Origin of the sequence: Campylobacter concisus (genome assembly GCF_902460535.1) — a bacterium.
GTDB lineage: Bacteria > Campylobacterota > Campylobacteria > Campylobacterales > Campylobacteraceae > Campylobacter_A > Campylobacter_A concisus_AS.
Genome location: NZ_CABPTV010000008.1, coordinates 1 through 52,526, shown reverse-complemented (window position 1 = coordinate 52,526; position 52,526 = coordinate 1). Strand labels below are relative to the sequence as shown.

58 protein-coding genes and 1 pseudogene are annotated in these 52,526 nt (G+C 37.9%); 27 read left to right on the top strand and 32 right to left on the bottom strand.

Translation table 11 applies throughout. From position 1 onward, the window contains the following. The 10 genes and pseudogenes from FZ945_RS07500 to FZ945_RS07455 all read right to left on the bottom strand — a co-directional run. Positions 1-261: pseudogene (locus tag FZ945_RS07500) on the bottom strand (NAD(P)/FAD-dependent oxidoreductase); the annotation flags it as partial. A 90-nt stretch (positions 262-351) separates the two neighbouring features. Then, a complete protein-coding gene (locus FZ945_RS07495) occupies positions 352-915 on the bottom strand; it encodes a MotE family protein (RefSeq protein WP_148803637.1) in 564 nt (187 codons plus the stop codon). Then, positions 915-1,337, bottom strand: coding sequence for a flagellar export protein FliJ (locus FZ945_RS07490; protein ID WP_148803635.1), 423 nt, complete (start codon positions 1,335-1,337; stop codon positions 915-917). The genes FZ945_RS07495 and FZ945_RS07490 overlap by 1 nt, the downstream gene beginning before the upstream one ends. Next, positions 1,334-2,584 (bottom strand): adenylosuccinate synthase, encoded by a 1,251-nt coding sequence (locus tag FZ945_RS07485; protein ID WP_021086041.1) that lies wholly within the window; start codon positions 2,582-2,584, stop codon positions 1,334-1,336. The genes FZ945_RS07490 and FZ945_RS07485 overlap by 4 nt, the downstream gene beginning before the upstream one ends. Before the next feature lie 2 nt (positions 2,585-2,586). Next, positions 2,587-3,447: an ATP phosphoribosyltransferase regulatory subunit gene (locus tag FZ945_RS07480; protein WP_148803633.1), complete on the bottom strand. Its 861-nt coding sequence runs from the start codon at positions 3,445-3,447 to the stop codon at positions 2,587-2,589. After that, positions 3,440-7,492: a diguanylate cyclase domain-containing protein gene (locus FZ945_RS07475; RefSeq protein ID WP_262367195.1), complete on the bottom strand. Its 4,053-nt coding sequence runs from the start codon at positions 7,490-7,492 to the stop codon at positions 3,440-3,442. Before FZ945_RS07475 ends, FZ945_RS07480 begins: the two co-directional genes overlap by 8 nt. A gap of 120 nt (positions 7,493-7,612) precedes the next feature. Further along, positions 7,613-8,242, bottom strand: a complete 630-nt coding sequence (locus FZ945_RS07470) for an NAD(P)H-dependent oxidoreductase (protein ID WP_103575819.1) — start codon at positions 8,240-8,242, stop codon at positions 7,613-7,615. A 107-nt stretch (positions 8,243-8,349) separates the two neighbouring features. Further along, a complete protein-coding gene (selD, locus tag FZ945_RS07465) occupies positions 8,350-9,372 on the bottom strand; it encodes a selenide, water dikinase SelD (RefSeq protein WP_148803629.1) in 1,023 nt (340 codons plus the stop codon). Then, entirely contained in the window at positions 9,369-9,971 is a 603-nt protein-coding gene (gene yedF / locus FZ945_RS07460) for a sulfurtransferase-like selenium metabolism protein YedF (RefSeq protein ID WP_012140414.1), read from the bottom strand. Before yedF ends, selD begins: the two co-directional genes overlap by 4 nt. A gap of 146 nt (positions 9,972-10,117) precedes the next feature. Further along, positions 10,118-11,065 (bottom strand): formate dehydrogenase subunit gamma, encoded by a 948-nt coding sequence (locus FZ945_RS07455; RefSeq protein WP_103614820.1) that lies wholly within the window; start codon positions 11,063-11,065, stop codon positions 10,118-10,120. A 397-nt stretch (positions 11,066-11,462) separates the two neighbouring features. Between FZ945_RS07455 and FZ945_RS07450 the strand changes: the two genes are divergently transcribed. Next, entirely contained in the window at positions 11,463-12,059 is a 597-nt protein-coding gene (locus FZ945_RS07450) for a DJ-1/PfpI family protein (protein WP_148803628.1), read from the top strand. Positions 12,060-12,396: 337 nt separating this feature from the next. Here the strand turns inward: FZ945_RS07450 and nspC are convergent, their stop codons facing one another. After that, on the bottom strand, positions 12,397-13,536 hold the full coding sequence (gene nspC, locus FZ945_RS07445) for a carboxynorspermidine decarboxylase (RefSeq protein ID WP_148803626.1): 1,140 nt from the start codon (positions 13,534-13,536) through the stop codon (positions 12,397-12,399). Between the two features lie 84 nt (positions 13,537-13,620). Between nspC and FZ945_RS07440 the strand changes: the two genes are divergently transcribed. From FZ945_RS07440 to FZ945_RS07405, 8 genes are all read left to right on the top strand, one after another. Beyond that, the gene (locus FZ945_RS07440; protein WP_002941462.1) at positions 13,621-13,842 is read left to right on the top strand and encodes a MoaD/ThiS family protein; all 222 of its coding nucleotides are present in this window, start codon (positions 13,621-13,623) and stop codon (positions 13,840-13,842) included. Position 13,843: 1 nt separating this feature from the next. Next, positions 13,844-14,278 carry a molybdopterin synthase catalytic subunit gene (locus FZ945_RS07435; protein ID WP_103599562.1) on the top strand — a complete coding sequence of 145 codons (435 nt, stop codon included), beginning with the start codon at positions 13,844-13,846 and terminating at the stop codon, positions 14,276-14,278. A 10-nt stretch (positions 14,279-14,288) separates the two neighbouring features. Continuing rightward, on the top strand, positions 14,289-14,756 hold the full coding sequence (locus FZ945_RS07430; RefSeq protein ID WP_148803624.1) for a molybdate transport repressor: 468 nt from the start codon (positions 14,289-14,291) through the stop codon (positions 14,754-14,756). Between the two features lie 252 nt (positions 14,757-15,008). Then, positions 15,009-16,859: a TonB-dependent receptor domain-containing protein gene (locus tag FZ945_RS07425; protein WP_148803622.1), complete on the top strand. Its 1,851-nt coding sequence runs from the start codon at positions 15,009-15,011 to the stop codon at positions 16,857-16,859. Positions 16,860-16,870: 11 nt separating this feature from the next. Beyond that, the gene (locus tag FZ945_RS07420; protein ID WP_148803620.1) at positions 16,871-17,836 is read left to right on the top strand and encodes an ABC transporter substrate-binding protein; all 966 of its coding nucleotides are present in this window, start codon (positions 16,871-16,873) and stop codon (positions 17,834-17,836) included. After that, positions 17,833-18,630 carry an ABC transporter permease gene (locus FZ945_RS07415; RefSeq protein WP_148803618.1) on the top strand — a complete coding sequence of 266 codons (798 nt, stop codon included), beginning with the start codon at positions 17,833-17,835 and terminating at the stop codon, positions 18,628-18,630. Before FZ945_RS07420 ends, FZ945_RS07415 begins: the two co-directional genes overlap by 4 nt. Beyond that, the gene (locus FZ945_RS07410) at positions 18,630-19,319 is read left to right on the top strand and encodes an ABC transporter ATP-binding protein (RefSeq protein WP_148803616.1); all 690 of its coding nucleotides are present in this window, start codon (positions 18,630-18,632) and stop codon (positions 19,317-19,319) included. The genes FZ945_RS07415 and FZ945_RS07410 overlap by 1 nt, the downstream gene beginning before the upstream one ends. Further along, positions 19,312-20,418, top strand: a complete 1,107-nt coding sequence (locus FZ945_RS07405) for an NnrS family protein (protein WP_148803614.1) — start codon at positions 19,312-19,314, stop codon at positions 20,416-20,418. Before FZ945_RS07410 ends, FZ945_RS07405 begins: the two co-directional genes overlap by 8 nt. Before the next feature lie 2 nt (positions 20,419-20,420). Here the strand turns inward: FZ945_RS07405 and FZ945_RS07400 are convergent, their stop codons facing one another. Both FZ945_RS07400 and FZ945_RS07395 read right to left on the bottom strand, forming a co-directional pair. Further along, entirely contained in the window at positions 20,421-21,059 is a 639-nt protein-coding gene (locus FZ945_RS07400; RefSeq protein WP_148803612.1) for a Crp/Fnr family transcriptional regulator, read from the bottom strand. 150 nt (positions 21,060-21,209) lie between these two features. Further along, positions 21,210-21,623, bottom strand: a complete 414-nt coding sequence (locus FZ945_RS07395; protein ID WP_009295346.1) for an acyl-CoA thioesterase — start codon at positions 21,621-21,623, stop codon at positions 21,210-21,212. A gap of 90 nt (positions 21,624-21,713) precedes the next feature. Between FZ945_RS07395 and ciaB the strand changes: the two genes are divergently transcribed. Then, on the top strand, positions 21,714-23,558 hold the full coding sequence (gene ciaB / locus FZ945_RS07390; RefSeq protein ID WP_148803610.1) for an invasion protein CiaB: 1,845 nt from the start codon (positions 21,714-21,716) through the stop codon (positions 23,556-23,558). 886 nt (positions 23,559-24,444) lie between these two features. Further along, positions 24,445-25,884: a putative bifunctional diguanylate cyclase/phosphodiesterase gene (locus tag FZ945_RS10335; protein ID WP_262367194.1), complete on the top strand. Its 1,440-nt coding sequence runs from the start codon at positions 24,445-24,447 to the stop codon at positions 25,882-25,884. Positions 25,885-26,023: 139 nt separating this feature from the next. Here FZ945_RS10335 and FZ945_RS07380 read toward each other — a convergent pair whose 3' ends face one another. Then, a complete protein-coding gene (locus tag FZ945_RS07380) occupies positions 26,024-26,563 on the bottom strand; it encodes a hypothetical protein (protein WP_148803606.1) in 540 nt (179 codons plus the stop codon). 64 nt (positions 26,564-26,627) lie between these two features. Here FZ945_RS07380 and FZ945_RS07375 point away from each other — a divergent pair, with 64 nt between their 5' ends. Then, on the top strand, positions 26,628-29,003 hold the full coding sequence (locus FZ945_RS07375; protein ID WP_148803604.1) for an EAL domain-containing protein: 2,376 nt from the start codon (positions 26,628-26,630) through the stop codon (positions 29,001-29,003). Here the strand turns inward: FZ945_RS07375 and FZ945_RS07370 are convergent. Beyond that, positions 29,000-29,188, bottom strand: coding sequence for a hypothetical protein (locus FZ945_RS07370; RefSeq protein WP_002940779.1), 189 nt, complete (start codon positions 29,186-29,188; stop codon positions 29,000-29,002). The genes FZ945_RS07375 and FZ945_RS07370 overlap by 4 nt on opposite strands. Positions 29,189-29,317: 129 nt before the next feature. Between FZ945_RS07370 and dut the strand changes: the two genes are divergently transcribed. Both dut and FZ945_RS07360 read left to right on the top strand, forming a co-directional pair. After that, entirely contained in the window at positions 29,318-30,013 is a 696-nt protein-coding gene (dut, locus tag FZ945_RS07365; RefSeq protein ID WP_009294967.1) for a dUTPase, read from the top strand. Continuing rightward, a complete protein-coding gene (locus tag FZ945_RS07360; protein WP_148803602.1) occupies positions 30,010-30,750 on the top strand; it encodes an EI24 domain-containing protein in 741 nt (246 codons plus the stop codon). Before dut ends, FZ945_RS07360 begins: the two co-directional genes overlap by 4 nt. Positions 30,751-30,768: 18 nt before the next feature. Here FZ945_RS07360 and FZ945_RS07355 read toward each other — a convergent pair whose 3' ends face one another. After that, entirely contained in the window at positions 30,769-31,290 is a 522-nt protein-coding gene (locus FZ945_RS07355) for a hypothetical protein (RefSeq protein ID WP_021092115.1), read from the bottom strand. 84 nt (positions 31,291-31,374) lie between these two features. On the opposite strand from FZ945_RS07355, the gene FZ945_RS07350 reads away from it, so the two are divergent. The 5 genes from FZ945_RS07350 to FZ945_RS07330 all read left to right on the top strand — a co-directional run bounded on the left by FZ945_RS07350 (position 31,375) and on the right by FZ945_RS07330 (position 34,668). Then, the gene (locus FZ945_RS07350) at positions 31,375-31,743 is read left to right on the top strand and encodes an L-arabinose ABC transporter (RefSeq protein WP_262367193.1); all 369 of its coding nucleotides are present in this window, start codon (positions 31,375-31,377) and stop codon (positions 31,741-31,743) included. Further along, the gene (locus FZ945_RS07345; RefSeq protein WP_148803601.1) at positions 31,744-32,172 is read left to right on the top strand and encodes a hypothetical protein; all 429 of its coding nucleotides are present in this window, start codon (positions 31,744-31,746) and stop codon (positions 32,170-32,172) included. A gap of 109 nt (positions 32,173-32,281) precedes the next feature. Then, entirely contained in the window at positions 32,282-32,875 is a 594-nt protein-coding gene (locus FZ945_RS07340; protein WP_148803598.1) for a LemA family protein, read from the top strand. After that, on the top strand, positions 32,875-33,729 hold the full coding sequence (locus FZ945_RS07335) for a TPM domain-containing protein (protein ID WP_148803596.1): 855 nt from the start codon (positions 32,875-32,877) through the stop codon (positions 33,727-33,729). Before FZ945_RS07340 ends, FZ945_RS07335 begins: the two co-directional genes overlap by 1 nt. 255 nt (positions 33,730-33,984) lie before the next feature. Next, on the top strand, positions 33,985-34,668 hold the full coding sequence (locus FZ945_RS07330) for an ABC transporter substrate-binding protein (protein WP_148803594.1): 684 nt from the start codon (positions 33,985-33,987) through the stop codon (positions 34,666-34,668). A gap of 306 nt (positions 34,669-34,974) precedes the next feature. Here FZ945_RS07330 and FZ945_RS10330 read toward each other — a convergent pair whose 3' ends face one another. The 3 genes from FZ945_RS10330 to FZ945_RS07320 form a co-directional block, all read right to left on the bottom strand. Continuing rightward, positions 34,975-35,232, bottom strand: coding sequence for a pectate lyase family protein (locus FZ945_RS10330; RefSeq protein WP_262367192.1), 258 nt, complete (start codon positions 35,230-35,232; stop codon positions 34,975-34,977). Next, positions 35,229-35,708 carry a pectate lyase family protein gene (locus tag FZ945_RS10325; protein WP_262367191.1) on the bottom strand — a complete coding sequence of 160 codons (480 nt, stop codon included), beginning with the start codon at positions 35,706-35,708 and terminating at the stop codon, positions 35,229-35,231. Before FZ945_RS10325 ends, FZ945_RS10330 begins: the two co-directional genes overlap by 4 nt. Before the next feature lie 349 nt (positions 35,709-36,057). Beyond that, positions 36,058-37,155 carry a CinA family protein gene (locus FZ945_RS07320; protein ID WP_148803592.1) on the bottom strand — a complete coding sequence of 366 codons (1,098 nt, stop codon included), beginning with the start codon at positions 37,153-37,155 and terminating at the stop codon, positions 36,058-36,060. Between the two features lie 95 nt (positions 37,156-37,250). Here FZ945_RS07320 and ileS point away from each other — a divergent pair, with 95 nt between their 5' ends. The 8 genes from ileS to FZ945_RS07280 all read left to right on the top strand — a co-directional run bounded on the left by ileS (position 37,251) and on the right by FZ945_RS07280 (position 45,912). Continuing rightward, positions 37,251-40,007: an isoleucine--tRNA ligase gene (gene ileS / locus FZ945_RS07315; protein WP_148803590.1), complete on the top strand. Its 2,757-nt coding sequence runs from the start codon at positions 37,251-37,253 to the stop codon at positions 40,005-40,007. Positions 40,008-40,106: 99 nt separating this feature from the next. Continuing rightward, positions 40,107-41,465: an Asp-tRNA(Asn)/Glu-tRNA(Gln) amidotransferase subunit GatA gene (gatA, locus tag FZ945_RS07310; RefSeq protein ID WP_103643899.1), complete on the top strand. Its 1,359-nt coding sequence runs from the start codon at positions 40,107-40,109 to the stop codon at positions 41,463-41,465. 3 nt (positions 41,466-41,468) lie between these two features. Next, positions 41,469-42,917: an IMP dehydrogenase gene (gene guaB / locus FZ945_RS07305; protein ID WP_103571696.1), complete on the top strand. Its 1,449-nt coding sequence runs from the start codon at positions 41,469-41,471 to the stop codon at positions 42,915-42,917. Further along, the gene (metX, locus tag FZ945_RS07300) at positions 42,917-44,023 is read left to right on the top strand and encodes a homoserine O-acetyltransferase MetX (protein WP_148803588.1); all 1,107 of its coding nucleotides are present in this window, start codon (positions 42,917-42,919) and stop codon (positions 44,021-44,023) included. The genes guaB and metX overlap by 1 nt, the downstream gene beginning before the upstream one ends. A gap of 3 nt (positions 44,024-44,026) precedes the next feature. Further along, positions 44,027-44,218, top strand: a complete 192-nt coding sequence (gene xseB, locus FZ945_RS07295; RefSeq protein WP_103589975.1) for an exodeoxyribonuclease VII small subunit — start codon at positions 44,027-44,029, stop codon at positions 44,216-44,218. Next, positions 44,211-45,005, top strand: a complete 795-nt coding sequence (locus FZ945_RS07290) for a carbon-nitrogen hydrolase family protein (protein ID WP_148803586.1) — start codon at positions 44,211-44,213, stop codon at positions 45,003-45,005. Before xseB ends, FZ945_RS07290 begins: the two co-directional genes overlap by 8 nt. After that, positions 45,002-45,559, top strand: a complete 558-nt coding sequence (locus FZ945_RS07285) for a DNA-3-methyladenine glycosylase I (protein WP_148803585.1) — start codon at positions 45,002-45,004, stop codon at positions 45,557-45,559. The genes FZ945_RS07290 and FZ945_RS07285 overlap by 4 nt, the downstream gene beginning before the upstream one ends. Beyond that, on the top strand, positions 45,559-45,912 hold the full coding sequence (locus FZ945_RS07280) for an MmcQ/YjbR family DNA-binding protein (protein WP_148803583.1): 354 nt from the start codon (positions 45,559-45,561) through the stop codon (positions 45,910-45,912). The genes FZ945_RS07285 and FZ945_RS07280 overlap by 1 nt, the downstream gene beginning before the upstream one ends. Before the next feature lie 45 nt (positions 45,913-45,957). On the opposite strand, the gene FZ945_RS07275 is transcribed toward FZ945_RS07280, so the two are convergent. From FZ945_RS07275 to FZ945_RS09895, 13 genes are all read right to left on the bottom strand, one after another. Beyond that, positions 45,958-46,296 (bottom strand): M15 family metallopeptidase, encoded by a 339-nt coding sequence (locus FZ945_RS07275; protein WP_148803580.1) that lies wholly within the window; start codon positions 46,294-46,296, stop codon positions 45,958-45,960. A 4-nt stretch (positions 46,297-46,300) separates the two neighbouring features. After that, on the bottom strand, positions 46,301-46,600 hold the full coding sequence (locus tag FZ945_RS07270) for a hypothetical protein (RefSeq protein ID WP_148803578.1): 300 nt from the start codon (positions 46,598-46,600) through the stop codon (positions 46,301-46,303). Continuing rightward, entirely contained in the window at positions 46,593-46,781 is a 189-nt protein-coding gene (locus FZ945_RS10045) for a hypothetical protein (protein ID WP_262367190.1), read from the bottom strand. Before FZ945_RS10045 ends, FZ945_RS07270 begins: the two co-directional genes overlap by 8 nt. 31 nt (positions 46,782-46,812) lie before the next feature. Then, complete coding sequence (locus tag FZ945_RS07260; protein WP_148803576.1) at positions 46,813-47,199, bottom strand: hypothetical protein; 387 nt, start codon at positions 47,197-47,199, stop codon at positions 46,813-46,815. Further along, positions 47,199-47,537: a hypothetical protein gene (locus tag FZ945_RS07255; protein ID WP_148803574.1), complete on the bottom strand. Its 339-nt coding sequence runs from the start codon at positions 47,535-47,537 to the stop codon at positions 47,199-47,201. The genes FZ945_RS07260 and FZ945_RS07255 overlap by 1 nt, the downstream gene beginning before the upstream one ends. An 11-nt stretch (positions 47,538-47,548) precedes the next feature. Continuing rightward, a complete protein-coding gene (locus FZ945_RS07250; RefSeq protein WP_148803572.1) occupies positions 47,549-47,896 on the bottom strand; it encodes a hypothetical protein in 348 nt (115 codons plus the stop codon). Positions 47,897-48,298: 402 nt separating this feature from the next. Continuing rightward, a complete protein-coding gene (locus tag FZ945_RS07245; protein WP_148803570.1) occupies positions 48,299-48,700 on the bottom strand; it encodes a hypothetical protein in 402 nt (133 codons plus the stop codon). A gap of 62 nt (positions 48,701-48,762) precedes the next feature. Beyond that, entirely contained in the window at positions 48,763-49,122 is a 360-nt protein-coding gene (locus tag FZ945_RS07240) for a hypothetical protein (RefSeq protein ID WP_048809877.1), read from the bottom strand. Continuing rightward, positions 49,109-49,807 carry a hypothetical protein gene (locus FZ945_RS07235; protein WP_148803568.1) on the bottom strand — a complete coding sequence of 233 codons (699 nt, stop codon included), beginning with the start codon at positions 49,805-49,807 and terminating at the stop codon, positions 49,109-49,111. The genes FZ945_RS07240 and FZ945_RS07235 overlap by 14 nt, the downstream gene beginning before the upstream one ends. Beyond that, positions 49,807-50,004, bottom strand: coding sequence for a hypothetical protein (locus FZ945_RS07230; RefSeq protein ID WP_107790737.1), 198 nt, complete (start codon positions 50,002-50,004; stop codon positions 49,807-49,809). The genes FZ945_RS07235 and FZ945_RS07230 overlap by 1 nt, the downstream gene beginning before the upstream one ends. Next, entirely contained in the window at positions 49,994-50,758 is a 765-nt protein-coding gene (locus FZ945_RS07225) for a hypothetical protein (RefSeq protein ID WP_148803566.1), read from the bottom strand. Before FZ945_RS07225 ends, FZ945_RS07230 begins: the two co-directional genes overlap by 11 nt. Continuing rightward, positions 50,758-52,002: a hypothetical protein gene (locus tag FZ945_RS07220; RefSeq protein ID WP_148803565.1), complete on the bottom strand. Its 1,245-nt coding sequence runs from the start codon at positions 52,000-52,002 to the stop codon at positions 50,758-50,760. Before FZ945_RS07220 ends, FZ945_RS07225 begins: the two co-directional genes overlap by 1 nt. Positions 52,003-52,023: 21 nt before the next feature. Beyond that, positions 52,024-52,526 (bottom strand): hypothetical protein (locus tag FZ945_RS09895; RefSeq protein ID WP_187424182.1); only part of this gene is annotated, 503 nt, incomplete at its 5' end.

The window sequence follows — 52,526 nt, the reverse complement described above, 5'->3', positions numbered from 1 at the left end:
GATACTTTTTTCATAATCACTAAATTCATAATAAGCCCTATCTTTTAAGCCAAAATTTCTTAAAAACTCCAGTACAAATCTCTTTGGCAAAGGCAAAACCGAGCTAAGCTGCTTTTTGCCATTTACTAAATTTTTCTCACTAAATTTAGGCAAAAAATTTATGCAAATTCGCCCCTTTTGCCAAAAGAGTGAGGCATTTAGTATCGCTGGACCGCTTATGCCTCTGTGCGTAAAAAGCAGGTCGCCGCTAAATTTATACAACAAGAGCAGGAGTAAAATATGGGAGATGTGTGAACGAGTAGTTAAATTTGTCAGTTAAATTTAGTTTTTTAGGCTAGCGTTAAATCAAATTTACTGCATATTTATGCTTCCAGCTGGAGCGGGCATATCGCCCTTTTCATCTACAAATGGAGGCCCTTTTTGAAGTAGCGCAGTCACTTCAGAGGCAACCTTTGGATCCATTTTTGCCATTATAGTTGAGATCTTTTTGGCATCAAGGGCATAAAGTATGGTGGCTGCGTTTGATCTTGGCATTTGTGAGAGCACTTCGGCTGCTGCGCCATCTTTCATTTTGGCGTAGGATTCATTGACTTTATCGGTAGTCATCGTGCGAAGCTCTTTTAAAATTTTCTCATTTTTAGCGACTACTTCGTCGATCTCTTTGCGTTTTTGCTCGATCACTTTCATCGTCGCATTTAGATCAGCCTCTTTTTTGGCGAGCTTTTTATTATTTTCTTCATAAGCTGCAGCCGAGCTTGCTCGAAAGACCTCTAGAGCTTGGCGCTGCTCGTCGATGACCTCAAGCTCCTTTGAAATTTCCTCTTTTCTAGCTTCAAAGATCTGAGTGCAATCAACCGGCACTTCAAAGCAAAATGCAAAATTTATAACCATAAAAAAGAATAAAACAGCTCTCATCACGCCTCGCTTTTGGCTGCAAATTTCATAACCGCAAACTCATCAAGAGCCAGCGCTTCAGCCTTTTGTATGCGTTTTATCTCTTTTTTAAATTCTTCTTTTTCTAGATATTTCATCTTTTCATACTCTAAATTTGCATTTTTATATTTGTGCTCGTAGTGCAAGACCTCTTTTTTTGCCATCTCTAAGCTCTCTTTACACGCGTTTAGCTCGGCTCTTGCTATATTTATAAGCTCTAAATTTTCTCTTAGCTCACCTATGTTGCCACTTTTTGGTAGGATAAACTCGTTGAGCTTGGCTCTTAAGAGTGCTATTTTTTCTTCGGCACTTCTTACGTTTAGCCTAGCAACGACGAGCTTAGCCTCTACCTTATCCATCTCCTGCTTTTTGACGCGGACGACGGAGGTAAATTTACTTTTCATCTAATGATCGTATCGCTTCTTTCAGGGCTTGTTGAGATATAGCCAACCTTCACGCCAGTTAGCTCCTCGATACGCTCGATATATGCTCTTGCGTTTGCTGGCAGGTCTTCATATCGGCTGATGCCTTTTACGCTGTCCCAGCCCGCAAGCTCCTCGTAAATAGGCGTTGCATTTTCAAGATCTGTTGGCACATAGTCGATAGTTTCGCCGTTATATTGATATGCTTTGCAAATTTTTACAACCTCAAAGCCATCAAGCACGTCAAGCTTCATAAGCGCATAAGTATCGACGCCATCAAGCCTTGAAGCGTATTTTACGCTTACTGCGTCAAACCAACCACAACGTCTGCGGCGACCTGTTGTTGTACCAAATTCTTTACCTATCTCGCACATCTTATCGCCATTTGTGCCTTTGTCTTCAGTTGGGAAAGGTCCGTGGCCTACGCGAGTTGTATATGCTTTGATGACGCCTATGACCTTGCCTATCTCTTTTGGATTTAGTCCAAGGCCTGTGCAAGCACCAGCACTTATGGTATTTGAGCTAGTTACATAAGGATATGTGCCGTGATCGATGTCTAAAAGTGTGCCCTGAGCGCCTTCAAGTAGGACTTTTTTATCTTCATCAAGCGCTTTCCAAACTAAATTTGTAGTGTTTGCGATAAATGGAGCAAGCACCTCTTTATATCTTTTTAGCTCTTCAAGTAGCTCATTTTCTTCAGGTATCTTTACGCCAAGAGCGTCAAATACGCATTTATTTGTTTCAAAGTCATGCATCAAAGCATCGCATAAGCGCTCTGGCTCAAGTAGCTCGCCAACTCTGTGGCCGCTTCTACTTATCTTGTCTGCATATGTTGGTCCAATGCCTTTGCCAGTCGTTCCGATCGCTTTTTCGCCTTTTAAGCGCTCTTTTGCTTGATCGACTTGGCTGTGGTAGCTTAAATTTAAGTGCGCTTTGTCACTTATATAAAGTCTGCCCTCTAAGTTGTCAAATTGCGCCATCTCAGTGATGAGCACCTCTGGAGAGACAACGACGCCGTTGCCGATGATATTTATGATATTTTTGTGCAAAATTCCGCTTGGGACAAGGTGGAGCGCGTATCTTACGCCATCGACCCAGATCGTATGACCAGCGTTGTGGCCACCTTGAGAGCGACAAATCATGTCATAGTTTAGTCCTAGCATATCAACTATCTTGCCTTTGCCCTCATCACCCCATTGAACACCAACTACTAAATCAGCCTTTCTCATTCTTACTTCCTTAAATTAATTTTTTCTTCTATTAATGCATCTGTATATACAGCGAACCCGCTGCTTGAAATCCCGTCTATTTCATAGTTTCCGCCACTTGCTAAGATGGCGTTGTCTTTTAAAAATCTAAAAAATAAACTATCATAATATCTCATTTTTGAGTAATATAGCGGAACTATTCTTAAATTTTTATATTCTAGTGATTTGGCTACACTTTGTAAATTTCTTAGCGCCTCTTTTAGCTTATCAGGGACTAAACTTACTATCTCATCAAGCTCTCTAGCATCCTTTAAAAGGGCTAGTTTGCTAAGCCACGGCACGTTTTGGGCTAAGATCTTTTCTAGCCATGAATTTTCAAAAATTTCTATCTCTAAGTTTAAAATTTCGCAAATTATCTTTGGGATTTGCATATTGCTAAGCTGCAAACAAGCGCCGATCTCAAGCTCGCTAAAGAGCTTTGCTACGATATTTATACTTTTTAAAATGTCGTTTTCGACGATAAGCTCAGCGCCTATTTGATAAATTTCTTGGCTTGGGTAGCGAAAGACTGGCTGGATGTAAAACCATCTCCTTGGCTCATTTGCTTTAAGCTTTCTAAGCACGATCCTAACGGTATCAACCGTGCTATCAGCCCTTAAGCTTATCTCGTGGTTTAGACTGTCGCTAAAGCGAAGAAGGTTTGTCGCATCCACGCTTAGATGTTGATGATACGAAAAAAACGGCGTTACGATCTCGCTAAAACCTTCATCTTCTAAAATTTCACTCGCTTTTTGCTCGATTTTTCTCTTTAGTTTTGCACTTTTTGCAAAGTAAAGTTTGCTTCCGTTTGGGATCTCGTGTTCATAAACATTTACATCACTCAACTCTTATCTCCTTACTAAAACCTAAATTTATATCGCACTCTTTGATGATGGACATGGCTAGATTATAGAGTTCGCCGCTGTCACTACTGCTTGCTAGTTTGCTTAAATTTATGGAAATTTCTTGATTAAATTTACCTATATTTTTTATCTCATCTTCTATTTTTTGCTTTAGGCTTTGTGCTAGTTTGTCATCTTGATTTAAATTTGCTATCACTTCATTTGAAAGCTCTTTTAGCACGACTAAGCCTTTAAAAAGCTCGAAATTTTCGCTATTTTTATAGTCTTTTATGTGTAGATATGGCCTTTCAAATTTAAACAAAGCAGCATCTTTTGCCAAAAGCGCTAATGAGAAAATGTTGCCTTGAAATTTATCAAAACCAAGACCAAGTAAAAACTCAAGCGTTCTTTTGTCATCGATATTTTTTATAGTCGCATTTAGTCCAAATTTATCAGCCACAAACCTTATCATATTTATGCTCTCAAGCGCCTCTTTTGAGCTAAAGATATGCTTGCAAAATTTATTATCTATGTTAAAGCGGTTTGTCTTTAGCATACCAAGAGCTTCGATCGAGCTTGAGTATGAGGCAAAATCATCAAGCGAGAAGTGTATGCCAAGCTCTTTATATTTTCTCACATAAATTTCTAAAACTTCTAAATTTGTAGCTGTTGCAGCGTCGATAACATCGATGATAAGCCCAGTTGGATCAAGGCTTTTATCCTCGTCAAATATCGCTTTAAATTTATGCCAAAACTCCTGCGTAAAGAGCTTTTTAACGCTTAAATTTACGCGAACCTTTGCGCTTATGCCATTTTCTAGCCACATTTTTCTAGCTAAAAGCGCCTCTTTTATCGTAAATAAAGCGATATTGCTAGATGCACTACTTGTCCTTATAAGTGGTAAAAAGTCGCTTGGATAGATGATCTCGCCATCTTTTCTCCATCTAATAAGCGCTTCAAAACTTAAAGTCTCGCCCGTGCTAAAGCTGATCTCTGGTTGAAATTCTAAAAACATCTCTCCAGCGTCAAGCGCTTTTAAAATTTTTGAGCCATCTTCGTATTGGCTCTTAAAATAGACATCTTTTTTCGCATCAAATGTATAGCTTCTGTTTTTGCCACTTATCTTGGCTTGATACATCGCCCAGTCGGCTCTTTGTAGCACATCATCAGCCCCAAGCTCACTATCAGCCAAGGCTATGCCTATGCTAGCGCTTGCTTTTAGTTTTAGCTCGTCTATCTTTACTTCATCCGAAGCTAGCCTTAGCATATTTTGCGCTATCTCATAGACTTCGCCTAAATTTTCGTAGTTTATGACGCCTACAAACTCATCTCCGCCTATCCTTGCAAAGATATTTTTGCCATTAAACATAGCGCCTATCTTTTCAGAGATAGCTACTAAAAATTTATCGCCTATTTGGTGACCGAAGTTGTCGTTTATGCCCTTAAAATCATCAATATCAAGGTAGATGACGGCTATTTTTTGTTCATTTTTTTGTATGAGAGAATTTAGCTTGTTGTAGAGTAAAAATCTATTTGGTAGCTTTGTGAGCGGATCGTGATATGCGATAAATTCTAGATATTTTTCATTTTGAGCTTCGTTATTTGCAAGCATTGCGAGCATGATGTAGCCAGTTCTTTTCTCGCTCGCATCGATAAGTGGTAAAATTTCTATGACTTCAAGCTTGCTCTTATTTTTATTATTTTCACTCCAAACCTTGCCACTCCATGAGCCACCTTGGTTTATAGTCTCTATGATCTGGTATTTTATATCGCTTAAGCCTTGCTTTATAAAGGTGATATCTTTTAGATATACGCTATCTTTTGAGCCCGCACTTTCAAAAAATGCGTCATTTGCGTCAATAACCCTCATCTCTTCATCAAGCAAGATGACCTCTTCTTTGCTAAATGAGAAAATTTTTGCAAGCAGGTCTTGGCAGACAAAGAAGCTATCTTCTAGGCTAAGGTCTCTTAACGTGCCTTTTATCAAGCTTACTTCGCCAAATTCGTCGTATTCAAGCGCTTTTGCCCTTAGTCTAAAGTGTAAAATTTCTTTATCTATGCTGTAAAGCTTGATATCTTTGATGTATGTTTGAGCATCTCTTAAGCTCTCAAAAAAGCTATAAAAACTATCAAACTCATCGACAAAGACCGACTTTGCTTGCTCGAAATTTAGAGTGCTTTGCGTGCCAAGAATTTTACTCAGCTCGTCTGAGATGTTAAGCATATCGCTTCTTTTATCCCAAGTAAAGACATTTGCCTCACTCGCCCAAAGCAGTGCCTTGCTCTCTTTGCTTTGCTTTTCAAATCTCTCTTGAAGCTTTAGCATATCGCTAAGATCGGTAAATGAGTAGATGACCTTTTGCCCTTCTGCATCGATAAATTTAGCCTTTATCTTAAATGGAATTTTCTTGCCGTAAGCGTTTGTCATATTTGCTATGAAATTTAGCTCTTCATTTTTAAAGCTTGCTTGTAAAAAGGCCTTTTTACTTGCTAGCACGGCAGCTTTAAAGCTATCAAAGTCCTCGCTTGCGATGATATCTTCTAAATTTATGAGACCTTGGCTTTGGACGTTAAAAATTTTCTCGACATTGTTTGTGCTTTGGATGATCAAAAATGGCTCTTGTGCCGAAGCGATGGCGATGACATTTGGTGATAAAAAGACGTAGCTTTTGATGATATCATCATTTCTTTGCGTCATCTTTTCTTGAGTGATATCTTTTATGAGTATGAAATTTAGCCTTGTGTTTTCTAGTTCAAAGCTACTTTGGGTTGCTAAAACGTCGATTATCTCGCCATTTTTACGCCTTAGCTTAGCTTCATAAGATAGATTATTATTGATAGCGTTTTCTCTATCTTCTGCTAAATTTTTAGACTCATCTTCAAGTAGCTCTTTGATATTTAGATCTGCTACGTCATCTTTTTTGTAGCCTAGATTTTCTAAAAGAGCGTTGCTAATGTCCGTGATGACGCCAGTATAAGCGTCATAGACCACGATCTTTAAAAAGCTCTTTTCAAAGACATAGCCAAATCTACTCTCGTAGCTTTGTGCCGTCTCGTAAGCTTTATCTCTATCTTCGTAGAGTTTTTTGATGCTGTTATTTAGTGAGATAAATTCTTTTATGTCAAATTCTTCATCAGCCAGCCTACTTTTATCTGCCGCAAAAAGAGCGATCCTAGTAAATGGAGAGAGAATTTTATCTTTTATATATGAGTTATCACGTAGCCAAAGTATGCTAAATGTGACAAAACACAAGAACGAAAGCACGACTAGAACTAGCTGGATAAAGATCTGTGCTTGTCTGCTAGAGCCTGTTATGACAAATAGCTTTTGCTCTTCTAGGTAGCTGATCTTGTAAAAATTCATATCTTTTAGTATAAAAATGATCTTGTCAGCTTTAAACTCGCCACCTTGCGAGATGTATTTGTTAAAGTCCTCTTTTATAAATTTCCTATAAAACTCATCTCTTGAGAGATTGCCATCTTTATCGACCAAAAAGACGTATGCGGCAAGGTTTTTATTGTAGCCTGTATCGACCCTATTTTTTAAAAGGTTTGGATTTAGCTGAACGAGAATTTTATTGCCATTTTTTAGCCCGTAAGCTATGTAGATATCTTTAAAGCGTCTATTTTTATAAAATCTATCAGAGAGCCTAAACTCGCCTGCTTTGATATCTGAAAACCACGAGATATCGTAGTTGTGTAGCTCAAAAGCACCCTCAAATTTACGCTCATAAAGCAAGGAGTTATCTTTTGCTATCACGTAAAAAGCGGTGTAGAATTTACTTACAACAGTATCTTCATAAAATGGCTCTACGCCGTTTGCTATGAGTCTTGCCTTTGTGGTGATATTGTCTTTTACCTCTACAAATGTACTCACGATATTGTTTCTAGTGATTAAATTTAGCGTTGAAATTTCATATTTTATATCGTTTATGCCATCAAATATGACAAAAAGTGCAAGAAAGATGAAGGCAAAAAGAAGTAGTGCTATCTTTACATAGAACCTCTTAAAAATCTGCAAAACTGGTTTAGCGCTATTTTTTTGCATTAAATTTAAGCCTCGCTTTTTAAAACTAGCCATGATTTTAACGCAAATTTACTTTTTTTAGCTTATAAAATGCCTTTTTGTTTAAATTTAAAGAGATCACAGGGCGTTTTGCCCCGTGACTTAGTAGATCCAAGTAACTACTTCAGCTCTTTGTCTGCGTAGTTTTTCAGGTTGTGGATTTAGGCGGTAGCCAAATGGCACTACGATAGCCACTCTTTTTTCGCTCTCATCAAGCCCTAAAATTTCATTTAAAGCGTGTCTGTCAAAGCCTTCTATCGGGCAGCTATCTATGCCAAGACTAGCGGCTGCGTTCATCATATTTGTTGCAGCTATCATGCACTGCTCGTGCGACCACTGAAATGTTAGCTCGTCGTCATTTTTGAAATTTGATAGCAAAAAGTCGTGATAAAATTTCTGCCTCGCAGCGATAGCTTCAGGGTCTTTATCAGCCCTTCTAGCGATCATTTTATCAACGTAGTTGCTGCCAAATTTTATCTCTTTGATCTTAGCTAAGATGACAACCAAATGCGAGCAAGAGGTGATTTGCACTTGGTTCCACGAAACAGCTTTTATCTTCTCTCTAAGCTCTTTGTTTTGCACGACCAAAAAGTCCCACTGCTCAAGCCCAGTTGAGCTTGGGCTTAGCCTGCCAGCCTCCAAGATAAAGTCAAATTCGCCAGCGCCTATCTTTTTGCTCTCATCAAAAATTTTGCAAGCGTGACGAAATTTTAAAATTTCAAGATAGTTCATCATATCTCCTTTGTTAAATTTCTTGACATTATAAAGCGACTAGGTAAATTAAAAGAAATTTAGCCAGACTTTAGCTGGCCTTAAAATAGGCTAAATTTAGCCTAGAGTTAGTTTAAAAATATATCAAACTCGCCTTTTTGTATCGCCTCTGCGATGATGGCTGAGTGCTCATAGCCAACCTCTCTTAGGCGCTTTAGAGCTAAATTTGCCTCATTTTCGCTAACGGCTAGCAAAAGTCCTCCAGAAGTTTGCGCGTCATATAGCAAGATATCAGCCTCTTTGCTCACAAAATGCTTTGCAAATTCGCGGTTTTTGTAGCTTCCCTCTGGGATGATGCCCATATCGGCAAATTCTTTCGCGCTTGCGATCACTGGCACATCTTTTTCAAAGACATTAAAGCTGATCTTGTCGTTTAACATCTCGCTTAAATGCCCTAAAAATCCAAATCCAGTCACATCGGTTGCCGCATAAACTTTGATGCCACTTAGTGCTTTTAGAGCGTAGAAATTTAGCTGAGCCATGATGCCAGCGACCTCATTTATCTGCTTCATGCTTAGTAGATCAGCCTTGATCGCTGTGCTTAAGATGCCGCTGCCAAGAGGCTTTGTGAGGATCAAAACATTACCAACTTCTGCTGTGTTGTTTGCCCAGAAATTTTTAGGATATACCTTGCCCGTCGCGCTTAGCCCATAATACATCTGCTGCGTCTCTATCGTGTGTCCGCCAACGATGACGCCGCCGCACTCTCTTACTTTATCGGCTCCACCTTGCAAAATTTCGCCTAAAATTTCAGGTGCAAGGTTGCAGCTATCAAAGCCCACGATATTTAGGGCGTTTATCACCTCGCCACCCATTGCAAAGACGTCACTTAGGCTATTTGCAGCAGCGATCTGACCATAGATAAATGGGTCATTGACTACTGGCGTGATAAAGTCAAGCGTCTGAACGAGCGCAAGATCGTCTGAGAGCTTAAAAACGCTCGCGTCCTCGTTTGAGCCGATGCTTGAGAGCAGGTTTGGATGAGATAAATTTAAACTACTAATCGTTTTGTGAAGACCCGACGGGTCAAGCTTAGCAGCTCAACCAGCGGCTTTAACGAACTGCGTAAGCTTTTTGTCGTGATAGATCATAGTTTGATTTGCTCGTGAGTTGAGAGTATGTCGATGATCTCATAAGCGTTTGAAATTTCGCCAACTGCAAGATCGCTTACTAGTTTATAAGCCTCCAAGCAGCTTCCGCAGCTTAAAATTTGAACGCCAGCAGCTTCAAGATCTTTAAGCGGTTTAAAGCTTGGATGTGAGCGGTTTGTCGTCATCTTAACGGCGTTATTTACGCAGATGATTATCTTTGGTTTTTTCTCTACTTGAAGAAGTGCGCCTAGGAATTTTGATAGTAAATTTATACCAACTTCGCCGCTACCTGCGCGCTCTTCGTTTAGATAGAGCACTTTTTCATTTTTTGGTGTTATGTCGCAGACAAATTCGTCAAAATTTGTAAGCTCAAGTGCGCTTTTGCCTTTGATGGCTAGAATTTTAGTCTCATTGCCGTTGCTTTCTAGGCTAAATTCTATATTTTGATTTTTCAAAAATCTTGAGATATTTTCTTTGGGAGCTAGAGCATTTACGATGATCTCTAGGCTCTCTCCTTCATTTAAACCCTCAAGTGCGTTTTTAGTCATGATGACTGGTTTTGGGCACTCTAAATTTCTACAATCAATTGTTCTTGTCATTGTTTTTCCTTTGTGATTAGTATTTCAAACCTTGAAACTGATTTTGGATTATAGCTAAAAAATATTAATTTTTTAAAAGGATTTGTGATGTGAAATTTGCTATAAAAGAGAGTTTGACCCTGCGTAAGTCGCAAGGTCAAGGTTAATTATTTTAAATTTGTATATGATTTTTCGTAGTCAGATACTGGGATCTTGTTTTCTTTAACAAGCTCTTGATACCAGTAGTGGTGAAGCACATAGACCTCTTCTTCTTCTTTGTATCCAGTGATCATCGACCAGATAGCGCCATGTATAGCGATCGCAGCCATATAGATATGAACTAAGAAAAATACTGCACAGACGATGCCAAGGCAGTTGTGGATAACTACGCTATATCTTAAAAGATCGATTTGTTGGATACCAAACCAACTAGCAACTGCTGGCTCTTTAAAATCCATAAAGTACATGATAGCACCAGTGATGATCATCACGATACCACCAGGGATAGCGATCCAGTACCATGCTTTTTGTCCTGCGTTAAATTTACCAGCTGGGACTGGTCTTTTCTTCTTTGATAGATAACCACCAACTATCATCATCCATCTGATGTCGTATACTGCTGGGAGCATTCTTTTTGTCCAGCTAAAGAGCATCGGTAGCACAGAAATAGCAAATATAATAGTCGCTATATCGTGCAAGTATCTACAGAAACGCACAAATGTGCCACCACCTAGCTCTGCGCCCCACATGATGATGATACCAGTTGGCACCAAGATGATCCAAGAGATCGCAGCTAAACCGTGAGCTATACGTATAAATACTGAAAAAGCAAGTACTTTTTTGCCCTCGTGACTAAAGTGTTTTGGTCCGATGATCAAGAAGTGTAGCACGAACGCGCCGATAACAGCTAAAATGATAGAAAGTGCAGCTATCGCGAAGTAATCGTTGCCTTGTATAAAAGTAAATATCGGGCCCCAGCCATGCTCATAAGGCTTGATATTTTCTATCCTCTGTGCTGCCCAAATGGTGCTGTCATATTGATTGACGCCAGTTGGTCCCTCAATGGCCATTGCCGCAACAGACAATGTAAAAAGTAGAGTAAGAATTCTCGTCATTTTATTCCTTTATTTGCTAAAGCTTAAATGATTTAAGCTTTGGTTAAATATGCTAAAATCACACAGCTATGCCGTTTTGCGGCTATTATATCAGAGCTAATCACAAGCAAACCTTAGCAAAAAAGATTACTAAAAATTTTATAAAAAACATTTAAGTTTTGTTAATTTTGATAAACGCTGATATAAATTTTGAGCAGTAAAAATCTCAATTTTTACCTAAAAACGTGGTTAAACTCAAATTCGGAAATGGTACTAGATAAATTTGAATATTTTTATCAAAAAGCTAATGCTTTATAAATTTAGCTTTTTAGCTCAAAATACCTTATTAAATTTATATTTTCTAAAAATTGAATTAAAATATCAAAAGCATTTTAGATCTCTATTAAAAGGCGAAGCAATGGACATTTACGCTCTTATCTTTGATGATTACGAGACGCTTGATCTCATGGGGCCAGTGGAGTTTTTAGTAAGGGTGCCTGAGATGAAGATAAGCTACGTCTCGTTTGATGGCGGGATGAAAAGAAGCAAGCAAGGCTTTCTTATAAAAACAAAAAAGCTTGGCAAGATGCCAAAAGAGAGCGTTTTACTACTCCCTGGAGGTCAGGGCACAAGGGTGCTTGTAAATGATAGTGAGTTTATCTTAAGGCTTAAAGAGTGCGTTTTGGCATCTCAAATTTGCCTAAGTGTATGCACGGGCTCGGCGCTCATCGCTCGCACTGGAGAGCTTGACGGCTTAAAGGCTACCTCAAATAAAAGATCGCTTGAGTGGGTAAAAAGTTGCGGCAAGGCTGTAAAATGGCAAGAGCGCGCTAGGTGGGTGAGGGCAGGTAAATTTTACACAGCTTCAGGCGTCGCTGCTGGCATGGATATGGCGCTTGGTTTTATCAGCGATCATTTTGGCAAGGAGCTAGCCCAAAATATCGCAAACGAGACTGAATACAACTGGCAAAAAAGCTCAAAGATAGATAAATTTGCCAAAATTTATGGGTATTAAATTTTAAAATTCTAGATAAAGTCAGAAAATTACTAAATTTAGCGATCAAATTTCGATTTTAAATTTAAAAAGATAGCAAGCAAAATATCTTTAGCAAGAAGCGTCAAGATAAAATTTGTAGAGAATAAATTTAAATCAATTTGCAGCTTGCAGTCTAAATACAAATTCGCCAAATTCGGCGAGTTTAAATTTTAAAATAAAAATATCTCTGCCAAAAATACCGTCAAGATAAATTTTAAATTTAGGCAGTTCAAAGCCATTTTGGCAAAATTTGCAAGCCAGATAAATTTGACCTAAATTTAAAAAGCCAAATTTACCTTCAAAAATAGATTTTGACCTAGTTTCTGCGCCTATACTCTTCGTAGTCTAGCTCGCGGATCATTTTAACCTCGCCATTTTCTTTTAAAAGAAGAAGATCAGGCAGTTTTATGCCGTTAAATGTCGTATTTTTCACGATCGTGTAGTGGATTTGATCTTCAAAGATGACTCGGTCGCCAATTTTTAGCTCGCTATCAAATTTATACTCCGCATCGCCCGCCTCAAGCCCCACGATATCGCCAGCTAGGCAGGTATTGCCGCCAAATCTATAAGCAAATTTGCCATTTTCACTCTCGCCCCTAACGGCTGGTCGGTAAGGCATGAGCACGGTATCTGGCATGTGCGCCTCGGCTGAGGTGTCAAGGATGGCGATATCTTTCTCGTTATGCACGATGTCAAGCACGCTACTTATCAAAAAGCCAGTCTGCCAGCCCACAGCCTCGCCAGGCTCCAGATAGACCTCTACGCCGTACTTTTCGCGGAAGCGCCTGATGATCTTTATAAGCAACTCCACGTCGTAATCAGCCCTCGTGATGTGGTGGCCGCCGCCCATATTTATCCACTTCATCTTTGGTATAAACTCGCCAAATTTCTCCTCAAACGCCTCTAGCACGACCTGCAAGCTGCTCGCACTCTCCTCACAAAGTGCGTGAAAATGAAGCCCACTAATGCCATCAAGAAGCTCTGGCTTAAAATTTGCCCTTGTAATGCCAAGCCTGCTAAATTTACCGCATGGATTGTAGCTATCAGTTGGCGCAAGTGAGACCTCAGGATTGACCCGCAGGCCGCAGATGACGCCATTTTGCAGGGCTTTGTTTTTAAACTTTTGCCACTGCGCAAAAGAGTTAAAGGTGATGTGCTTTGAAATTTTTAAAATTTCATCAAAGTCCTCATCTTTAAAGGCTGGACTATACGTGTGGATCTCGCCTTTTAGGTACTCGCTAGCAAATTTAGCCTCGTGAAGCCCACTGCAAGTCGCTCCATCAAGATATGAGCCCACCATATCCATCACTCCGCTAAATGCAAAACCCTTAAGAGCTACTAAAATTTTAGCTCCACTTTGCTCTTTTACATACTTTAAAAGCTCCAAATTTTTACGTACTTTGGCCTCTTCGCAGACGTAGGCTGGGGTTTTTATGCTTTTTAAAATTTTGTCCATTTGCTTTCTCTTTTGTAAATTTTCAAATAAGTATATCTAAATTTATTTTTAAGTAAAATCAGCAAAAATTTCAAAGGATAAAATGTGGTAGAGATCGAATTTCTTGGGCCTATCGGGCTTGAGAGTATAAAAGTAGAAGCAAAAAATTTAGGCGAGGTAAAAGCAGCTTTAAGCGAGAAAGAAGAGCTTAAAAAGTGGCTAAATATCTGCGCTGTGGCTGTAAATGACGAGATCGTGAGCGATATAAATTTCGCTCTTAAATCAGGCGATAAAATTTCTATCTTGCCACCAGTTTGTGGAGGCTAAAATGCAAATTTATAATGGAAGCTTGGACGTTCAAAGCATTACAAATGAGTGGTATGATAGGTTTAAGGATAAAAACTGCGGCGCGCTCATCACTTTTGTAGGCATAGTAAGAGAAGAGGGCGGGATTTCGGCGCTTAGCTTTGATATCTATGAGCCGATCCTTAAAAAATGGCTAGATGCTTGGCAGGAGCGAGCCAAAAAAGAAAATGCCTACGTGCTTTTTGCTCACTCAAAAGGCGATGTGCCCGTGCATACAAGCTCTTATGTAGCAGGTGTAGTAAGCCCTCAAAGAAAGGTCGCGCTAAGGCTTATAAACGAGTTTGTCGAGGACTTTAAGGCAAATGCGCCGATCTGGAAATATGACGTGATAAATGGCGAGAGAATTTACGCCAAAGAGCGCAGCCAAGCGATAAATGGCGCCGGACTTTTGGCATAAAAGGGCAAAAATGATAACCAAAGAGAGTAAAAAAGATGTTTTTTGGGCGCTAGCCTTTGGGCTTGGGCTCTTTGTCTTTAGTATTGTTGGCTACTTTTATCTTGATCTTGGCAAGCCCTCTCTTTTTGGTGTCATTGTTGGCGCCGTTTCAGCCTTTTTTTGCGTGAGAAAAATTTTGCAAAACAACTTTTTTGAGATAGATGATGATGGATTTGTCATCACAAAAGGCTCAAAAAATATCAAATTTTTCTTCAAAGATATCGACGAGATCGCCATTAAAAGCTTTGGCGATAAGAAAAAGGTCGATGCGCTAAGTGTTAAATTTAGAAAAAATCGCCTAGATAGAGATGCGTGTTTTGGACTAGTTCAGGCACTTGGCGATGATATGATCGTTATTTTTGACAGATATGAGCTCTCACAATTTACACTCTCAAAAGAGCTTCGAGATAGGCTGGCTAAATTTAAAGATAGGGCTTAGTTAGGTAAAAAATAATTATTTTTTTACCCTTTGCCTAATTTATAATTTAAATTTTTATATAATAATTATCAAAATATATAGCAAAATTTTACATTATTTTTTGCCTTATTATGTTATTTTTACCTGCTGATTAATTCTGTATTCAATAATTTTTTATAAAAATATATGATGATTTATATCAATATCTTATAAGAGTTTTTTATTTATAATTTCGATAAGAAAAATCATAATTGTATTTTAAAAGGAGTTTTTATGAGGCAAGTTTTAAGCCTAATAGTTTTTTCGTCACTGCTTTTAGCAAATGAAGCAAATTTGGACACTATAAAGCCTGTTAAAGAATTTGCGCCACCGCCAATTATAACGCCAAATGTTGCGCAAAGTGCCTTTGTGGAAAATCAATTTGACCGCACCCAAAGAAGCGAATATCCATTTGTGACAAATTTACTTGATAGCTCAGCGGATATGTTTCATATCTCAGCTGGAATGTATGGCAAAAGCTTTTACAACTCATCGCTTTTTAAATATCGTGGCACAAATTTTTATACCATTTTAAACGCAAATTTCACCAAGGCAAATAGCTATAAAGACGGAAGTGGCAAAAAATGGAACTATGGTTACAATAGACAAGGTCAAAGCGCTATTTTAGGTTTTGTGCCAAATGAGCTTAGTGAGCTTAGACTTACCTTTTTAAGGGATAATATCGATAAAGACAAGCAGCCAGAACACGCGATGGATGCCTTTAAAACGACAAGAAAAGTTGGCAAACTAAATATCAGGCTGGGCGAAGAAGACCTTTCAAATACGCTAAATCTTGAGCTTGCTGCAAAAAAGATTGAGCGAAAAGCTGATAATTTTCATCTAAGAGATACTGCGCCAAATGTAAAAGTTGAGATAAAAAGAGATGTGCTTGAGACAAATTTAAAATATGATGTTAATTTTGCAAGCTTTCATAATCAAATAGGTGCTGGCTTTGAAAAAGATAAACATGATGGCAAAAGATATATAAAGCAAGGCAGTAACTGGGTATTTAACGGATACAGGTTTGCTGATATCAAAAGCGATAAATTTATGCTTTTTGACACACTTGCTTATAAATTTAATGAAGCAAACGAAGCTTCTCTTGCCTTAAAATATGAAGAGCAAAGAAGTAAGCTTAACGGGCTTGATACTAAATATTTCGCACTAAATCCAGCCATTAGCACCACTCGCGGACTGCTTCGTCAAATTTATGGTGAAGACGTAAGTGATAAGATCAAAAAAGATGCTTTTAGCGCAAGTTTAAAATATAAATTTACACCAAACGACAAGGATAGCTATTTTGCAAAACTTGAGAGCCTATCTCGCTTGCCAAGCAATATGGAGCGTTTTAATACACTTTATGGTGCGGGCGATAATGGCTGGATCGCAAATCCAAATTTAGAGCCAGAAAGGCACAATAGAGCGGTTCTTGGCTTTAAATTTGGTAGCCAGTTTTATAAAGAATACCTAAATTCTTTGCAAAACAAAGATGCTTTTAGCTTTAGCGGGCATTTCATCGCTGATAGTGTAAAAAATTTGATCATTTTTGATAGACGTCACTCAAAAGCTACCATGCCACTAAATAAAAATGCTGTCATCTCAAGAAATGTTGATGCAACGCTTTATAGTGTAAATTTCAATACAGAATATAGCTTTGCAAGGCACTTTGGATTAAAAAGCTCACTTTACTATAACTACGGACAAAACAAAACAGATGGCAGACCGCTTTATCAAATAAGGCCTTTTGAGGCAAATTTTGCATTTGACTACAAAGACTATGCAAGCTTTGGTAGCTACAACCTAGGCACTGCACTAAGGCTAGTTTCAAAGCAAACTAGAGGCGATTTTAGCAAGCAAAATGGTCTAGGTATCGACAAAAAAGAGGCAGCAAAAGGATTTGGCTTGCTCGATCTTTATGGTGGCGTAGAGTTTAAAAACAAAGTTGGCATAAGATTTGGCGTAGCAAATTTATTTGACAAAGATTATGCAGAATTTATCAGCGGTGATCACGTAGCAGCACTTGATCCAGTAGTCGTTCATGCCCCTGGCAGAACATTTTTTATTAGCTTTCATAGCAGTTTTTAAAGGAGAAAAAGATGTTAGATAGAAGAAAATTTTTAGGACTTAGCACGGCTTTAGGCGTTAGCGCTTTTGCACCAAATTTATTTGCAAAAGAGAGCTTTAATATGTGGGGCGCACCAGCGATCCCAAGTGTCATAATGGCAGTTGCTGCACTGCAAGGCGAGTTAAATAAAACTTATGATGTGAACCTAAATATCTGGAAAACACCAGATCAGCTTCGTGCAGGCGTAGCTAGTGGGGATATTAAAGTCACGATGTCACCATCAAATGTCGCTGCAAATTTAAGAAATCAAGGGCTTGATTTTGCGATGTTAAATTTACTGACTCTTGGCGTGATGAACGCTATGGTTAAGGACGAAAAGATCAAAAATTTAGAAGATTTTGTAGGCAAAAAGCTAGTCATGCCATTTCGTGGTGACATGCCTGATCTTGTCCTAAGGGCACTTTGCAAGAAGCGAGGCATAGACGCTAGCAAGATAGATATCACCTATACAGCAACACCGCCTGAAGCTCTACTTTTATTTTTACAAAAAGATTTTGATATTTTATTAGTCCCGCAACCTCTTGGCGAAGCGACTATTTTGCGTGGTAAAAAAGCAGGCATTAGCGTACATTACTCAGTTGATTTTCCAAAAATTTGGGGCGAGAGCTTTAATACAAAACCGATAATCCCAATGGCTGGCATTATCGTAGAAAGAGGCTTTTATGAGAAGAGCTTAAATCTATTTGATACGCTTCATAGCGATCTTAAGAACGCACTTTCATGGATACTTGAGAATAAGCAAAGCGCAGCAAAGATAGGTTCAAGCTACTTACCAGCTCCAGAAGTGGCACTTGCAAATGCTTTTGATAAGGCAAATCTAACAGTGACAAAAGCAAATGAACTACAAAGTGAAATTATGGCATTTTTTGAAGAAATTTATCAGTTCAATCCAAAATTTCTAGGTGGTAAGATGCCAGATAAAGGTCTATTTTTATGATACTAATCGACGGCGTCAAAAAAGATCGCTCAGCCTTTTTAAAAATGATTGACTATTTTTGGGGCGGATTTAGCGGATTTGCCGTAGTTTTTTTGATACTGGCTATTTGGCAAGTGGGAAGCGAGTTTAGCTCCCCACTCCTACTCCCTTCGCCAAAAGATGTATTTTTTAAAGTCTGTGAAATCATAAAGGACTACAAAAATAGCGAGATAAATATAACGCTTTGCAGATCACTAGTTGGGGTTAGCACGGCAACATTTTTTGGTATATTTTTAGGGCTAATAGCAGGTAGCTTTAAAAGCTTTGCGGCCTTTTTTAGACCTGTCATTACCTTGCTTTTATCGATGCCACCAATTATTTGGATAGTGCTTGCTATTTTTTGGTTTGGATTTGGAAATTTTAGCACCATTTTTACTATCTTTATAACCGTTTTGCCACTCACTTTTGCAAGCTCGGCAGTTGCTATGAGTAGTGTAGATGAGGAGCTAAAAGAGATGTTTGATGCCTATCATTTAGGCTTTTTAAAAAAGATAAAACACCTCTACATTCCGCATCTTACGAGCTATATCATAAGCTCTGTTAGTGTAGCTGTTGCAATGGGTGTAAAAATAGTCATAATGGCCGAACTCTTGGGTGCAAATAACGGCATGGGAGCAAAGATAGCAAATGCAAGGGCGATGCTTGAAACAACTGAAGTGATGGCGTATGTTCTTTTAAGCATCGCTCTTATCATGCTTTTTGAATACCTCATCATTGAGCCTTTAAAAATAGCCCTGATGCCTTGGAGAAGATGATGCTTGAGCTTAGAAATGTAGAGTATGAAATTTTAAGAGATAAGGTCGTAAGAAATTTTAATTTAAAGGTAGAAAAAGGCGAGGTGGTGACGCTTTTTGGGCCTTCAGGATGTGGAAAAACTACCATTTTGCGGCTTATTAGCGGACTAAATGAGCCTAGAAAAGGGGAAATTTTTAATAAATTTAAAAAAATGACATATTTTTTTCAAGAAAATCGTCTGCTTACATGGAAAAATGCTCTTGAAAATGTGCTTTTAGTTATGGATAAACCTGATCAAAACAGCGTTTTAAAGCTCTTTGCTAAGGTTGGTCTTAGTCAAAAAGACGCACTAAAATATCCAAATGAACTAAGCGGCGGTATGCGCCAAAGGGTTGCTTTCGTGCGGGCGATCGTGACAAAACCTGACCTTCTTTTAATGGATGAGCCATTTTCTGGGCTTGACTATGATATGAAAGAAATTTTGATCGATATCGTTAGCCAAAGAGTGAGCGAGGGTATGAGCATAATACTCGTCACGCACGACAGAATGGAGGCTATAAAGATGTCAAATAGAATTTATTTTCTCGCAAATAAGGGTGCGGTCATACAAAAAGAGCTTATTTTAGACGAGGCTTTTAAAGACCGTGATTTTACATTTATCAGCAAAACAATAGATGAAAATTTTAAAGGGCAAATTTATTATGATTAACAACTTTTTTACCTATCCTATGAGGATATTTTTTCTTACCAGTGCCGCCTGTGCTGTGCTGGGGGCTGCTATATTTTTTACACCAACTGATTTTGTGAGTTTGCATAAATTTATATTTTTGCACCTTTTTCTAGCACTTGCTTATGCTGGTTTTTTACTCACTGGACTAACCGACTGGACGAATTTTAGCTCCTCGCTAAAAGCCCACGCTTATATTTTATTTTCACTCTTTGCAACTAGTTTTATAGCAGCACTTTTTAGCTTATTTTTAGCACATTTTTTTATTACACTTTTTTGGGCATATCTAGTGATGCTTTGCCTGTATATGATCTGGCGAGATAAAAATCTTGATCAATTTGGTGTGCTAGGATTTTTGTTTGGCATTTTAGGTTTTGAAATCTACTATCTAATAAGTGACAACGAAAAATTTTTAAATTTGCAAATTTATCTTCATATCATCGCTATCTTGCTTATTTCGTATCGCGTTAGCGTTGTACTTGGCAAAGAAGCGCTAAAGCGAGAAAAAGATATGGATGAGGCTATCTTTGTGCCAAATTTTATCTATAAAAATATCGCTATTTGCATGACTTGTGCGTTTTTGCTTTTTAATATATTTTTTGAAAAAAGCATCGGCACCTACTATGCAGCCATTGCTTGCGGATGTGCGGTGCTTGCAAAGCTTAAAGAGTGGCATTATAAGCAACTTTTGAGGCATAATTTTGTGATTTACTATTACTTTATGCAGATATTTTTAGCAGTTGGTTTTTTAGGTATCGGAGCAAGTGGACTTTTAAACCTAGGTCTTGAAGTAAATTTTATGCACTTAATAGCCGTAAATGCCGTTATTTTTAGTGTTATGCTTATTTTTAATATCGCTGGACTTCGTCACAGCGGACAAGAGCTTGAGTTTTTACGCCTTAGTAAAGTTGCTTTTATTTTAGTTATTTTAGCTGGCATTAGTAGAGGCATTTTGGCTTATTTTTGGAGTGGATTTTATATTCATTTACCGGCCACTTTGATAGCACTTGCTTTTGTCTTTTGGCTCATAAATTTTTATGCAATTTTTAGAGATAATGAATTCTCTGAGGACCCTGAGTGATATTAGTTTGTATAACTTTCTAGTTTTTCGTGGTCAATGATGAGAAATTCGTGCGGTGTGATCTTTCTGATGATGTCGTCTTTGATAAGCTCATTAAAGGCTGTTGAGGCGCTTTGGCGCTTGAGACCGACAAAGCTTGAGAGCACCTTTAGAGAAAATGGCAAAAATACATATCGGTAGCCATTTTGTTTTAGATCTTGTTCATTTGCAAGCTCGATTAAGAAATTTGCAATCCTGCCCTTTGCGTCTTCAAAAAGTATCGACTTTGTGATCTGGCGCTGCACGATGATGGTGTTTAGCGTGGTTGTTAAAATCTCGCTTGCAGCTTTTGGATTGTGTAAAATTTCGCCGATATTATCTAGTCTAATGACGTAAATTTGGGCATCTTCGAGCACTTCAAATGCGCAGTTGTCATCAAGTATGGCGATGTTGTTTTTTTCTAAATGATAAAGGATAAATTCCTCGCCATCTTCAAAAAATGAGAGCTTTGCTGAGCCGTTTTTTAGGATAATTATCTCGATATCTTCGGTGTAGATCGTGCTTGTTTTTGGCAGCTCTTTAAACTCAAATTTCTCCAGCTCATCTTGTGTTAAGATATCTAAAATATGCGTTTGTAAAAGCCCTAAGCGTGATTTTTTCATCTTTCTCCCAAAAAAGTGTAAGGGCAGATTTTACTTTATAAAGCATTTAAATAAGTTGAAATTTCTCTTTTTTGGTGTTACTTTTTTTCAAATCTTTTTTAAAATAGTGATAAATTCGGGGGGTTTGGCTGCATAAATTGCAACCAAATTTTAAAATCCATGAAGCTCTTTTATCTTCTCATCTATCGGTTTTTTGTGCCCGTCTTTTGTCACACTAACATAGGTCGCGGTGGCGCTTGTGACGTGTATAGTCTCTCTAAAACCGCCGTCATTTAGCCTAAGTGCAGTCACTTCTATCTGCGTTGTTATCGATGTTTTGCCAACTGCGATGATCTTTGCATAGCAGCTTAGCACGTCGCCAACAAAGACTGGTTGTTTAAAGATGATCTCTTTCATCGAAATCGTCACAACTCGCTCGGGAGAAATTTCTCTTGCCGCCTGAGCACCTGCAAGGTCTATCTGACTCATTATCCAGCCGCCAAAGATATTGCCAGCTGAGTTTGTATCTTTTGGTAGCATCACTTGCTTGATGCGTGGCTCGCCAAAGTCCTTTAAAATATCCATTTTTTGCCTTTTAGATTTTAAATTTTTGGTAAATTGTAGCAAATTTTAATGGCTTTATGCTAAAATCCTGCAACTTTAAGGGATGAAAAGATGAATGATTTTAAAAGACTAAACGAACTTACAAAAGAGCAAAAATCCAAACTAAATGCTATTTATAAAAATTTAGATGACAAGATCATAACTGATGCTCTGAAGATTTGTGCCCTTGATGGCACGCCGAGCCAAAAACTAGCCCTTGCTAGAAGGATAGTTGATCTTAAAGTAGACCCACTTCAAAATGAGCTAAAAAAGCTAAATTTAGGCGAGGACGAGCAAAAGCGCGTGCTAAATTTGATCTACGGCTACGTTAGAAATTTATATGAAAATCTGCATGCCGAGCTTATAAAAAAGGCACGTGATGAGCAAATTTTAGACCCATTTTTTCAAGCCTTTGTTGAGGCTATGCACGAGCTTGGACTTAGTCTAAATGCATGGCAAATTTCATGGCAAGAAAAGATAATAGATACCACGAATAAAGAGTTTGAAGCTAAATTTAAAGATTTAGGCGAGGCAAATGAGTTTATCACTAAAAACGGCTTATTTCAGTGTGATAGTAACGGCGTAAGGGCTGATAGAACGTATGGCGCAGTTTGCAAAGAGGGCGAGAAATTTAGCTTTTTGCCTTATGCGCTTGCCTTTAAAGATGAGGTAAAAGAGCTTAAAAAAGTTTTTATAAAAAATCTTGAAATTTTAAGAAATTTGGATCAAAATGACGAGCAAAAATCCTACGTAAAATACCTTGAAAAGCTGCAAAACGCTTTTTGCGAAGAGGACAATGCAAAGGTGATAAACGCTTGGCAAGAGGCTGAGATAGCGTGGATGGATGTAAAAGGAGCGCTTCAGCCAGGCCATCCGCTGGAGTACTACGAGGATGCCTACACGCACGCAGTCGCACTTGAGTGGGACATCAGGCTGGTCGATAGCGAGGGCATTGATGAGCTTAAATTTAAAGAAAAAGTGACAAAAACTTACGAAAGCGTTTGTAAAAAGATCAAATTTGATAACGCCGCAACAAACAAGGCAGTTAGCGAAAATATCGCTAGAACGCAGCTTTATATAAGCGTGCCGATGATCTACTATGGGGCAGAGCTAAACGGGCTTTTTAGCGCTCAGGTTGTGCCAAATGATGAGAGCGTGAGCGCAAAATGCGGCAAGAAAATTTTTGCCTTTGTAAATCACGTCTATGAGGGTGCAAAGGCAAAGCCTTTTATGAAGCTTGGGGCCGAAATTTTTAGCAAGGAATTTTTGGATTTTGGTAGGGAAATTTTATTTTTAAAGCCAAAAATTTGGAAAAAAGTATATGAAATTTCAACGATCGGCCATGAATTTGGGCACATACTTTTTATCGGACTTGATACTGAGATGAGTATGAATAAAAGTGGCGTCTTTAAATTTATAGAAGAGTATAAGGCGACGACTGGCGGGCTAGTAAATTTCTTCTTGCATGAAGAGGCGGAGTATAAAATGGCCGTCTTTCATGAGCTGATAGCCCGTGCGGTTGGGCTTATGGCGTGGCGAAAGGTCGATGAGGTGAGGGCTTATTACTGCGAGGGGCTTATACATCTTAGCCTGCTTTTTAGGGATGGGGTGCTTAAATTTGACGGCAAGCTAAGCGTGGATATGAGCGAGCAAGCCTACGCTAAATTTAAAGAAATTTGCTTGCAAAACTATTACGAGCTAGCGCAAACATATGCTAAAAAAGATGATGCGAGCGTGTTTTTGGAGAAATTTTGCCAAAAAGATGAGCTAAGCTATCTGCCAAAAGATGAAGAGTGCAAGAAATTTGTTGAGCATTTTTACGCTAGATACGAGGCTATCGGCAACGACGTCGATGATAGCGGCGAGTGGCAAAGGTGGCAAAAGCTAGCCCAGGAAGCGGAGAAGAGCCGTGCTTGATAGGATAACAAATTTTCACAACGGCTCTTTTTTATTTATATTTGCCCTGATTATTGCTTATTTTTCTGCTATTTATCTAGGAGATCAGTTACTTTTAAGTGGCGCTTCTATTGCTGTGGATGCGGCAATAGCTATCTTCTTTTTTATTGCATTGAAAAGAGCTGGGGTTTTAAATTCGTATTGGATATATGCTCTTCTTGCTCTTGGATTTTGGGTAGCGGCTGATGTGTTGCTGATGTTTTACGATAGATTAAATTTTGTTAGTAAAAATGTCTCTAGTAGAACATTTATGCAAATTTTATTTTTAGTTCCGTTTTTGATGTTTTTTATATCTTTTGTTGGACTTTTTACTAGTAGTCTTAAAAAAGTTTCATGGCAGCAATTAATTGCTGATGCTTTAGTTATTATTTTTATCGTTTCAAGCTTTCTTTGGTTCTCTGTCTTTCATATGAGCTTTAATATAGCTTTTGATAAAAAATATTTACTAAATCTTGCATATATATCCATAGATACGCTTTTGCTTTGTGCGGTTTTTACCACTTTCTTTTTATTGAGATCAAGGAAAAGGCATAGAGGCTTATTTTTGTATCTACTAGCCATTTTGTTTATATGCGGTTGCGATGCATATTACTCAATTAGACCTTATTTTGGTCTTGATGGTGCAGATATTCATTATGAGAGTTTATTTAAAATCGCATTTTTTATTATATTTTTAGCAAGCCTACATTTGATAGAAAATGAAGCAAATATTAAAATAAGATTATTTAGGCGAGATTCCCAAAGAGTTCTATTGGAAAAAAACGCATTTTTGTTTATTCTTTGTTGTATTACATTAGGCGCTACAAAGACCGATCAGATATATTCATCGTGGATTGTATTTTTGCTTATGACCTTACTAATATACTCTGCGATAACTTACAACATATCTTATTCGCAAAGGATAAAAAGACTATCCCTTGAAGAAAAAACAATAATAAAAAAACTAGATATAGAGATCCAAGATAGCTTAAAAGAACTTGAAGAGAAAAACGAGCGCTTAAGGCAGCTTAGCGAATTTGACTCACTCACTGGGCTTTTAAATAGACAGTCATTTTTAAGCAAACTATCAGAGATGATAAAGACCAAAGCGCTTGGCGAAAAGATAGATATTTATTGCATCGACATCAACCACTTTAAGGCTATAAATGACTCATACGGCCACTACGTGGGTGATGAGGTGCTTTTGAAATTTTCTAAAAATATAAAAGCGATCTTGCCAGAGGGCGCTATCGTCTCAAGGTTTGGCGGCGATGACTTTATGGTAGTTTTAAAGCAAAAAAATGAGGGGCATTATAGAGAATTTTTATACTATCTGCTAAACATCATAGCCGAGCAAATCTCAGTTGGCGACTATAAGATAGCTCTTGGAGCAAAGGTTGGCGTTAGCTCAACGCAAACAAGTGAAATTTTAGCTGATGATCTTATCATGCAAGCTGGAGCGGCACTTGATGCAGCAAAAAGAGATGTTAATACAAAATATGTCTTTTACGATGATATAAAAGAGATCATTCAGGAGAAAAACTACATAGAAATTTTGCTAAATTCTATGAATTTTGATGAGGAATTTAGCCTAAATTTCCAGCCGCAGTATCTGCTAAATGGTAAAAAGATAATAGGCGCTGAGGCTCTTATAAGATGGAACTCTCCGGTAAAAGGCTTTGTAAGTCCAGCTAAATTTATCCCAGTAGCCGAGCAAAGCTCAATTATAAATACAATAGGAATATGGGTGGCAAAAGAGGCCATAAGGCAGATGAGCTACTGGAACAAAAAGTATGGCATCAGCCTAAAAGTTGGCATCAATATCTCGCCAAAACAGGTTGATAATGTAAATTTTGCATCGGACATCTTTGGCTATGTTGAAGAATTTGACATGGATCCAAAGTGTGTCGATATCGAGCTTACAGAGGCAAGCCTCGTCAATGCCGAAGAGATAATGCAAACAGTCTTAAAGAAATTTTCAGATAAGGGCATGAGCATCTCTATCGATGACTTTGGCACTGGCTTTTCATCGATGAACTACATCAAAAAGTATCCACTAGATAGGCTAAAGATCGCAAAAGAACTAGTTGATAACATCGCTATAAACGAGATCGATAGAGACGTTGTAAAAAGCGTTATAACTCTAGCTAAAAATATCGAGCTAAAGACGATCGCTGAGGGTGTTGAAGATGAAACTCAGCTTGAAATTTTAAGAGAGCTAGGCTGCGATGAGATACAAGGTTATTTATGGGGTAAGCCGATGAACGCTAAAGACTTTGAAGAGCTCATAAGAAGCACATTGGACTAATGTAAATTTAAATTTTAGAGTTAGATTTGATTGATATTTAAATGCCTAAAACTTCTGTCTAAAAAACAGAAGTTTTTCACAGGTTTTTCACGAGGTTAATAACTTTTTAAGAAAATTTTTTATGAATTTGTATGGGTTTTTAGCTCATAACGCTTTTGTAGTCTAAATTTTCAAAAAGTAGTAGCTCTTTTTTGCTATCTTTTATGAGTGTTTTTACTAGCTCTGAGGTTTCTTTATTTTTTGGCAAGACAAGATGGATTTTTTCATTTATAAAGATGACAAAGATATTTTTAAGCTCGTAAATTTCACTTACATCTTTTATGTCAAAAATTTCATTTTCTTTTGGCTCATTTTCATAAAATGCCAAATTTTTCTCATTTACTTCAAAGATCATCTCTTTTTTAAAGTCTGAAATTTCTAAGCTTTTTAGCGCCGCTCTTCGTCTATTTTTTAAAAAAATTGGATAAAAAATGATCCAAAAGATAGCAAAAATGGTGCCAATAATAGTAAAAATTTTGGTTTTTAAGAGCATATCAGCGATAAATCCAGCTATAATGGCCTCCGTAAAAATCATAAAAACATTTATAAAATACTGTTTTCTAGCCTTTTTTGAGAAAAATAGATTAAATGCTTGGTAGTCTATTAAATTTTCTCCAGATAAGACGATATTACATTTCATAATTAACCTTAAAGAAAAATTTGCAAAATTATAACTAAAAATAAGGTTTGAAATAGAATAAACAATGGAGAGAAACATTTTTTTTACGTCAAATTCGTCACTTATCCTAAGACAAAAACAAATTTTCTATGCCGTTATAGCTCTTTTTATATTTTCTCAGTTTGCCGGCATTTTAAACTATAAAATTTTTGAAAATTTGTTGATATTTTTGGGCTTTGTTTTTGTGGTTCTTGGCATCTATATCTCTATGAACAGATCGAAGCTTAAAGTCATCCACTGGCTTGCTGTATGCTTTGGAGTCTTTATCTGGGCTATTATTGACGCCATTAGAAGCGTCAATGAAGACTTTTTTTTAAGAAGTAAAGAGCAAATTTCTTATCTTGATTTTTTTGATCTGCTCCCTATGTTTTTGCTTTTGGTTGCTGTTGGCATATTTTTTATTAATAAGATTAAGGCACTTCCAAAAAGAAAATGGAAACAGATTTTATCCGATAGTTTTAACGTTTTTTTATTAGTTTGCATTCTTACTTATTGTATGGTTGGGGATATTGGCTATCTTAAAGAATTTATACTTTCAAAAAATATAAACAACATCGTTTTTAGTCTTGCTTTTTTTATAAATTTACTAATTTTATTTATAACGCTTAGTGAAATTTTTACAAGCACTACTTTTGGACTTAAATATAGTGGCTTTTATTTCATTGTGGGAAGCGTGATTTTTACACTACTAAATTTATATGTTTTTTATAATGGTTTTTTATTTAATGACTTTAAAGTTAGATTTCATTCGCTGTATCTTGTTCCTTTTATTATTTTAATGGTTGGAAGTTTTTATCTAAAAGGTAAAAACAAAGATATAAATATGGAAAATGTTGGTATTGGTTTTGTGTCAAGACTAATACCAATGACTTCAGCTTGTTTGCTTTTGATAAAAGGAGACATAGATGCCACATCTGATCTGATAGCGTTGATTATTATTGTTATTGGTGCTATTTTGGGCTATTATTGTAGGGCTTCTAATGAAAGTGATGAAGCATATGAGGCCGAACGTCTTTTACATGATATAAAAAATAAAGAAAAGCGTAATAAGATGGTTGAGCTAGAGATCATGAATTTAAGCTTAGAAAATGTATCTGAAAAGGACTATCTCACATCTTTTGATAATAGAGACTCTTTACTAAATAAGCTAGATGAGATGTGTAAAGCCATAGAAGAAGAACAAGAGATTGTAGTTTATTATATAAATATAAGCCGTTTTAAAAATATAAACACATCCTATGGTCACGGAATCGGCGATAAAATTTTAAAAATAGTGGCAAAGCGCATACGTGAAGCGTGTAATAGACAAGAATTTATAGCGAGGATAGGTGCTGACGAGTTTATCGTGCTTTCAAATATGGAAGAAAATAGCCACACTAAGCGTATGAAATTTGGCTTGGAGCTACGAGAGACGATAGAAAAGTCTATGCAAGTAGATAAATATCACTTTTATCTTAAAAGTATCATAGGAATTTATGTTGTAAATAGAAAAAATATCACTGAACCTAGAGATATCATCAAAAGAGCTGATATGGCGATGTATTATGCCAAGAATAATCCAGCTTTAAACCCTATGGTTTATAATAAAGATATAGATAGGGAAACATATAGAAATTCAGCTATCGAAATAGCTCTTAAAGGAGCAAATTTGCAAGAGGACTTTGAAATCTACTTTCAGCCTATTGTTGATATGGAAAATCAAAAGATATCTTGTGCAGAAGCACTTTTGAGATGGCATTCAAAAGAATTTGGCTTAAAAGAGGCTGGCGAGTTTATGGAGATAGCTAGTTTAAATAGTGAAATTTTAAACGAAATTTGCACTCTTGCTGTCCTAAAATCAATAGAACAAGTCGTATCGTGGAGACAAAAGGGTATAAAGATACCAAAGATAAGTATAAATGTAGATCAGATACAAAGCACATCTGAAAAATTTGTAAGTGCCTTTATACTTGCTTTAAATTCACATCATTTAAATCCAAAGCAGTTTGAACTCGAATTTAGTGAAAGTATATGGCAAAACGACCAAGAGACGCTTGATAAAATTTTCTCACTTTTAGAGAAAAATAGCATAGATGTTTGTATAGATGACTTTGGATCTGGATATACGTCATTTGTCTATATCAGAAAGTATAAGATCGACCGCATAAAGATAGCAAATGACTTTGTCGCTCAGTCAGTGATCAACAAAAAAGATATGCAAATAGTCGCTGCTATCATAAATATAGCAAAATCAATGAAGCTAAAAGTGACAGCAAAAGGCGTGGAAAGCCACGAGATAAAAGAGCTTTTAAAAGAGCTTAATTGTAATGAAATGCAAGGATATTTCTTATCTCGTCCGATGAGTGCGGAGGAGTTTGAGAATTCTTTAAGGCAGAATTCTCACATGGTGGCTGATATTTAAATTTCAGCCTTTATCTCTTCGTTTGATTTTACGACCATGCCTGAGCCATGTATCACGCTTGGGATACAGCTTGTGCAGATATCGACCTCTTCACCGTTTTTGTGAGCGTGGATGAAAACTGCATTTTTATCATCGCTGCTTTTTAGTCCGCAAACGTTGCAAACTACTAGATCTTTCTCTCTCATCTTTTCTCCTTTGAAATTTTGGGTGATTTTACATCTTGTAAGCTTGCATTAAGATGATTTGGGTCAAGCTTGTCGCTTAAGCATTAATTGTTTTTTGTTATAATCATTTAAAATTTAAAAGGTTTAAAAATGGATGAAAGAACTATTGTTTTAGAGATGTTAAAGATGCAACAAAGCCTAAATGACGAGACAAACGGGCTTGGTTGGGAAAATGGCTATACAAATAAAAATAAACTCATAAGCTGGAGGCGCTGCATATATATGGAGTGCGCTGAGCTCATTGACAGCTTTGCGTGGAAGCACTGGAAGAGCATAGATGCCAAGACTGATGAACAAAATTTACGCATCGAGGTTGTCGATATCTGGCACTTTATAATGAGCCTAGCGCTACAAATTTACAAGGCAAAGCAGCTTGGCGATGTTGAGACTTTGGCTGATGATATCTGCCAGTCAAGCGGCTTTAGTGACTATTGCAAAGAGCCATTAAAGGTCGAAGATGAGAGCATTTATGAGATCATGAACGACGTTGAGATGCTTATACATGAGTGCAGCGGCTTTGACTATGATATCTTTGATATCTTTAAAATTTATTTCTCAATGTCTTTAAAATGTGGCGTAAATTTATACTCGCTTTATGAGTGCTACATCGCTAAAAACGTTCTAAATCGCTTTCGCCAAAATAACGGCTACAAAGAGGGAAGTTATAAGAAAATTTGGAACGGACGTGAAGATAACGAAGTGATGAGCGAAATTTTATCAAATGGCGTTAGTAAGATAGATGAAATTTACGCCGCACTTGAGCGTGAGTATAAAAAGGTAAAATGATAAATCTTCTTCGCCTTGGCTTTAAAGACTTTTTCACAGCCAAATTTATAACGCTATCTATATTGCCGCTTTTTCTTAGCATTTGTAGCCTTGCGTGGCTTACGATCTGGGGAGGCGGCGAGATATTTGACCTTTTAAGCGATGGCGCTAAAAACGAAAATTTCGCCTTTTTGGAGACAAACTCGACGCTATCTTTTATAGCTATTAAAATTTTAAGTTTTAGCGCTACAAAGTGGATAGTTAGCATACTTTTTTACGTTCTAAGCACCTTTTTAACGATCATCATTAGCATCGTGATCGCCCTAATCGTAGCTGGCTTTTTAACGCCAGTCGTGGCTAAAGAGATAAACAAAAGGCACTACAACTACGTGCTTAAAAGCGAGGCTAGCACGGCTAGAGTGCTAAAGGTGATGATGGTTGAGATCATGAAATTTCTTGGGATCTTGCTCGTTTGCCTGCCACTTTTGTTTGTGCCGTTTGTAAATTTTTTCATCATAAACGTGCCGTTTTTTTACATCTACTACAAACTTTTACTCATAGATGTTGGCTCAAACACACTTGATAGCGATAAATTTGAGCTTGCCCTGCTTGAAGGTGGCGGGGTTAAATTTATTGCTTTTACACTTTTATTTTATCTCATCTCGCTTGTGCCGCTTGTGGGATTATTTTTTCAGCTTTATTTCGTGATAGTCTTGTCGCACCTCTTTTATCAAAGAGAGGCGCTTATAAAAATTTAGAGCCAAGAGGCCCTAAATTTAAGCGTAGTAAGATACTTTTTTGCTCTCATCAAGCAAGGTATCAAATAACCTTTTTGTCGCACTTAGTAGATTTTTATTTGCGTCATTTTTAGCTAAAAGTTCGTCAAACATCTTTAACATATTGTCATTTATGAAATTTTTGTGATCCAGATCTTTTGCGTCAGGTAGCATCTGCTTGATCTTGTTTGAAAGCTCGCTTATGCTTTGGCTGCTACCTGCGATCTTATCGCCCTCTTTGACATTTTTCATAAACTCATCAACCTGTGGGCGAATTTGCTTCATCGCTTCTTCGATCTCTTTCATATCCTGCTCGTCTATGCCGTTGCCTTTATAGGCAAACTCGTAGCCGTATTCGTGCGTTAGAGTTAGGCTTCTTTGGCTTGAAGTGCCATTTTTCTGGCTTGAAAACTCTAAATTTTTGTTGTCATACATCGAAAAGCTTATCTCGTCGCCTGAGCTAGTCTTCATCGAAAAGCTCATGTTGTTGTAGCTTCCTTGAGAGTAAAAATTTGTTTGCATTTTTAAATCCTTTTGAGGCTAAATCGGCAAATTTTTAATTTCATAAAGCAAAATTTTGTAAAATGCGTCAAAAAAGGACGGGCGATGTGTTGTTTTGGGACTAGGATCTTTTTGCTGATGCTTATCACTGTTTTAAGCTTCGTTTTTGCTAAGCTTTGCCCAGTTTTGCCAGTCGTTGGCTACTACTTGATACTTGCAAATTTGCTCTCAATTTTAATGTTTTCACTATTTTTTAAAGGGCTTTTGCCAAGCTTCGTAAAAGTAAATGCGATCCACTACTTTTCGCTCATTGGCGGCTTTTTGGGAGCATTTTTAACAATGCTCATTTTTAAAAGGGTTGCAAAAGATAAATTTACTTTAATAGAGCTCATTATTTTTACGCTTTGGGTGCTGATAATCGCCATAGTCATCTTTAAATTTCAAACCATTCTTGACATTTTTAGGGGAATTTAGATGGATGAGAGGATAGTTAAATTTCTAAAAAAGATGCACCTTGCAAGTGTCTGCGCCATTGATGATGATGGACAGCCTTACGCTTTTAGCGCATTTTACGCCTTTGATGAGGTAAATTTTTGCCTTTTGCTAGCTAGCTCTGATGAGAGCTCACATATCAAATTTTTAAAAAACTCAAAGCTCATTGCTGGCACCATCGCTCTTGATACAAAGATCGTTGGCAAGATAGAGGGTGTACAGTTTCAAGGGGTGATGAGAGAGGCTAGTGCAAGCGAGCGAGAAATTTACTTTAAAAGATTCTTTTATGCAAAAGCGATGGATCCAAAAATTTGGTCTATAAGCCTTGAAAAGGTTAAATTTACGAGCAACACTCTAGGCTTTGGCAAGAAAATTTTTTGGCAAAAATATAAGATCCAAACAGACCTATAATCCAAAAAAGTGAGTGCCATTTAAGCACTCACTTGCCTCACATAACTTTAAATTTACATCATTTTTTAAGCCTTATTTTACTAATATCACCCCTTTTAAAGGAGAAAAAATGAAAAATTTAATAGCCATAGTTGTGGTCATAGCAGCACTTGTCTTTGGCGCTTTCAAATACGCAAATTCATTTGTAGTGCTTGATGAAAACACCAACGAGAAGTGGTCGCAGGTGCTAAATCAATACAAAAGAAGAGCCGATCTCGTGCCAAATTTAGTTGAAACTGTAAAAGGCTACGCAGCTCACGAGCAAAAGGTCTTTGGAGATGTGGCAAATGCAAGAAGCAAGAGCATGCAAGTAAGCATCGACGCAAGCAGCCTTAGCGACGAGGCGAAGATAAAAGAATTTATGGCGGCTCAAGGTCAGCTAGGCTCAGCTCTAAGCAGGCTGATGGCAGTTAGTGAGAGCTACCCAGAGCTAAAAGCAAACCAAAATTTCCTCTCACTCCAAAGCCAGCTTGAAGGCACAGAAAACCGCATAAGCGTAGCAAGACGCGACTACATCGAGGCTGTAAAAGAGTACAACGTAGCTCTTAGAAGCTTTCCAGGTAAATTTATAGTAGGCATTTTCTACCCAGAGATGAAGCCAAAACAAGGCATCGAGGTTAGCAGCGAAGATATGAAAAATCCAAAAGTTTCGTTTGAGAAATAATGAAAAAAATCATTAGCCTTCTTCTCTTTGCGCTTTGTTTTTGTTTTGCTCTAAATTTCAATGAGCAGATCAATGATGAGGCTCATATCTTTTCACAAAATGAAAGAGATGAGCTTTTAAGCTTAGTGCAAAATTTCGAGCAAAACAGCACCACGCAAATCGCCATAGTGACTTTAAATTCGCTTGAAAATAAGAGTATCGAAGAGCTATCGCTAGAAATAGCTAGAGGCTACAAACTAGGTCAAAAAAAAGATAGCAACGGCGTGCTTTTGGTGGTAGCTCCAAATGAGAAAAAGGTCCGCATTGAGGTTGGATACGGACTTGAAGGGGTGCTAACTGACGCCATCTCAAGCCAGATCATAAATAGCGTGATGATACCTCAGTTTAAAAACGGCAATATGAGTGAAGGCGTGAAAGAGGGCGTTTTAGCGATCATAAAAGTGGCTAGCGGTGAGGAATTTAGTAACAAAACTAGCCTTAGCGACTTGCCTTTTGGCGTGTTTGCCTTTTTTGCTGGCATGCTCTCTTGTTTTGCCTCTGTGATCTTTGGCAAATTTTTTATGCGAACTGGCTTTAGCACGTGCTTTGCTGGACTTGTATCAACCGCACTTGAGCAGGGATTTGGCGTGCAAAACTACCTTATCATCTTTGGCGTTTTTGCCTTTATATTTGCGGTATTTTTTCTAATATTAAAAGACGTTTTTAAGAGAAATAGCCAAGGTGGCTCTTTGCCAATGGGCTTTAGACGAGGTGGTTCAGACTCAAATGGCGGCGGTCGCTCAAGCGGCAGAGGAGGCGGCTTTAGTGGCGGCGGCGGTGGTTTTGGCGGAGGCGGAGCTAGCGGCAGCTGGTGAAATTTGCCTGCTTTAGAAGTAAATTTATTATGTTTTGCAAATTTTAAAATTCCATTCACCCCTAAGAATTGACTACTAAAATTTGGCTTCACTCATCGCTTAGCTCAAATTTTAGAGCCAAAATTACTCGCTCACGAAATTTTAAAATTTGCCATTTTTCTTTGTAGAACAAAGGATCATTTTGTGTATTTTTTACTCGCCATTTGCATATAAAAGCTAAATTTCTTAAAATATGCCAAAAAATTAGGAGCAAAAATGCTATCAGGCGAGCTACTTAAAAGCCATTTTGCTAAATTTGATCTAGTGGAAATGCTTAGTTGGTTTTTAGAGCAAAGTCATTTTGACAAAGAAAAATTGAAAGCACTCAGGCGAGATGGCTTTAAAAGCTTAGATAAGAGCCAAAGAGAGGAGCTTCTTAAAATAGCAGGTTTTAAGGCGTATCTTGACGCGAAATTTCAGGACTTTTTGCGTGAGCTGATGCAAAGCAAGATCTTCGTTGTAAGCGGCGTGGAGTATAAATTTGGCGAGCTTGAAATTTACACTTGCTTTGATGCAAACACCTACAAAAGATCGTGCGAGGCGGGCGAAATTTACTTTCACAACTTTGGTTTTGACATCTCTTTTAAGAGTGAGCCAGCGCTTTATGGTGGCATCTTGGTAAGAAGTTTAAAGCCATTAAAAGAGCAAAATTTCATCTTTGGGCCAAGAAAATGCGCCCTTCACATTTTAAATGCAAAAGTTCAAAATTTAAACTTTGATCTAAAAGAGGCAGATTTTAGAGAGGATGAGGTCGCTTTTACGCCAAGGATTAGATCGTTTAAAGATGAGAGAGAGCTTCAAAATGACGCTTTAAGGGTGGTTAGTGGTGAGTTTAGTAAGGCGCTTAAAAGTGCAAAAGAGTATAAAAAAAGAGTTGAAAATGCCTATAAAAAGGGGTGAAATTTATCTTTTTATCGGCTTTGATGCTGAGAAATTTAGCCCAAAGCGTTTTGGCTAGCTCGGGGCTTTGGTTTTATTTTATAACGGCTAGTTTGCCGGTACCGGCGTTTTTATTTACCTCGTTTTGGACGTTTGAGGCTTCTAGGAGCTCAAATTTATATGGAGGCTCAAATGGCGGCTTAGTTAGCTTTTCACAAACGCTGCCTTTTTTTGAAAGGTCTATGTTGCCGCTTTCAAAAATGGTTCCTTTGTTACACTTGTAGCTTATTTTGACGCCATTTGTAAAGTAGTTGTTTTGAGCGTATATTAGCGAGCAAAACGCACGCCAACAGCGTATTTTTGGTCATAAAAGCCATCTTTTGAGTCGTAAAAGTTGTTATAGACGTGCACCTTTGAATTGCGTGCCATAGGTAGGCGTTGCGCGCAGTTGTCAAAAATGTTGTGAGCGAGAGTTATAGTCCTAGTTTCGCTGCTACCGTCATAGTCTCTTGAGTCTATTAGCATCGTTTTGTCGTGGTTTCCAAAGATCTTGTGCGAGATCGTGATAGCTGCACTATCTTTCACACAGTTCCGTCGTAGGTCTGCCACTTGGTAAGCTCTTTGTCTGCTAAATTTACATGGCTAAGCTCCACTGTGTCCTTAAAATGGCAGTGATCTATCCAGATGTTTTTGCTTGAATCTATGCTCACACCGTCATATTGCGCGTTAAAGCCGTCATTTTTTTGTATATCTGGAAATGGATCAAAAGCATCTAGGGTATTCATGTTGCGGATAGCGATATTTTGGACATTTTTTAGTAAAAATGAGCCACCTTTTATGCCTGAGTTTTCGCCTAAGCCGATTACCTTGGTATTGCTAGCTACCGGCACTACGATGAGTTTTTTCCACTCATTGGCTAAATTTTTGCGAAGCTCTGCTAGCTTTGGATCTTGCGATCCATCTAAAATGCACGGCATGAAGCGCCGTAAGTCTGCATAAACTTGGGTATAAGAGCTAAACTCACCACTGCTAATATCACTCCAGCCCCAAGCTCTTGCCATTTTGCGGGATCTTGCCTTCGCTAAGGTCTATGAGCCCATCTATATAGATGACGTAACCACCCATTTGAGCATATTTTACGAGCTCTTGCTTGTCTTTTACGATGACTTCTTTACTCTCTTTACCGGCATATCCGCCAAAATTTGCTCCTCGCCAATGCTAGCGTAGCCAAAAGGTAAGTCGCTTACTTTTATCTCGCCCACCTGTGCCTCAGTGCCAAATGCAAATAACGCACTAATGGCGAGTAGAAGTATCTTTTTTAAACATTTTTAACCACCTAAATTTGGCTTTTAAGATCACCTCCACGTTTTTGGCCGGTTAAATTTAGTGCTATTTTTAGAAAGATAAAATTTAAGCAAAAAATATCTCGCTTTTTAGACGAAGCAAACATAGATAGGCGCTTAGCACGCTTTGCTCTCTAACGTAGTTGCGCTCCCCTTTTAAAAGAAGCCTCTCAACCTCGATATTGCCGTTTCTATCGCCAGCTGCGACATATACCGTGCCAACTGGCTTGCTAGCTGTGCCACCACCTGGTCCTGCTATGCCACTTATAGCAAGCGCAAAGTCCGCATTTGTCGTGCTTAGCGTGCCTTTTACCATCGCTTTTACGCAAGGCTCGCTCACGGCTCCGTAACTATCTAAAATTTCATCCTCAACGCCCAGCCACTCGTGCTTTATGTGATTTGCATAAGTTACTAACGAGCCATCAAAGCTAGCTGAGATGCCGCCATATCTTGCAAATTTAGCCGCTGCAAGCCCAGCCGTGCAAGACTCGGCAAATGAAATTTTAAGCCCCTTTTGCATGAGCTTTTTTGCTACAAATTTGATCACATCTTTTTGTGGGATAAATTTTTGCGAAAATAGCGTTTTTACCCCTTGTAAAAAGCTCTCGATCTGGCCAAATTTGTTGCTTTTTGCCCTTACTAGTATCAAATTTGGCAGGATCTGCGCAATGGTTATATCGACCTCATAAGTTTTAGCAAGTGGCAGCATAAGGATCCTCGCGCTATCTGCGTCGATGTCTATTAGATGAAAGTAGCTAAAATCAGGCTCGTACTCGACTAAAAACTCACCTAGCTCTTCATTTGGATTAGCTTTTATGAGATTTATCTGAGCGTTATTTAGGCTGGCTAGAAAGCTATTTTTTGAGTAGTCTAAGCTATCTTTAAGCGCAAGTGTCGTGCTATCTTTTAGCTCGAGCGAGCCCCCTGTTAGCGTCGCTACGATCTTTGCGGCGATGGCAAAATTTTCATCCGAGCCAAAAATGCTTACAAAGTCGTAATCTTTTGATAAATTTTCGATGATAAAAGGTAGCTCTTTGCTATTTTTTGGAGCAAAACTGACCACTCCAAGCTCGCCAAAATGATCCTCGTAACTTTGAAAAATGTAGTTTAGAAATTCTCTATTTATCTCAAGATCTTCGCCTATTATCAAGATACTTTGTCTCATTTTTAAGCTCCTTTTTTTGCCTCATTATACTATTTTTCAGTGTGATTTAACCAGCACAGGTGTAAAATTAGCAAATTTTAAAATCAAGGTAAAAAATGGACTACAAAGAGACACTTTTACTCCCAGAGACAAATTTCCCGATGCGCGGAAATCTCCCACAAAATGAACCACAAAGACTAAAATCATGGTACGAAGAGCGCAAGGTTTATGAAAAAATGAAGAAAAATCGCCAAAATGCGGTTAAAAACTTCAACATCCACGACGGCCCTCCGTATGCAAACGGACACCTACACATCGGCCACGCGTTAAATAAAATTTTAAAAGATATCATCACAAAAACGCACTATTTTTACGGCGAAAACGTCCGCTACGTGCCAGGCTGGGACTGCCACGGCTTGCCTATCGAGCAGCAAGTCGAAGTAAAGCTTGGCGATAAGAAAAAAGAGCTTAGCAAGGTCGAGATCAGAGAACTTTGCAGGCAGCACGCGAGAGAATTTATAGACATTCAGCAAAATGAATTTAAAAGCCTTGGCATCATCGGCGACTTTGAAAATCCATATATGACGATGAAATTTGAGTTTGAGGCTGACATCTACAAAGCACTTTGCGAGATCGCTAAAAAAGGGCTTTTAGTTGAAAGAAGCAAGCCAGTTTATTGGAGCTGGGCGGCTAGATCGGCGCTAGCTGAAGCTGAGGTCGAGTACGAGGAGAAAGAGGACTACTCTATTTACGTAGCATTTGAGCTTGATGGCGACGCATTAGAAAAGCTTGGCGTAAAAGAGGCGAGCGCTGTCATCTGGACAACTACGCCTTGGACACTTCCAGCAAATCAAGCCATAAGCCTAAAACCAGATGAAATTTATGTGCTAACGGCTGAAAATTTGATATTTGCAAAGCCACTACTTGAAAGCGTTGTGCAAAGCGGTCTAAGCAAAGGCGAGATCAAAAAAGAGTTTAAATCAAGCCTACTTGAAAACACTCACGCGATAAATCCACTAAACGGCAGAAAGTCTAAATTTTTACTGGGCGATCACGTCATGATGGATGGAGGTACTGGACTTGTTCATACAGCTCCAGGACACGGCGAGGACGATTACTACGTCTGTTTGAAATATGGCTTTAGTGAAATTTTGATGCCAGTTGATGACGGTGGCTGCTACGATGAGAGCATAAAACATCACGGACTATTTAGAAGTGACGTGGTAGATGAGTTTGTCGGTATGCACATCTTTAAAGCAAATGAGAAAATTTTAGAGCTGCTTGGCAAAAGCTTACTTAGCGTATCTAAATTTAGGCACTCTTATCCATTTTGCTGGAGGACGCATAAGCCTGTCATTTATAGAGCCACAAAGCAGTGGTTTATCGCTATGGACGAGGCTAAACTAGGCGGCAAAACGCTTAGACAAACAGCGCTAAAAGAGCTTGAAAAGGTTAAATTTTACCCAAGCGTTGGCATAAAAAGAATAGGCTCTATGATAGAAAATCGCCCAGACTGGTGCATCTCTCGTCAGCGTGACTGGGGCGTGCCTATCGCGTTTTTCAGAGATAAAGCGACAAAAGAAGTTATATTTGATAGTGAAATTTTAGACCACATCGTGGCTATCTTTAAAGAAAAAGGCGCTGATGCGTGGTGGGCGCTAAGTATAGATGAGCTTTTACCAAAGGGCACAAAATACAAGGCTGAAAATTTAGAAAAAGTGATGGACATCCTTGATGTTTGGTTTGATAGCGGCTCGACGTGGCATGCGGTCTTGCAAAGCGACAACTACGATGCTGGCAAATACCCTGCAAGCATGTATCTTGAGGGCTCAGATCAGCACCGCGGCTGGTTTCAAAGCTCGCTTCTAGTAAGCACAGCTATAAATTCTCACGCACCTTACGAGAGCATCCTAACTCACGGCTTTACTGTCGATGCCAAGGGCGAGAAGATGAGTAAAAGTAAGGGCAACGTCATCGCCCCACAAGACGTGGCTAAGACTCACGGCGTGGAAATTTTACGCCTTTGGGTTGGCATGAGTGATTATTCAAGTGACCTAAAAATAAGCGAAGATATATTAAAACAAATAAGCGAGCAATACCGCAAAATCCGCAACACGATCCGCTTTTTACTAGCAAACGTAAATGATCTTGAGAGCCTAAATACAGAGTTTAACATCCTTGATAAATGGATATTAGCACGCGCTAAAAAGGTCTTTGACGAGGCGAGCGCTTGCTTTAGAAACTACGACTTTTCAAAGGGCTTTAACATCCTTTTAAATTTCCTATCAGCCGATCTTAGTGGCGTATATCTTGACGTTTGTAAAGATAGACTTTACTGCGACGCAAAGGACGCCCCAAGAAGAAGATCAGCGCAAAGCGCGATGGCTATCATCACAAAGGCACTTTTGCCACTCATCGCTCCAACGCTTACTTACACCGTTGATGAGGTGATGGACTACGCTCCAAAGATCATCAAAGGCGATGCAAAAGACGCGTTTGACCTAGTCTATGAGCCAATCAAATTTGATCTTAGCTTTGAAGATGAGCTGCTTTTTGCCAGCAGGGAGAAATTTAACGAGATCGTGGATGTTCTTAAAAAGGACAAAAAGATAAAATCAACTCTAGAGCTAAGCCTAGAGACCACAAACCACAACATCACAAACTACGACGAGCGCGAAGTGGCCGATCTTTACATGGTAAGCTCGGTTAAAGCTTATGATGATAGCGAACCACTAGCTGAGTTTGAGCTTGAGGGTGATAAATTTAAGATCATAGCAAGCAACCTTCACAAATGCCCAAGATGCTGGAAATTTAACGCCAGTAAAGAAGACGCGCTATGTTCAAGATGTGAAGAGGTCATAAGTGCTAAGTGAGCCAGTAAGCGCAACTATCATAATAGCAACGATCGCTGCAGTGGTCGTTGTTAGCTTGTTTGGCATATTTTTGGTTAATAAATTTAAAGGATAAAAATAGTGGTAACTTTAAAAGAAGCTTTGAAATTTTCAGCTGAAGAGATAAAAAATTTAAGAGCCGAGCTTGAGGCGAAGATCATAAAAGAAAAAGAGCTTGGCGCTTATGTCGAGCAGCTAGCAAATTTAGAGATCGCAAAACTAGGCGAGGGCGTGCCTATCGCTATAAAAGACAACATCCAAGTAAAAGGCTGGAGTGTCACGTGCGCTTCTAAAATTTTACAAGGCTACGTAGCGCCTTACAACGCAACCGTTATCGAGAAGCTACTTAGCAAAAATTTAGCTCCATTTGGCCGCACAAATATGGACGAATTTGCGATGGGAAGCACGACTGAGAGCTCATTTTACGGCAAAACACTAAACCCACTAAATCACGCTCACGTCCCAGGTGGCAGTAGCGGCGGCTCAGCAGCAGCAGTCGCAGCTGGTCTTGCAGTCGCAGCACTTGGTAGCGATACTGGTGGCTCGATCCGCCAGCCAGCGGCATTTTGCGGATGCGTGGGACTTAAGCCAACTTATGGCAGAGTGAGCAGATATGGCCTTGGCGCCTACTCAAGCAGCCTTGATCAGATAGGACCTATCGCTCAAAACGTTGAAGACGCAGCCATTTTATATGACGCGATCGCTGGACACGACCCAAAAGATAGCACGAGCGCAGATGTGCCGTTTGTTAGCATTAGCGACAAGATAGATGGTAACAAAAAACTAAAAATTTGTGTCATCAAAAACTACGTAGAAAACGCAAGTGAGCAGACAAAAGTCGCTTTAAATTTAACCATAGAAAAGCTAAAATCACACGGACACAGCGTAACTTACACAAATTTTGAAGACTCAAAATATGACGTCGCTGCCTACTACATCATCGCAACCGCAGAGGCAAGCGCAAATTTAAGCCGCTACGATGGCGTGAGATATGGCAGACGCGCAGATGCTAGAAATTTAAAAGAACTATATGTAAATTCGCGCTCAGAGGGCTTTGGCGAAGAGGTAAAAAGAAGAATTTTACTTGGTACATTTGTGCTAAGTAGCGGATACTACGACGCTTACTACATCAAAGCGCAAAAAGCAAGAGCGCATATAAAAGCTCAATATGAGAAAATTTTAGAAGAAAATGATCTCATCTTTATGCCAGTTGCTCCAAGTACAGCTTATAAATTTGGAGCACATAGCGATCCGCTTCAAGCCTATCTAAGCGATATCTACACGATCAGCGTAAATTTAGCAGGCCTACCAGCTATCTCTGTGCCAGTTGGCAAAGATGATCAAAATTTGAACGTGAGCGCCCAGCTCATCGCAAAAGCGTGGGACGAACAGACCTTGATAAATGGTGCTAAGAGCCTAGAAAATTTAATAAAAGGATAAAATATGAAGATAGTAAAGAGAGCTTTAACATTTGAGGATGTGCTTCTTGTGCCGCAATACTCTGAAATTTTGCCAAAGCAAGTTGATGTAAAAACCAGGATCAGCAAAAACGTTACGTTAAATATCCCGATCGTCTCTGCTGCGATGGATACGGTGACTGAGCATAGAACTGCTATCATGATGGCAAGGCTCGGCGGTATCGGTGTTATCCACAAAAATATGGACGTCGAAAGCCAAGCAAAAGAGGTCAAACGCGTTAAAAAAAGCGAAAGTGGCGTCATCATCGATCCTATCTTTATAAATCCAGAAGCGACCGTGGCTGAAGCTCTAAGCCTTATGTCAGATCTTCATATTTCAGGCGTTCCAGTCATCGACAAAGACCGCAAACTAATAGGAATTTTAACAAACCGCGATTTGAGATTTGAGACAAATATGAGCACTTTGGTAAAAGACCGCATGACAAAAGCACCGCTTATCACTGCACCAAAGGGCTGCACGCTTGATGATGCGGAGAAAATTTTCTCTCAAAACAGGGTTGAGAAGCTACCTATAGTCGATAAAGACGGCAGACTTGACGGACTTATCACCATAAAAGATCTAAAAAAACGCAAAGAGTATCCAAACGCAAACAAAGATAGCTACGGCAGACTTCGCGTGGCTGCGGCTATTGGCGTGGGTCAGATAGAGCGCGCTAAAGCGCTAGTTGATGCTGGCGTAGATGTCATCGTCATCGACTCAGCTCACGGCCACTCAAAGGGTATCATCGACACTTTAAAAGAGGTAAAAGCAAATTTTAAAGTTGATGTCGTAGCTGGCAATATCGCAAATCCAGCAGCCGTAAAAGACCTAGCAGAAGCAGGAGCGGACGGCATAAAAGTGGGCATCGGACCAGGATCTATTTGTACTACAAGGATCGTTGCTGGCGTTGGTGTGCCTCAAATTTCAGCCATTGACGACTGCGCAAGCGAAGCAGCAAAATACGGCATCCCAGTTATAGCTGATGGTGGTTTAAAATATTCAGGCGACGTGGCAAAAGCCCTTGCAGCAGGGGCAGCGTGCGTTATGGCAGGAAGCTTGCTAGCAGGTTGTGAGGAGAGCCCAGGCGAGCTTATAACATTCCAAGGTCGCCAGTATAAAGTATATCGTGGCATGGGCTCAATAGGCGCTATGACAAAGGGCAGCTCAGACCGCTACTTCCAAGAGGGCACCGCTCAAGACAAGCTTGTGCCTGAAGGTATCGAGGGTCGTGTGCCATTTGCTGGCAGTATAAAAGATGTGATACATCAGCTAATAGGCGGCCTAAGAAGTGCTATGGGCTATGTTGGCGCAAAAGATATCCCAACTCTTCAAGAAAGAGCCGAATTTGTCGAGATAACAAGCGCAGGACTAAAAGAGAGCCACGTCCACGACGTAGTTATCACTCACGAGGCACCAAACTATAAAGTTAATTAGTGTTAGACCTGCAAACTAGAACTATTAAATTTAACGAGCCACTCTATCTTGAGAGTGGCCGTATGCTATCAAATTTCAAGCTTATTTACGAGACTTACGGCACGCTAAATGCTGATAAAAGCAATGTTATCGTGATCTGTCACGCCCTAACTGGCTCACACCACGCTGCTGGCACATACGCAGGCGATGAGAAAGCTGGCTGGTGGGACGGGCTAATAGGCAGCAAAAAGGCGGTCGATACCGATAAATTTTACGTCATCTGCGTAAATATCCTAGGCTCGTGCTTTGGCTCGACCTCGCCCTTAAGCGTGGATAGAAGTAGCGGCAAAGAGTATAGGCTAAATTTCCCAGTCCTTGCCATAAGCGACGTGGTAAAGTCGCAGATGAGGCTATTTAGCGAGCTTGGTATTAAAAGGGCAAGAGCCGTGATAGGTGGCAGTCTTGGCGGTATGCAGGCACTTTGCTACGCTATCGAATTTCCAGAATTTGCACAAGATATCGTCATGCTTGCAAGCACCTACCAAACCAAACCCTGGGCGATAGCGTTTAATAAAATCGCGATCGAAGCCATTTTAAACGATGAAAATTTCAAAAACGGCGAATATGACGTGGAATTTATAAGAAAAAATGGGCTAAAAGGCATGGCTTACGGCAGGATGGCAGGTCATATCAGCTTTTTAAGCCCTGATAGCATGGATAAAAAATTTGGACGAAACTACGTAGAAACTGACGGCCTTTACGATCTTTTTGGGCATTTTCAGGTCGATCGCTACATGGAGTATAACGGCTACAACTTCCCAAAGAGGTTTGACCCGCTAAGCTACCTATATATCGTAAAGATGATGAATATCTTTGACTGTACAAGGCACTATGACAACCTAAAAGACGCCCTAGCGCCGATCAAAGCAAATTTGCACCTTATCGCATTTAAAGGTGATCTACTCTTTCCGCCAAGCTGCATGAGAGAAATTTATGACGCACTTTGCGAGATGGGGCGGGAGGCAAAAACAAATTTTGTTGAGATAGATAGCAACTACGGCCATGACGCCTTTTTGGTCGAGATAGAAAAATTTGATGGATATATAAAAAATATATTAAAAGGATAGAAAATGGAGCAAAAAGAGCAAAGTTTTGAAGAGAAATTAGCCCTAGCTGATAAAATTTTAAACGATCTAAACAAAGATGATGTGAGCTTAGAAAAGAGCATAAAGCTGCATGAGCAGGGCAAAAAGCTCTTAAACGAGGCAAGAGAAATTTTAGAAAACGCAAAACTTAGCATAAAGCAGGTGGATGATGAGTAAAATTTGCGCCCTTCAGCTACCAACGCAGCCTTTAAGCGAGGCGAGGCTTGATTATTACCTTAAAATTTGCGCGGACGAAAACGCAAGGCTGGTTGTGCTTGGCGAATACGTGCTAAATAGCTTCTTTAAAGAGCTTACTAGCATGCCAAAAAGCCTCATAAAAGAGCAGAGCGAGCGCAAAAAAGAGGCGCTCTTTGCGATGGCAAAAAAGTATGATCTAAACATCATCGCACCTATCATAAATTTAAAAGGCAAGGAGATATTTAAGAGCCTAGCTAAATTTAGCCAAACGCAAGTAAAGCTATATGACCAGCAGATCCTCATGCCTTACGCGCACTGGAACGAGGCAAAATTTTTTAGCAACGCAAGCGAGGAGCTAAATTTACCTATCTTTACCTACGATAAATTTAAGGTTGGCGTCATGTTTGGCTTCGAGGCACATTTTGACATGTGCTGGGCCTATATGAGCGCTAAAAAGGTCGATATCGTGCTTGTGCCAACGGCTTGCACGTTTTTCTCGCAGGCGCGCTGGGAGGAGCTTTTAAAGGTTAGAGCCTTTACTAACAACCTCTATGTGCTTCGCGTAAATCGCGTGGGAAGCCACAAGAGTGAGGACGAGCAGTGGAGTTTTTACGGCGACTCTATGCTTATTAGCCCATTTGGCGAGGTTAAGAACAGACTTGGCAAAAATGAAGAGATGATGATAGATGAGCTTAGCAAAAAGGAGCTTAGCGAGGCTAGAAGCACCTGGGGCTTTATGCAGATAGAGGCTAAATTTAAAAGATGAAGCGTTGCGTCTGGGCTGAAAAGAGCGAGTTTAGCAGGAGCTATCACGACTTTGAGTGGGGCAGAGCGGTCAAAGATGATAAGAAATTCTTTGAAATGCTCATTTTAGAGGGCTTTCAAGCAGGTCTTAGCTGGGACTACGTGCTACGAAAAAGAGCTGGGCTTACTCAAATTTTAGATGGCTTTGACGTAAAAAAGATCGCACTTTATGATGAAAAGAAGCTTCAAAGCCTTTTAAGCGATGATAGAGCGATCAAAAACCGCCTTAAAATTTACTCTCTGCCAAAAAATGCCAAAGCTTTTTTAGAGCTTTGTGCCGAGTTTGGCTCGTTTTATAGCTACATCTATAAATTTACAAATGGCAAGCGCGTGATAAATGACATAAAAAGCGCTAAGGACATGCCAGCAAGCAGTGAGCTCTCAAAGCGCATCTCAAAAGATATGAAAAAGCGTGGCTTTAAATTTGTAGGCGCTGTGATCATCTACTCGTTTTTACAAGGCGTTGGCGTCATCGATGATCACGAAAATGAGTGCTTTTGTAAAGGTAAAATTTAATGAAACGAAGTGAAGTTGAAAAATATATAAAAGAGAAATTTGATATTTTAGGGGAGCAATTTTTCCCAAAATATCCAAAATTTAGTGTCTTTCGTCACAAGAAAAACAAAAAGTGGTTTGCGCTGCTTTTAGATATAAGCGCTAGCAAGCTTGGCCTTAAAAGTGACGAGATGATAGATGTTTTAAACCTAAAATGCAGCCCTGATCTAGCCATGGTGCTAGTTGATGAGAGGCAAATTTTTAAAGCATATCATATGAATAAAAAGCACTGGATAAGTGTAAATTTAAACTCAAAAATCCCACAAAAAACAGTTTTTGACCTGATAGATGAAAGCTTTGAGCTAAGCAAATAAAGGCCATTTTTCAGCCTTAGATTTTAAGTTAATTGTCAAGAACGTTTAACAATTTCTTTCAAAATGTGGTGTATCAAGAAAAGAAGTAAAATTGCCACCCCAACGATTAAGACTATTTAGGCTCTCCCAATAATTGCCTATTTCTTGTAAATCTTGTTTAGATTGAAGCCATACACCATTTTTAAAAATATGAAGATCAATAGCACAACGTTTTAAATGATTTGATTGCATCGTCTTGCTTTTGCCAGTATTATAGTATATTTCTTGTTGGGCTTGTGTCCTTTCAAGCTCGCCACCCCTAATAGAATAGCCGTTGATATGAAGATAGTTCAAAAGCTTTTCAACGTCACGCATGAACGCTTCTTGATTTTCGCCAAGTGTCATATTTTTACTCCTTTTCAAGCTTTTTATTGATAGCTCTATCAATTATTGAATTTATCCACTCAGTGCCACGCCAAGAAACGAAACCACTAAGAGCAAGAGAAACCTTAAAAGTATTTAAAAAATAAAAAAATATCTCATAGCTTATCCAGCAAAGAAACATAGAGCTAAGGGAACTTAAAAGGAAGGAAAGAATTTTATACTTTGCCTTTTTATAATCAACGTGATCAAAATTTAAGATAGAAGCGATAAAGCCTATAATAAAAACAACGATCAAATAATCATCATCTTTATTAAAATTATCCATTTATACATCCTTTTAATAAATTTTCTATCTGAATATAATAAATTATAAGCCCCTTTAAACTATCTGGATCAGCTGGATTAAACAAAGGCTTTTTAGGAAGTTTTACGTCACACTTTATAGGGATATAAACCTTTTGAATAGTAGCTTGCGGAGCTTTAGCAGAACAGCCAACAAATAACACAATATAAGAAAAAAAGATAAAAAAGTAAATATTATTTCTTATAGTAGTCATTGTTAAACTCCAAAAGCAAATTATCATAAAATTTTAACTTTTCGCAATAATCACTATTGTTAGGTAATTTAATTTCGCCAAAGCGCTTATTTAATTCTTGACTTAACGAGCTATTATTTAAAGAAAGTTTTTCACTATCGATTTTTAATTGCTCGATTTTAGAATTTTGGTTATCAATAATTAAAAAAGCGTTTTGAGTATTAAGCTTTTCAATAGCTAGATCAGCTTTTAATTTAGTTGCTTCAGTTTCAAGATTGTTAATGCTACTTCTAAGAAAAAATATATATAAGACTAGAATTGAATAAGCGAAAATATGAATAATTAGCCCCCTACTAAGTAGAGAGCTAAGATTTAAAAGAGAAAACATTATTTAACAGTTCTTGCACTTATGATATAAATATCATCGAATTTAACGCCGTTAAATGTTTTACCAGCAAGAGCCGTTTTTACTTGAGCTTCATCGATGCTAGGTTTTGAATAAAAGCTAAATGTAGCCTTATGACCTGCTTGACTTTTGCCAGTAATAGTGTATTCAATAACGCTAGGCTCATTTGAATTACCTGCTTCACTACCACGAAAAAAAACAACATAAGTTCCCTCAAGAGCATTATCACAAAAAGTTTTAGCTTCAGCACCACCACAAGGTAAAGCAAAATTATAAGTTCTTCCGTTAATTGTATTTTTAATTAAAACCTTATCAGCCATTTTTTTACTCCTTATAGCCTATCAAATTTCAAAGTAACGTAATCGCATTTAGTAATATCATCAAAACTAGCATTAAGATTATTTTTAAAATCTGCTACAAAATTTTGATACATGTAGCTTTGCTTAACGTGTGGAATAGTTATCATAGTTGAAACCCTACCTGTTGGAGTTTTTGCACCAACGATAACACTTTTACGATTTAATGGATTTGGAGTAACACTCACCGCCGTTCCACCTTCACTATGAATCGCAAATTCCTCGAGCTTACCAGCAAGCAAAGGAACAAGAGCTTCTTCATCACTACCAGCTGAAAAAGTTAAGTTCTTCGAATAAAGACCATCAATAGTTTGTTTTAACATCTTTTTATATCCTTTCTCGTCATTTAGACTTTTTTTGATTTGTTTTTTTGTTAAAACGTTTTAAACAAGAGAATATTAAACAAAAAAGAAAAAGTTAAATAATTAAGAATATATTAAGCGGACGCTTCAGCGACGCTCAAACCGCTAGCGGTTTTCGTCCGCGATATGTTTGCGTGGCGTTAGCTAGCTAAAAAACACTATAAATTTTAATTTCTTTCAAGCCATTAGCAGAAAACTAACGCCACAACGCAAACGAAAATCAAATAAGCAGGGGGAAGGATCGGTAAAGGGTAAAGACAAAAAGAGAAAAACAGACTTAAGGGGAAGAAAGGAAGAACACGGCACACACCGCAGAGCGGTGGTGATGCCGTGTTTGAATAGAAGACAGAAACGAGAATAAGATTATCTTAGTAAGGTGCAAGCTGGGCGGTTATACTGATTATAACGTTTAGTCTTTTGCAAAGAACCATTAGGATTATAAAATTTAGCTATAAGAGTAGCTTTAGAGAATAAAAAAGCTCTTAAAAAATCTACCGAACAAAACTGCTTATCAAGATAAGTTTCGGCTTCACGTAAAGCATTAGTATCATTAAATAAAACATATTCGACAACACAATTATCATTATCTAATACAGGCGGATAGCCATTGCAAGCAATAGTTTCGAGAAGAAAATAATTTTTACAAAGAGCAAAAGCGGCATCAGAAGAACTGGCGTTCATAAAAGCCTTTTTAAAATAATCAAAGTAAGAAGTTGAAAAAGCTAAACTTACAAATAAACATAAAATAAAGATATTCTTAAGCATAAATATTCTTTCATAAACATTTTTTTTTGAGATAAGTAATTATAAAAATATATTATTAATTTTTACTTATCCATAAATAGAGAGCAAGAAACTCCTTTAACAGCTAAGCCGCCAACTTCAAGATGTGTTTTAATAAGCGTAGATAATTCATTTTCGTTTTTAGTTTTCTTAACATTATGAAGTAAAATTTGCTTACACATACGATTTTTATTAGAAACAAAAGCTTTAAACTGCTTGTTGTAATTGAAGTCATCAGGTGGAAAATTTGTTTTTTGAGTTTCAAACTCAACCTTATAAATATACTTGATTTCAGCAGTGGAAACGGCGGTTAAAAAAGCTATCAAATCAGGAACGCTTTTAGCTTCAAGCGTAGATGTAATTACTCTATTACCTTGCTGTTGAGTTATTTTATATATTGGCATAATATTCCCTATTGTAATAATAATCTTGTTTTTTCACATAAAATAAATAACAATAATCAGAAAAATTAGAAAAATTAGGAACACAGTTTAACAAACGATTATAAGAATTAATAGCACGATTTTTTAAGCGATGATAAGCAACATCAAACGATAAAGGCTCATATACTTTACAAAATCGTATAAAAGCAGAAAGAGTATTGGTGATAGGAACAAATGTTTTAGGAACAAGAAAAAAGACATAATCATCAACCAGAATACCTGGATTAAAATTATTAAAAACACCTGAAAATTCAGCTACAGTAGGAAATTCAAACATAAATTTATCATTATCATTAAAAGTAAAAAAAGCACCTTTAATAAAATCTTCAAATTTTATATCTTTAGGATCAGGCGCTAAATCTGGATAATCATAATTAAAAGGATAGTCAGCATAAGTAGCAGGCTTTAGGGGGTAAGAAGGATCATTGCAAAAACGACCATAATAAGTATAAAAATTACAATTAAATAAATGAAAATCAATGTGAAAAGTTCCCATTTGATAATTAGCAACTTTACTATTAAACATTAATTCACAATATGAACTATTAGTTAAATCATCAATAGAGAATTCAGAATACCCAGCAGAATGGATTATAGGCAAAAAATATTCTTTTTTCTTACAACAATGACAAAGTAAAGATACCATTATTCTTTACCTACAAGATCTTGACAAAGAATTTTTAGAAGTCGGTTTGTTTCTTCAAGAGAACCAATATCTTTTTTCTCTTCAGGTTTATTAACGATGTGATCATTTAAAATTTTCTCAATACGAGCAAGAATAGCCCCCAAAGTATCAAATTTTTCCATTTCTTTAGCAAATGCACTTTCACAATCAAGAGCCACGATTTTTATCCTTTCCGTTAAAATAACCTAAGCCATTCATCATAGTTATAAACATCTCGCTAAGACCCAAAACATTACCACTATCATCAGTAACAAACATAAAATCAGCAACATGATTTAAAGCATCAATATCGATCTTGTCACTTCCAGTTATACGCCTTAGAACTTCTTTATCTTGCGGAGTAAAACGAGAGCTAAAAAGTTTAAAAAGCAAAGTTTGATTTATATTATCAACCTTAGCCTTTGCATATTGAAATTCTTGATTTTTAGTTTCTAAAATGTGCTGACGTTGCCCAACAATAATATTTGCGTTTTGTAAAGCAGAGCTATTAGAGTTATTAGTATTAATAATTTGATTACCACAATTAACAAGAACTTGAGCAACACCAACACGATCAGAAAAATTGCCAGTTAAAAAGCCAATCATACGATTAAGTTTTGCTCCTTTAATCTTTCCAAGCTTATTTTTAGCATACCGACCAAGCGGAGAGAGTAAAGCGATAACACCAGCATAAACAATAGACATTATTTTGCTAACTACATTTTCTTGAATTTGGATATATTTCATTAAAGCAGCGCTAAACATAATCGTAATACCGCTATTAATAGCGTCTTTTAAAATGCCATCGTCCATACCACTATTTTTTAAACGTTTCAAAACTTGATCGTAAGCAACATTATAAGTAAGGTCTTCAAACATCTCATCAATACCAAGTTTTAAAATTCTACCTGCTTCAGATTGTTTCTCAGCCATTATTTAACATCCTTAAGTAAAGTTTTACTAGGCAATTCAGTATCAAAAAGATCTTTAAAATTTGGCATAGGCAAATCAAAAAGATCAAGAGCTTCATTATCTAGCTCAAAATTATTTTCATCGGTATAAGTGCGAGCTTGAACAGCTTGACGAGATAGAGCTATCTCACGTGGCGAAGCCTTTGCGATAGTATTGCCGTCAAGGTCTTTAATAGTAACAGCCGTTTTATCATACTCGGCTTTTTCTTTATAAATTTCAAGTGTTTTAGTAGAGTTTTCACTAAGTTTTTTTTGATTTTCAGCATAAGAAGCTGGCAAAGAAATTTCAACAGGATGATTGATAGATAAAGAAGCATCAAGAGTATTTCTAACTTTAACATCAGCATTTAGCTTAACACCAGACAAACCATCACGCATAGCTTGCGAATAATCCTTTGTGCTATCAACAAGCTTAGCAGAGTTTTCAGCGACTTTAATTAAATTTTGATTATAAATTTTTTGATTTTCACCAATAGTTGATATATATTTAGAAATTTCGCTATTAATATTTGCTTGAGATTTTAGAACTTCTTTGAAATTTACATCAGCAGAAACAGCCGAACCACTGCCAGCATTTGTATTTGTATGATTTTCAGCCTTAGAAGAGACCAAATCATTTTCAAAAATACGATCACCATTTATAGGGTTATAAAGCTTGTCAGTATATGGATCAACCCAATAACCAGTTTTTGGATCAACCCTAACACGTCCTTTAACAGTAAAAGGCTGATTATACAAATTTTCACGTCTAACGATTGCTTCTTGATTTGCTTCAGCCTTGCTCTTATCATTTGTATCTACATTTTTATTTTCTTCTGCTGACTGAGAAGCAGGCAAAGAAGAAGAAAGCAAGCCATAGCAAAGAATTTGTAAAATTTGATTTTGATTAGCGAGGATATTAAGTAAATTTGTATTAGGCAAAAAATTACCTAACTTAGAAGCATCAGCAGGAGCAGGCTTCTCACTTTCAGTTTTAACAGATGAAACAACTTCACTATTTTTAGTAACGATATTACCTAAAACTTCATCTGAAGAACTACTATTTTGCAACTGCTTTTCAACATATTTACTAACACCAAAAAGAGCAAGACCAGCTACAACACCACCAGCGGCAGCAGTGGCATCAGCTGGACTAATTGTTATAGGCTTAAAATCATTTGAGTTTTTTTGATCAGGCCAATAATTAGAATTAATACGAGCTGGCATTATAAATCCTTAATTAAAAATTCAAAAAGCACTAGTAAGATGAAAAAGACCAGTTTTAAAATCAACTCCATCTTCTTTTTTATATTTCATAATTTCATCAATATGAAGAATATTATTAACTTGACTAAAAATACAACTAAGTAAAACAGCCTCTTTATACTGCTTTTCATCATCCAAATTTGCACTATCAAGCAAAGACGCAGGACAAAAAATACGTTTTAAAAAGACCTTATTTAACTTTAAAAGAGAAAAATCAATACCCCAGAGCTCATAAAAAACAACTACCTTAAAAGAACTCAAATGAAGAAAGTAAGCATTATTTACAAGAAATAAATTTAAAAAACCACTAACAGCAACAGGAGATCCACAAGGCAATGTAGAAAAAGGAATGCAATCATTGTTTAAATTAAGAGGTAAAGATCTAGAAGTTTCATTAATATTTATAAAAAAAGATTGTTTTATGTTATCAAGCTTCTTTTTTAAATCAGAAGAAACACTATCATATTCTATTTTAGGATAAAGAC

What these genes read in the sequence shown, in the direction of transcription:
- FZ945_RS07495 (WP_148803637.1), bottom strand. Translation starts at nt 915, where the DNA reads ATGAGAGCTGTTTTATTCTTTTTTATGGTTATAAATTTTGCATTTTGC.
- FZ945_RS07490 (WP_148803635.1), bottom strand. Translation starts at nt 1,337, where the DNA reads ATGAAAAGTAAATTTACCTCCGTCGTCCGCGTCAAAAAGCAGGAGATG.
- FZ945_RS07485 (WP_021086041.1), bottom strand. Translation starts at nt 2,584, where the DNA reads ATGAGAAAGGCTGATTTAGTAGTTGGTGTTCAATGGGGTGATGAGGGC.
- FZ945_RS07475 (WP_262367195.1), bottom strand. Translation starts at nt 7,492, where the DNA reads ATGCAAAAAAATAGCGCTAAACCAGTTTTGCAGATTTTTAAGAGGTTC.
- FZ945_RS07470 (WP_103575819.1), bottom strand. Translation starts at nt 8,242, where the DNA reads ATGAACTATCTTGAAATTTTAAAATTTCGTCACGCTTGCAAAATTTTT.
- yedF (WP_012140414.1), bottom strand. Translation starts at nt 9,971, where the DNA reads ATGACAAGAACAATTGATTGTAGAAATTTAGAGTGCCCAAAACCAGTC.
- FZ945_RS07455 (WP_103614820.1), bottom strand. Translation starts at nt 11,065, where the DNA reads ATGACGAGAATTCTTACTCTACTTTTTACATTGTCTGTTGCGGCAATG.
- FZ945_RS07450 (WP_148803628.1), top strand. Translation starts at nt 11,463, where the DNA reads ATGGACATTTACGCTCTTATCTTTGATGATTACGAGACGCTTGATCTC.
- nspC (WP_148803626.1), bottom strand. Translation starts at nt 13,536, where the DNA reads ATGGACAAAATTTTAAAAAGCATAAAAACCCCAGCCTACGTCTGCGAA.
- FZ945_RS07435 (WP_103599562.1), top strand. Translation starts at nt 13,844, where the DNA reads ATGCAAATTTATAATGGAAGCTTGGACGTTCAAAGCATTACAAATGAG.
- FZ945_RS07430 (WP_148803624.1), top strand. Translation starts at nt 14,289, where the DNA reads ATGATAACCAAAGAGAGTAAAAAAGATGTTTTTTGGGCGCTAGCCTTT.
- FZ945_RS07425 (WP_148803622.1), top strand. Translation starts at nt 15,009, where the DNA reads ATGAGGCAAGTTTTAAGCCTAATAGTTTTTTCGTCACTGCTTTTAGCA.
- FZ945_RS07420 (WP_148803620.1), top strand. Translation starts at nt 16,871, where the DNA reads ATGTTAGATAGAAGAAAATTTTTAGGACTTAGCACGGCTTTAGGCGTT.
- FZ945_RS07415 (WP_148803618.1), top strand. Translation starts at nt 17,833, where the DNA reads ATGATACTAATCGACGGCGTCAAAAAAGATCGCTCAGCCTTTTTAAAA.
- FZ945_RS07410 (WP_148803616.1), top strand. Translation starts at nt 18,630, where the DNA reads ATGCTTGAGCTTAGAAATGTAGAGTATGAAATTTTAAGAGATAAGGTC.
- FZ945_RS07405 (WP_148803614.1), top strand. Translation starts at nt 19,312, where the DNA reads ATGATTAACAACTTTTTTACCTATCCTATGAGGATATTTTTTCTTACC.
- FZ945_RS07400 (WP_148803612.1), bottom strand. Translation starts at nt 21,059, where the DNA reads ATGAAAAAATCACGCTTAGGGCTTTTACAAACGCATATTTTAGATATC.
- FZ945_RS07395 (WP_009295346.1), bottom strand. Translation starts at nt 21,623, where the DNA reads ATGGATATTTTAAAGGACTTTGGCGAGCCACGCATCAAGCAAGTGATG.
- ciaB (WP_148803610.1), top strand. Translation starts at nt 21,714, where the DNA reads ATGAATGATTTTAAAAGACTAAACGAACTTACAAAAGAGCAAAAATCC.
- FZ945_RS10335 (WP_262367194.1), top strand. Translation starts at nt 24,445, where the DNA reads ATGACCTTACTAATATACTCTGCGATAACTTACAACATATCTTATTCG.
- FZ945_RS07380 (WP_148803606.1), bottom strand. Translation starts at nt 26,563, where the DNA reads ATGAAATGTAATATCGTCTTATCTGGAGAAAATTTAATAGACTACCAA.
- FZ945_RS07375 (WP_148803604.1), top strand. Translation starts at nt 26,628, where the DNA reads ATGGAGAGAAACATTTTTTTTACGTCAAATTCGTCACTTATCCTAAGA.
- FZ945_RS07370 (WP_002940779.1), bottom strand. Translation starts at nt 29,188, where the DNA reads ATGAGAGAGAAAGATCTAGTAGTTTGCAACGTTTGCGGACTAAAAAGC.
- dut (WP_009294967.1), top strand. Translation starts at nt 29,318, where the DNA reads ATGGATGAAAGAACTATTGTTTTAGAGATGTTAAAGATGCAACAAAGC.
- FZ945_RS07360 (WP_148803602.1), top strand. Translation starts at nt 30,010, where the DNA reads ATGATAAATCTTCTTCGCCTTGGCTTTAAAGACTTTTTCACAGCCAAA.
- FZ945_RS07355 (WP_021092115.1), bottom strand. Translation starts at nt 31,290, where the DNA reads ATGCAAACAAATTTTTACTCTCAAGGAAGCTACAACAACATGAGCTTT.
- FZ945_RS07350 (WP_262367193.1), top strand. Translation starts at nt 31,375, where the DNA reads ATGTGTTGTTTTGGGACTAGGATCTTTTTGCTGATGCTTATCACTGTT.
- FZ945_RS07345 (WP_148803601.1), top strand. Translation starts at nt 31,744, where the DNA reads ATGGATGAGAGGATAGTTAAATTTCTAAAAAAGATGCACCTTGCAAGT.
- FZ945_RS07340 (WP_148803598.1), top strand. Translation starts at nt 32,282, where the DNA reads ATGAAAAATTTAATAGCCATAGTTGTGGTCATAGCAGCACTTGTCTTT.
- FZ945_RS07335 (WP_148803596.1), top strand. Translation starts at nt 32,875, where the DNA reads ATGAAAAAAATCATTAGCCTTCTTCTCTTTGCGCTTTGTTTTTGTTTT.
- FZ945_RS07330 (WP_148803594.1), top strand. Translation starts at nt 33,985, where the DNA reads ATGCTATCAGGCGAGCTACTTAAAAGCCATTTTGCTAAATTTGATCTA.
- FZ945_RS10325 (WP_262367191.1), bottom strand. Translation starts at nt 35,708, where the DNA reads ATGGCAAGAGCTTGGGGCTGGAGTGATATTAGCAGTGGTGAGTTTAGC.
- FZ945_RS07320 (WP_148803592.1), bottom strand. Translation starts at nt 37,155, where the DNA reads ATGAGACAAAGTATCTTGATAATAGGCGAAGATCTTGAGATAAATAGA.
- ileS (WP_148803590.1), top strand. Translation starts at nt 37,251, where the DNA reads ATGGACTACAAAGAGACACTTTTACTCCCAGAGACAAATTTCCCGATG.
- guaB (WP_103571696.1), top strand. Translation starts at nt 41,469, where the DNA reads ATGAAGATAGTAAAGAGAGCTTTAACATTTGAGGATGTGCTTCTTGTG.
- xseB (WP_103589975.1), top strand. Translation starts at nt 44,027, where the DNA reads ATGGAGCAAAAAGAGCAAAGTTTTGAAGAGAAATTAGCCCTAGCTGAT.
- FZ945_RS07290 (WP_148803586.1), top strand. Translation starts at nt 44,211, where the DNA reads ATGAGTAAAATTTGCGCCCTTCAGCTACCAACGCAGCCTTTAAGCGAG.
- FZ945_RS07285 (WP_148803585.1), top strand. Translation starts at nt 45,002, where the DNA reads ATGAAGCGTTGCGTCTGGGCTGAAAAGAGCGAGTTTAGCAGGAGCTAT.
- FZ945_RS07280 (WP_148803583.1), top strand. Translation starts at nt 45,559, where the DNA reads ATGAAACGAAGTGAAGTTGAAAAATATATAAAAGAGAAATTTGATATT.
- FZ945_RS07275 (WP_148803580.1), bottom strand. Translation starts at nt 46,296, where the DNA reads ATGACACTTGGCGAAAATCAAGAAGCGTTCATGCGTGACGTTGAAAAG.
- FZ945_RS07270 (WP_148803578.1), bottom strand. Translation starts at nt 46,600, where the DNA reads ATGGATAATTTTAATAAAGATGATGATTATTTGATCGTTGTTTTTATT.
- FZ945_RS07260 (WP_148803576.1), bottom strand. Translation starts at nt 47,199, where the DNA reads ATGTTTTCTCTTTTAAATCTTAGCTCTCTACTTAGTAGGGGGCTAATT.
- FZ945_RS07255 (WP_148803574.1), bottom strand. Translation starts at nt 47,537, where the DNA reads ATGGCTGATAAGGTTTTAATTAAAAATACAATTAACGGAAGAACTTAT.
- FZ945_RS07250 (WP_148803572.1), bottom strand. Translation starts at nt 47,896, where the DNA reads ATGTTAAAACAAACTATTGATGGTCTTTATTCGAAGAACTTAACTTTT.
- FZ945_RS07245 (WP_148803570.1), bottom strand. Translation starts at nt 48,700, where the DNA reads ATGCTTAAGAATATCTTTATTTTATGTTTATTTGTAAGTTTAGCTTTT.
- FZ945_RS07240 (WP_048809877.1), bottom strand. Translation starts at nt 49,122, where the DNA reads ATGCCAATATATAAAATAACTCAACAGCAAGGTAATAGAGTAATTACA.
- FZ945_RS07235 (WP_148803568.1), bottom strand. Translation starts at nt 49,807, where the DNA reads ATGGTATCTTTACTTTGTCATTGTTGTAAGAAAAAAGAATATTTTTTG.
- FZ945_RS07225 (WP_148803566.1), bottom strand. Translation starts at nt 50,758, where the DNA reads ATGGCTGAGAAACAATCTGAAGCAGGTAGAATTTTAAAACTTGGTATT.
- FZ945_RS07220 (WP_148803565.1), bottom strand. Translation starts at nt 52,002, where the DNA reads ATGCCAGCTCGTATTAATTCTAATTATTGGCCTGATCAAAAAAACTCA.